Genomic DNA, 54,944 nt, shown 5'->3' on the forward strand with positions numbered 1-54,944 from the left:
CGGAACTGACCCAGCCGCCGACGTCGTACCACTGTCCGGATCGGTCGCACCCACCGAGGCCGCCCCAGAACCACCAGAGCCGGACCCGGAGCCGGAGCCCCGCACGGCAGCCCGAGCCGCAGCGGCACCGCTCCCCGGCGGAACCGGAGGAGCGGAAGCGCCCATGGCGCCCATCGCCCCACCCGCGCCGCCGTGCGCCTCGGGCCCGGGCACATACCCCATGGCGGGCGTCCCGCCCCCGGCCGAGAAGTTCACGCCGCGCTCGAGCCGGTCGAGGCGGGCCATCACCGACCGCTCGTCCCCGTATGCGGCGGGCAGCATCACGCGCGCGCAGATCAGTTCGAGCTGGAGGCGGGGTGAGGTGGCGCCCCGCATCTCGGTCAGGCCTTCGTTGACGAGGTCGGCGGCGCGGCTGAGTTCGGCGGCGCCGAAGGTGCCGGCCTGGGCCTGCATCCGCTCGAGCACGTCGGCGGGGGCATCGATGAGCCCCTTCTCCACCGCATCCGGAACGGCGGCGAGGATCACCAGGTCCCGCAGCCGCTCCAGCAGATCAGCGACGAAGCGACGCGGGTCGTTGCCGCCCTCGATGATGCGGTCGACGACCTCGAAGGCGGCGGCTCCGTCACCTGTGGCGAAGGCCTCGACGACGGAGTCGAGCAGCGAAGTGTCCGTGTAGCCGAGCAGCGAGATGGCCATGGCATACGTCACACCGTCGGCACCGGCCGCGGCGAGCAGCTGGTCCATGACGGACATGGAGTCACGCACGGACCCGGCCCCGGCGCGCACGACCAGCGGCAGCACCCCGTCCTCGACAGGGATGTTCTCCCGCCCGCACACCTCGCCGAGGTACTCCCTCAGCGTCCCCGGCGGAACGAGCCGGAACGGATAGTGATGGGTCCGCGACCGGATCGTCCCGATGACCTTCTCGGGCTCGGTGGTGGCGAAGATGAACTTGAGGTGCTCCGGCGGCTCCTCGACGACCTTCAGCAGCGCGTTGAAACCGGCCGACGTGACCATGTGGGCCTCGTCGATGATGTAGATCTTGTAGCGGCTGCCGGCGGGCCCGAAGAAGGCCTTCTCTCGCAGGTCACGGGCATCATCGACACCGCCGTGCGAAGCGGCGTCGATCTCGATGACGTCGATGGAACCGGGCCCGTTCCGAGCAAGGTCCCGGCAGGACTGGCACTCACCGCACGGGGTGGGCGTGGGCCCCTGCTCGCAGTTCAGGCACCGCGCCAGAATGCGCGCGCTCGTCGTCTTGCCGCACCCGCGCGGACCGCTGAACAGGTACGCGTGATTGACCCGGTTGTTCCGCAGCGCCTGCTGCAGCGGGTCGGTTACATGCTCCTGCCCGATGACCTCGGCGAACGACTCCGGGCGATAGCGGCGGTACAGCGCAAGAGACGACACGCATACGAGGTTATAGGCGCCCACTGACAACGGACTCCGCCCGCCGGTCGCCCGGCAACGCAAGCGCCCCCCACGCACCCGCCAGAGCCAACCTACCCTTGCTGCCTTCCGGCCCTGGGGGAGTTCAGTCAGATAGCGCCGCGTGAGGGGCTGCGCCCACAGTACCCGATGCCGGCCAGGGGGAACGAGTTCGCAAGCACTCCTCAACGTCTTGTATTGTTTGCGGCGGAGGATTCGCCTAGAGGCCTAGGGCGCACGCTTGGAAAGCGTGTTGGGGGCAACCCCTCACGAGTTCGAATCTCGTATCCTCCGCCAGTGCCTCACCGGGCACGATGTCGAAGGGCCCCACCGTTCGCGGTGGGGCCCTTCGACGTGTGTGGTCGAGATCGGGGCTTACGACACAGGAGGGCCGTAAGCCTGCGGAATTGTCCGCGACCGGTAACAGACTGATCCTTCGGCCGCCTTCCTCCCTCTTCACGGACGCACAGGCTCCACAGCGACGGCGAGGGACAGCGGACATGAGGCGAAGTGGCGGACGAGGGTGGTACGGCAAGGTGCTCGCGGCGGCGGTCGGGGTGACCGCGGTGGCTGCCATGGCCTCGGTCTGGGACGCACAACTCGGTGCCACCGAGGGCCGGCCCGGCAGCACCGACGTCTCGACGCCCGCCAACTCGTCCCAGCCGAGCGCCCAGTCACCGGGCCGGAAGAAGGTGGCGCCGGTGTCGCCGGGGATCGCGCATGCCTCGGACGGAGGCGCGCGGAGCGTCAACATCACCATCGACGACGGGCCGGACCCCACCTGGACACCGGAGGCCTTGCAGGTGCTGCGGGACAACGGTGTGAAGGCCACGTTCTGCATGGTGGGCCCGCAGGCCCGCGCCCATCCGGACCTGGTCAAGCAGGTGGTGGCGGCCGGGCACCGGCTCTGTGACCACACGGTTTCGCACGACGTCGCCATGGACAAGAAGTCCGAGGCCTATCAGTCACAGCAGATACTCGACGCCGAACGCATGATCACCGAGGCGTCGGGGGGCGTCCGGCCGATGTACTACCGGGCCCCGGGCGGTGCCTTCACCCCGTACAGCCGTCACCTCGCCGCGTCCCACGGCATGCGCCCGCTCGGCTGGAACGTCGACTCCAAGGACTTCGAGCGCGCGGGCACGGAGACCATCGTCGCCACCGTCAAGAACGAGATCTCCAACGGCCCGACCCTGCTCTTCCACGACGCGGGTGGAGACCGCTCCCAGACCGTGGCCGCCCTGCGTGAAGTCCTGCCGTGGTTGAAGGAGCAGGGGTATTCGTTCGGGTTCCCCGTGCGCTGAACCCGATCGTGCCAACTGCCTTGCGCAACCGCGTGATCCTCAGGTGGCCCGCACCGTGCTCGCACAGTCGGGCGGAGGCGGAGGCTCGGGCCGCAGGGACTGCAGCTCGATGTTGATGGACCGCAGCCGTTCCTGCTCGCCCGCGTCGCGGGCGCGTTCGCCGTCGCGAATGAGGCGGTCAGCCCTGGACGGGTGGCGCATCCGGTCGCGGTAGCGGGCCAGGTTGTCGAAGACGAGTGGCTGCAGCACCCCGGCACGGTCCAGGGCCGACCGCCTCATTCGCGACGGCGTGCCTACCGGATCGCCGGGTCCCGGCTCTCGCGGACCGTCCAGCCGATCGCGCCCGGCAGTTCCCCGGCGCTGCGTGTGACGCTCAGGCCGGAGGCGGCCACGGCCGCTGCCGTGCCGAGGCAGAGCAATGAGCCGGGAAAGCCCGCCACCGCGCCGAGCAGGGCTGGTGCGGCCAGTGTGAACGCGACGAGCAGCCAGATGAGTTGGCGTCCGTGCAGATCCTGGCGGAATTTCGCGCGGCCGGCCAGGGCGAGGCTCGGGCGGTCGGGAGAGGTGGGGTGCAGGTTGACGGGACGGCCGTTGCCGGGGTCGGCGACGTACTGGACGGCGGCTTCGCGGGAGAGCTCTCCCCACACCACGTGTCCGGTGTCGGCGACGAGAGCTACGGGGAGTCCCTTCTCGATCAGCTTCCAGCGGGTCGGCAGGCACACCCAGGCCTGGTGGCTGCCGAGTTGGAGTCCGGCCTGAAGCAGGTCCGTGGTGGTGCGCGTCAGGCCGGTGCCGCCGCCCGCCGGATACATGGGGTAGACCTGCAGTGGGACGCCACCCTCGACCGGCGACACTTCGAGCCAGTGCGTGTGCTCGACCTTGATCGTGCCGGGCTTGTCACCCCGTTTCTCGTACCGCTTCCAGACGGGTGCCCCGATCCGTACGCGCACGGCGTGCACCTGCCCTGCGGCGGCGTCTGCGCACAGGACACGCTGACGGGAGCCCAGCCGGTGTCCCAGCAGGTCGGTCGCGACGTAGACGAGCAGCCAGAAGCCGAGGCCCATGCCGAGGATGCCGACGAAGCCCGTCAGCACCCCCTCGTACAGAGCGAATCCGAACCGCAGCACGGCGAGCGGAGTGACGATCGTCAGCACCACGCCCGCCGCCAGGCCCCAGTCGTGGGGCGGTTTGCGTAACGAGCGCGGGATGGAGGCCTGCGCCGACACCGGCGATTCGACCCGCACCGCGGGCGCCGCCCGGCACGCGAGTATCCATCCGCCGGCAGCCAGGGCAGCGGCCCCGAGGGCCTCGATGATGTCCCACCTGGGAGTGGGCGCGTCACGCCGCACGAGGGCGAGACCGACCGCGACGGCAACCGTGACGAGCGCGGCACCCCCGCACAAGCGGGTCAGCACTGTGGTACGTCGCATGGCGCACCTTTCTCCGAGGCTCCGGTGACTGGGTGGTCAAGGGAGTGGGGGGAGGGTGCACTGCTGCGTCTGGTTCAGGCTGGTGCAGGTGGGGGCAGGACATTCTCGGCCGGACAGCGCGGAGAAGTAAAGGGTCGGCCGAGCCGAAGGCTCTGCACCGACGTTCCTTGAGATCAGCGGCGCGCGTCGTACTCCTCCCGCGCCGCGAGCACCGCCTCGATGTGCTCCTCCGCCCAGCGCCCCAGCGCCTCCAGAGGCATGTGCAGGGTGCGTCCCAGCGCGGTCAGCTCGTACTCGACCCTCGGCGGGACCTCCGCGTAGACGTGGCGGGTGATGAGGCCGTCGCGTTCGAGGTCCCGCAGGGTGTCGGTGAGGACCTTCGCGCTGATGCCGTCGACGGTGGTGCGCAGGTCGCGGAAGCGCAGTCTGCCGCTGCTGAGGGCGATGACGACCATGGCGGTCCACTTGTTGGCGATGCGGGCCAGCGACGTGCGGGAGGGGCAGGTCGCGGTCATCACGTTGAAATCCGGGTGCTGTGGCATGTGTCACACCGGTCCATTAGTTACGTTGAGGTGACTGGTTACCGATGGTGAGTATAGGGCTCCAGCAGCAAGAACTTGACCAAGAAGATCTGACTGAGGAGAGCATCATCATGGAGCCCAACACCCTCACCGTCGCCCGCCGCTACGTCGCCGCCGTGTCCGCAAAGGACTTCGCCGCGGTCGCCGGCCTGTTCGCGGACGACATCGTGTGGCACCAGCCCGGCGACAACGCGGTCTCCGGCACCTACCGCGGCGGGGCCGCGGTGGGCGAGATGTTCGCCGCCCAAATGGCCGCCACCGAGGGGACCTTCGAACTGCGACTGACCGGCGACGCCATGGTCAACGGCGCGCTGGTCGCGATCCCCGTCCGCTTCTCGGCCAAGCGCGCCGGCAGTGAGATGTCGATGGACGGGGTCGACGTGCTGAGGGTCGAGGGCGACAAGATCGCGGAGGTGTGGCTGTTCTCCGCCGACCAGCAGGCCGAGGACGCCTTCTGGGGCGCCGGCTGAACACTGGACGCCCCGACGGAGTCGTGGGAGCTGCCACCCTGGTGACTGGAGGCTGCCGTCCTGGTCCGTGTCGAACATGTGATGTGGACGGCCGCAGCCAGCCGGATCCCGGCTGGCGCATACTGGGGGCAATGACAAAGCCCGATGCACCGAAGCGCCACTTGCCTACCAGCCCCTTCAAGAGGCCGGTCGCACCGGCCCCCAAGCACTTCGCCGTGGGCGACCAGGTCACCCATGACATGTACGGCCTCGGTCGGGTCGTCGGTATCGAGGACGGGATCGCCGCGCTCGTGGACTTCGGTTCGACGCAAGTGCGGATCCTGAGCCCGTACTCCAAGATGACCAAGCTGTAGGGCCGCTGTGCCCTGTCACCGAAAGGGAGACCTCCCATCGATCTGACCTCGCTGTTCTCCGCTCCGGAAGGGGCGGCGTCGCACTCTGCCATTACGGCATCGCCGCCTCCGGCGACGGACCCCTTCCAGGCACCGGACTTTGGGGAGGACGAGGCTCTCCTGCTCGACTCGGGGCACGCCGACTTCGACCAGTGACAGTGGCAGTGCCTTCGACAGCTCGGCCACGACCATCCAGCCGCCTGCCCGCCTTCCCGGACCGGGCTACTTAGGTTAGGTTCGCCTTACCTGGTTCAACGGCTGGAAAGAAGTCCTCTCATGACCCCCGCCCCCTCCCGTCGCCGCCTCCTCACCGCCGCCGGTGCGCTCGCCTTCGGGCACCTCCTCGCCGCCTGCGGCAGTGGGGACACGGAGGCGAGGGAACCAGGGGCGAGCAAGGGTGGGCCCTGGTCGTTCAAGGACGACCGTGGCCGTACGGTCCGTACCGATGCGATGCCGGAAAACATCGTCGCGTTCGTCAGTACCGCCGCCGCGCTCCACGACTACGGCATCACGTGCACCGGCGTCTTCGGTCCCACCGAGCCCGTGGACGGCAGGCCGAACCCGCAGGCCGGGGACATGGACGTATCCCAGCTGACCAGTCTGGGCACCGTCTGGGGGCAGTTCAACGTCGAGAAGTACGCCGCGCTCCAGCCGGATCTGCTGATCAGCAACATGTTCCCGGCGCCGGATCTCTGGTTCGTTCCCGAGGAGAGCCGGAAGAAGATCGAGTCCCTCGCCCCCACCGTCGGCATCAACGTCGCCCGTACCTCGCTGCTGAACCCCCTGAAGCGGACCGCCGAGCTGGCGGAATCCCTCGGCGCCGACCTGAGCGCGAAGAAGGTCGTCGACGACAAAGCCCGCTTCGAAGAGGCTGTCGAGACCCTGCGCGGCGCCGCTCGGGCCAATGGCGGGCTCAAGGTCATGGCGATCACCGGTGACAGCGAGAACTTCTACGTCGCCGTGCCGGACTCCTACAGCGACCTGATCTACTTCAAGGATCTCGGCGTGGACTTCGTCGAGGGCAAGAAGTCCGACGAGTGGGGCTTCTGGGAGTTCCTCAGCTGGGAGAACGTCGACAAGTACGACGCCGATCTCATCATGGTCGACAACCGCTCCAGCGCGATGACCCTCGACCAGCTCGCCGCGAAGGCCACCTGGCGCCAGCTCCCCGCGGTCAAGGCCGGCCAGACCACCCCGTGGTCGATGGAGGAGCGCTTCAGCTACGCCGGGTTCGCCCCCGTCGTCGAACGTCTCGCCGCCGCCGTGGAGAAGGCGAAGAAGCTCACCTGACCGCGCTCAGCCACCCAGCGTCCGTGACGGCGGATGCCCGTACCGCTGCCGGTACTGCGCCGCGAAGCGGCCCAGGTTGCCGAAGCCCCAGCGGTGGGCGATCTCGGAGACGCCGGCCGAGCCGTCCCGGGCGGCCGCCATCAGGTCCTGATGGGCGCGTTCGAGGCGGACCTCGCGGAGGTAGCCGAGGGGGGTGGTGTCGAGGTGCCGACGGAAGGCCTCCTGGAGGGCGCGGGGGCTGACCCGGGCCCTCGTCGCCAGGTCGGCGAGCGTGTGCGGGCGGTCGGGCTCCTCCTCGACCAGCGTCATCACGCGGCGTACGGCGGCGTGCGAGACGGTGCCGGTGCGGCGGGCGTCGACACCGGGGGTGATCAGACGCTGGGTGGCGACCAGCAGCCCGGCCGCGGTCTGCGTCAGCTGCTCGGCGACGAGCGGGTTGGTGCGGGCGATGCCGTCGCCGAGCACCTCACGGCGCACGGTCTCGGAGATACCGGCCCAGGTGCGGCCGGCCTGCGGTGAGACGGGCCCGCCGAGTGCGAACCGGGCCCGTACCGGGGCGTCCAGGCCCAGCGCGTCGGCCGCGGCCTGCTCCACGGTCTCCTTCGCGAGCCGCACGGTGAACATCTGCGCGCCCGGCGACCAGTGCACCTGGAAGCTGCGGTACGGATCCAGCACGTAGGTCTCGCCGGGGCCGACGCACACCTCCTCGCGCCCGGGCGAACTCACCCTGACCCGGCCGCGGACGACCTCGCACATCAGCAGGTAGCTGCCGAGCGGCTGAGGCCGGATCAGGGTCTCCGCGTAGAGGTCCGGGGAGCCGTACGACAGTCCGGAGACCGTGATCCCGGGGAAGCCGCTCTCCGCGTACCACGCCGAGAACTCCCGTGGATCGCCCAGGCACTCCAGGTCGTACGGGCTGTACGCCTGGCTGATGATCTCCCGGATCTCCTCGAGGTCGCCGCTGCGCACGAGGGTGGTCAGCCTGCTCAGTTCGCCGGATACGGCGCTGAGCGGTGCCATCAGGACAATCTCCCTGTCTCCGCGTTTTGCGGCCGAGGGCCGCGTTTGGCGAGTAGCCGCCCGAACGCTCCGTTAGTAGCGTCGTCCCTGTCCGTAGTCAAGGCGCCACCGATTCCGTACACCGGTTTCGGGACAGCCGCGCCGCTCGGACACCGCCCTGAACCACGGGGGACGTTCAGGGCGGTTCTTCGTGGAGGGCCCCGTCGCGCGAGTACACCGCGCACGGGGTCCCTCTCATGTCCGGGACCGCCCGGGATCGCCCGAGACGGACCTACAGCCACCCCTTCCGCTTGAAGCCCCGGTGGGTGAAGAAGCAGGCCGTCGCGATGACCGCCATGACGAGCGGGTAGCCGAATTTCCAGTGGAGTTCGGGCATGTGCTGGAAGTTCATGCCGTACACGCCGCACACCATCGTCGGTACGGCGATGATCGCGGCCCAAGCGGTGATCTTGCGCATGTCCTCGTTCTGGGCGACGGTCACCTGCGCGAGATGGGCCTGGAGGATGGAGTCGAGGAGGCCGTCGAAGGCGTGTATCTGCTCGGTGACGCGGGTGAGATGGTCGGAGACGTCGCGGAAGTAGGCCCGTATCCCGGGGGCGACCGAGCAGGTCGGGTCGGTCGCGAGCCGGTTCATGGGGCGGTCCAGCGGGACCACCGCCCGCTTGAATTCGAGCAGTTCGCGCTTGAGCTGGTAGATCCGGCCGGCGTCGCCGCCGCGGCCGTCCCGCGGGGAGAAGACCTCGCTCTCGACGTGGTCGATGTCGTTGTGGAGGGCGTCGGTGACGGTCAGGTAGTCGTCGACGACATGGTCGGCGATGGCGTGCAGGACGGCCGCCGGGCCCTGGGCGAGTTGCCGCGGGTCGGATTCCAGGTCTTCGCGCAGCAGCCCGAGGGAGCCATGGCGGCCGTGGCGCACGGTGACGACGAAGTCGGGGCCCGCGAACACCATGATCTCGCCGGTGTCGACGACCTCGCTGGTCGCGGTGAGTTCGGCGTGCTCGACGTACGTCACCGTCTTGAAGACGGCGAACAGGACGTCGCCGTACTGCTCGACCTTGGGCCGCTGATGGGCGTGGACGGCGTCCTCGACGGCGAGCGGGTGCAGGCCGAACAGTTCGGCGATCCGCGCGAACTCCAGCTCCGTGGGCTCGTGCAGACCGAGCCAGACGAAGCCGCGGTGGCCGTGCTTGCGGACCCGGGCGACGGATTCCTCGACCGTGTCGGCGGCCTTCTCCCGGATGCCGTCGCGGTAGACGACGCAGTTGACCACCGCGGAGCCGAGCGGGGAGCGCGCCGGGTGGCTCAGGTCCACGCGTCGCCCGCGCCGCGCGAGACGCGCGACTTTGCGCAGGCTGTCGGCCATCGACATACGACACTCTCCGGGTCCTCAGTGGTCCGGACAGTGTGCCAGGTGGTGGTAAGAGCGCCGTCAGGCCGACCCCGGGCAGCGACCCTACGACTCGATCCGCACCGGCAGCGTGAGCGAACCGTTCCCCCAGTACCCCCCCCCTTGTCCGTCAGCTCGGCGTCGATCGGGCCGATGTCCTGGGCGGGGAAGGGGACGACGGTGACGGACGCGGCGGGCACCGCGCCGGCCGGTGCCGCCTGCGCCGCCTCGGCCTCCGCCCGGCCCGGCAGCGTGCCGGTGAGCACGGTCGTGATCAGCAGCACCACGGCGGCGACGCCGACTTCGGCCAGCACGGACCGGCGCAGCGGACGGTGGTCCGGAGCGGCCGGTGGGGCGGGGTCCGGCGGCTCCGGGAGGGACGGCGGACCGCCGACCGGCTCCGGCACCCGTTCCGGTACGACCGTCTCCGCCTCGGCCGTCCTTGTCGTCCATCGCCGCGAGAACCCGGCCGCCGCCAGCAGCAACGCCACCGCGACCAGCCTGACGACCAGGATCCGCCGGTACGACGTGTCGGTGAAGGCGCTCCAGGAGCCCAGCCCGCGCCAGGACTGGTAGACGCCGGTGACGGCCAGGACGGTCACGGAGGCGAAGGCGAGCCGGGAGAAGCGGGCGACCGTCGCGGCGGAGGACGAGCCCCGGCGGAGGAGGAGGGCGACCAGCCCGCCCAGCCACACCGCCATCGCCATCGCCAGCAGATGCAGCGCGGACGAGGTGATCGCCACCGGCACCTGGATCCCGGCGGACGCGTGCTCGGCCGGGATCCAGGTCAGCGCGAGGCCGACGGCGAGGGCGGCGCCGGGCACCTGCGAGAGGCGGCGCTGTGGCTGCGCGGAAAGGCCCCTCCGCAACAGGACCGCCGCGACCGCCAGCAGCCCGAGCCGCGCCAGCAGCAACACACCCGGCCGACCAGCAGGGCGAGGGTGGCGCCGAGCAGGGTCCACCAGGCCGCCCACAGGGGCCTGTTCAGGCGCTCGGGGTCCGGCGGGCGGCAGACCACGACGAACACGGCCGCGCCGATGAGCAGGGCCCCGGCGAGATAGGCGAGGTAGCGGGCGATGTCCCAGAGGCTGCCGGTCACGGGGTCCTCGACCGGGCCGGTGTCCACCGTCGCGGCCGTCGCGGAGGGCTTGCCGACGGAGAAGGTGAAGGCGCCCGACACCGGATGGCTGTCCGCCGACACCACACGCCACGTCACCGTGAACGTCCCGGTGCCCGACTTCGCGGGCAGGCACACCCGCACCGCGTCCGAACGGCCCGGCACATGCTCCGCCTCACCGAGGCGCAGCCGGTGGCCGCTGGGGTCCAGGACGCGGACGGAGTCGTCGAGCAGACCGACCGACTCCGTGAAGGTCAGGGTGAGGTCACCGGGGCTGACTTGAGGACGCTTCCGTCGGCCGGGTCGGTGGAGCGGAGTGCGGCATGCGCCGACGCCGTTCCCGTGCCGCCGAGGACGAGCAGGACCAGCACGGCGCATAGCAGCACCAGCCCTTGAACTCCTCGCCCGCGGACGAATTCGCTTCCCCGTCGCTCAAGTCCTCTGACGTCTCTGCCACTTCGATACGTACGTACGCGGCGGGTGCGCCGCTCACCACGTGGGCCGCGCGGACACCCCTCCGTCCACGACCAGGTCGTGCCCGGTGATCCAGGACGCGAGGGGCGAGGCGAGGAACACGCACGCGTCGCCGACGTCCTCGGGCCGCCCGAGCCGCCCGGCGGGGACTGCCCGTTCCCAGCGTTCCACCCCCTCCGGCCAGTCCTCCGCCAGCCCCTCCCGCTCGATCAGCCCGGGCGAGACCGTGTTGACGCGGATCCCGAACGGCCCGTACTCCAGGGCCGCGGCCCGCGCGTGCATGACCACACCGGCCTTGGACGCGGAGTAGTGGGCGTGCAGCGGAGCCGGCTGGCGGGCCTCGGTGGAGGCGATGTGTGTCACGCTGCCGCCCCCGCTCTCCCGCATGAGCTCCGCGGCGGCTTGCGTACAGGCAAAGACACTCGACAAGTTGGTGTCCACGACCGCCCGCCACTCCTGAGCCGTCATCCCGGGCAGCGGCTGCGTCGGCTGTACGCCCGCGTTGTTGACCAGCGCGGTCAGCGGCCCGGAGGCCCACGCGGCGGCCTCGTGCACGACCCGTCGGCAGGCGTCCGCGTCGGACAGATCGCCCTCCAGAACGACGGCCCGGCGGCCCAGCTCCTCGATCCGGTACGCCACCTCGCGCGCCGCCTCCACCTCCGTACGGCAGTGCAGCGCGACCGCCGCGCCCTCCTCGGCGAACCGCAGCGCGATCCCGCGTCCGATGCCGCGGGACGCGCCCGTGACAAGGGCGGTCTGTCCTTCGAGCAGAGTCATGGACGGCACAGTTCCACGATGCGCGCGGCCTCGGCGGGGTAGCGCGCCGTGAGGTCGGCCACGTCCCCGTGCTCGTAGTCCTGGTAGGCGAAGCCGGGAGCCATGGTGCAGCCGAAGAGGGCCCAGGCGCCGCCCGCGACCACCCGCGCGCCCATCCAGGTGCGGGCCGGGACGGTGAACTGGGGGTGCTGCCCGCCGAGTACGTCCGGGCCCAGCACGACCGTCCGCGAGGTGCCGTCCGGCGCGAGCAGCAACAGCTGGAGCGGATCGCCGAGATAGAAGTGCCAGACCTCGTCGGTGGGCAGCCGGTGCAGGGCCGAGAAGTCGTCCGGGGCGGCTGTCAGCAGGGCGACTATGGCCGTGCCGTCGGGCCGCCCGTCCGCCCGCTCGGGCCCGGCCCAGGTCTGCCGGAACAGCCCGCCCTCGCGCGGTATGGGCTGCAGTCCGTAGTGGGCGATCAGGTCTTCCGGGGTCACCCGGGGAAGGCTACCTCCCGGGTGAGGAAGGCCAGTTGGGCGTGCTTCTCGGGCAGATACACGTCAGGGAGGTCGACCTCCGGCAGGACGACGACGGGTCCGGCCGTGAAGCCCAGCTTCAGGAAGCGGGCGACCGCCTTCTCGTTGCTCACGTCGGGATCGACCACGATCCGGCGCCGGTCCAGGCCGAGCAGCACGTACGAGACGAGCGCGCCGACCAGCGCCGCGGTCCAGCCGGACCGCGCGCCCTGTGCTCCGGCGGGCGCGAGCAGCAGATGCACCCCGATGTCGCCGGGCCGGACCTCGTAGCAGTGGCTGACCCGGTCGGCGTCCGGCTCGTAGGTCTGGAGCATCGCGACCGGTTCCGCGTCCCGCACCACCAGGTAGGCGTGGTGGGTGTCGAGCGTGTCCATGTGGGCGTAGATCTCGGCCACTTGGTCCCGGGTGAGGCCGTTCATGCCCCAGAAGGAGGCCCGCTCCTCACTCACCCAGCCGTGCACCACCTCGGCGTCGGCGTGGGCGTCGAGGGGCAGCACGCGGAGGGTCCCGAGGCCGTCGACCTGCTGCTCGTGGACGGCCTGGCGGGCGGGGGCGTGGGTGTCAGACATCGGTTTCCTTGGTGAGTGCGTCGAAGTCGGTGATGACCGGGACCAGATCTCCTCTGGCCCACAAAGGCAGTTGGTCACGGTGGTGGGCCGAGCCCGGCACCCCGGAGGCGCCGAACGGCACCGCCCAGCGACTGTCCTCCCGGCAGGCCAGATCCCACACATAGCGGGCGGCCGGTCCGCGCGCGGCCAGGTCGGTGGTGCCGGGCACGGAGGAGGTGCACAGCACGCAGTCGTGATCGCCGGACAGGCCCGGTTCGTCGTACGAGGTGTTGGGCAGCGCCCGCCAGGGGGCCAGGCGGTGGGACTCACCCCACGTGCCCGGCGGCCGGCCGGCGACTTCCTCGACGGCCGCGCGGACGGTCGCGGTGCGGTCGATGTCGTACAACTCCTCGGCACGCAGCAGATGTTCGAGGGCGAAGCCGATGCGCGGGCCGAGGGCGAGCCAGGGGAGGAAGGCCTCCGGGTAGGCGGGCGGGACGGCGAGGGCGGCGAACGCGGGGTGCTCGGCGAGATGCCGTACGACGGCTCCGCGCACCGCCGCGTAGGCGGCCGCCTCCGTGCTGTCCGCGTCCATGCGCCGGTCCCAGGCGAGGAGGCGGTCCCGCAGGGCGGTGGCCTCGGGCGTGAGGTCGTCGAGGGCAGCGAGGTGGTCCAACAGGGCCGCGGCGGAGCCGAGATGGGTGTCCATGTGGATCGCGGGCATGTCCCCCGCCGTCCACTTCTCCTTCTCCTTCAGGAGGGCGGCGATGCGGTCGGCGCGGTGCGGCGCGGCGAACTCGACGCCGAGGGGCGTGGAGGGGCCGCGCTGGTTCGCCATCACCGCGATGCCGTCGGTGAGTTCGCCGTACGGCATCTCGTGCCAGCCCTGCCACTCGTGGCCGGGCTCCCAGGCGGGCACGAGGCGGGTGCGGTTGGCCGTGCCGCGCACCGGCACCTTGCCTGCCACGCGGTGCAGCAGGCCGCCCTCGGTGTCGGCGGCCATGACGACGTTCACGGGCTCGGCCCAGCGGTCGAAGGCGCGGTCCACGTCGGCGATCCGGCGGGCGCGCAGGAGGGGGAGGAGGGCGTCGAAGCCGAGGTCGCCGGTGACGCGGGGCGGGTAGCGGAGGCTGACGGCTTCCGGCGTCCCGTCGTCGAGCCCGTCGGGGCCGCCGATGATCACCGGCCCGCGCTCGGTCTCGATCACCTCGACCGGGACCGGCTCCTCACCCGCGACCTCGATGACCTCCGTGTGCCGGGGAGCCCGCACCCAGGTGCCGTCCGGGCCGAGCGCCTCGACGCCCGCGCCCGTCCGCCGCAGCCGCTCCCGGTACAGGTCCTGGTAGTCGGCCATCGCGTTGGTGATGGCCCAGGCCACCGTGCCGGTGTGGCCGAAGTGGGCGATACCGGGGACGCCGGGCACGGCGATGCCGACCACGTCGAACTCGGGGCAGGAGAGGTGGATCTGCTGGTAGATGCCGGGGTCTTCGATGAAGCGGTGCGGGTCCCCGGCGATGATGGCGGCGCCGGTCACGGTCCGCTCACCGCCGACCAGCCAGCCGTTGCTGCCGGAGGTGCCGGGCCCGTCGGCGGCGAACAGGCCGACCGCGTCCTCGCCGAGTTGCCGGACGACCTGCTCACGCCAGAGCTTGGCCGGGAACCCGGCGAACAGGATGTGGACGGCGAGCCAGACGCCGAGCGGGGTCCAGGGCTCCCAGCGGCCGGGAGCGAGACCCACGCGAGCGAACTCGGGGGTACGACGGGCCCCTTCCGCCAGCCCCTCGTTGACGCCGTCGACGTACGCCCGCACCCAGTCCGCCGTATCGGAGTCCAGGGCGTCGAAGCACCGTCTCGCGGTGTCGTCGATGCGGGCCCGTCTCGCGAGGAGGTCCCAGGGGAGGGCGCCTGCGCCGAGGAAGGAGGCGGAGGTGCCCTGGGAGCGGTGCCGTTCGACCTCCAGCTGCCAGGCCCGGTCGAGTGCGGTGACGCGGCCCTGCGCGCGGGCGAGGTCGGCCACGCCGCCCGCTCGCAGATGCGGGATTCCCCAGGCGTCGCGGTAGATCTCGGAGGTCACGCTGTGGCCCTTCTGTGCTTTAGGTTAGCCTTGCCTAAGTAAGTTCGGGCGGAATCGTACGCGAGGGGTGGAGAAACGATGGGGCAGGGGCACGGCTGGGAGGGTGCGGTCCTCAAACTGCTGCGCGCGAAGGACTTCGTGTTCACGGTGACCGGCGCCGAGGACGTCACCGAGCACTACCGGCGGCTCCACCTCAGCGACGGCGGCATGCTCGCGACGACCGGCGTCCACCCCACGATGTGGGTGCGCCTGTGGTTCGACAACGGAGTCAAGGCGCACCAGCGGGCGTACACCCTCGTCGACCCGGACCCCAAGGCCGGCACCTTCAGCCTGGAGTTCGCATTGCACAAAGGCACCGCCAGCGACTGGGCACGGACGGCGCAGCCCGGCGACACCATCGAGGCGACCGTCCACGGCACCGGGTTCGAGAAGCCGAGCCCCACCCCGACCCACGTCTTCGCGATCGGCGACCCGGCCTCGCTGCCCGCCATCAACTCCCTGCTCGACGCGCTGGGTTCCGCCCCGGCCACCATCTGGTTCGAGGGCGGCGTCGACGAACTGCCCTGCCGCGCCGACCCGTCCCGCCACGAGCTGCGCCAGGTACTGCGGCTCGACTCCGGCACGCATCTGGTCGAGCGGGTGAAGGCGGACCTGCCGGACCTGCTCAAGGGCACTTCAGAGCCGTATGTCTGGATCGCCTGCGACACGGCGACGACACGCAGGCTGAGCGCATACGTCCGCAAGGAACTCGGCGTCCCCAAGGAGCGGATGCACGCACTGGGGTACTGGCGCGCGTCCTGAGCCCGCAGGCGGCATCATCGACCCATGGACGTCACCCTGCATCTCGCCCAGGACCCCGAGGCCGACGCACTCCTCGGGCGCAGTCCGCTCGCCGCGCTCACCGGGATGCTGCTGGACCAGCAGATCCCGATGGAGTGGGCGTTCAAGGGCCCGGCGACGATCGCCCAGCGCATGGGCGCCGACGACCTCGACGCCCACGACATCGCCACCCGCGACCCCGAGGCCTTCGCCGCGCTGCTCTCCGAGAAGCCGGCGGTGCACCGCTACCCGGGGTCGATGGCGGGGCGCATCCAGCAGCTGTGCCGGTACCTCGTCGAGCACTACGACGGTGACGCCGAGGCCGTCTGGAAGGGCGTCGACAGCGGCACCGAACTGCTCAAGCGGCTCCAGGACCTGCCCGGGTTCGGCAAGCAGAAGGCCCAGATCTTCCTCGCCCTGCTGGGCAAGCAGCTCGGCGTGCAGCCGACGGGATGGCGCGAGGCCGCCGGAGCCTACGGCGAGGCGAAGTCCTTCCGCTCCGTGGCCGACATCACCGGCCCGGACTCACTGGCCAAGGTCCGCGCCCACAAGCAGGAGATGAAGGCGGCGGCGAAGGCGGCGAAGACCGCGGGGAAGTCCTCCGGAAATTAAGCCGATTGGCCCACATCAGGTGGCAATCGGGTCCAATCCGGTCAAAGCATGAAGCATGACCGAGGCACCGAGCGGTCCCCCCTGGGGTCCGGAGTACGACGACCGCCGGGTACATGCCGCCGTGCGCGAGCCCCGCCCGGGTGGCGCCGAACCGCCGCTCGAAGGCCCCCTGCACGTCCTCTCCCGCACCGCCTGGCAGGCCGTACTCCTCACCGGCATCGCCTCCCTGGTCCTCGGCATCCTGGTCCTGGTCTGGCCGGGCGCGTCCCTGTGGGCGGCCGGCGTCCTGTTCGGCCTCTACCTCCTGGTCAGCGGCGTACTCCAGCTCGCCGCCGCCTTCGGCACACACAGGACGACCTCGCTGCGCGTCCTGGCCTTCATCAGCGGCGCCCTGTCGATCCTGCTCGGCCTGTTCTGCTTCCGCGGCGCCATGCAGTCGATCCTGCTGCTGGCCCTGTGGATCGGCATCGGCTGGCTGATCCGCGGCATCACCCAGACCCTGGCCGCCGTCCACGACCCGTCGATGCCCGCGCGCGGCTGGCAGATCTTCCTCGGCGTCCTCACCTTCGTCGCCGGCATCGTGCTGATCGACTCCCCCTTCGAGTCGGTCGCCGTGCTCACCCTGGTCGGCGGCTGGTGGCTGGTCGCGGTCGGCGTCGTCGAGATCATCACGGCGCTGCGGATCCGCGGCCGCGCGAGTCGGGTGCCACGCGAACTGTGAACGCCGTACGCGTCTGGTCGCGGGTCCTCGTCCTGCTCCTCGCCCTCCTCGTGCCGGGCGAGCACACGGCACACGCGGTGACGGTCACGGCCGAGACCACCGCCGCGGTCGCCGAGTACGACGACACCGTCCTACGGTCCACAGCCCGCGCCGGCAACAGTCCCGCCGCACCCCTGCGCCCCGCACCCCGCCCACATCCCCGGCCCGCCCCTCCACCGGCGGCCCCACCACCCCCGGCACCACCCCACCCCCAGCCCGTCCTCCACACCCTCCGCACGGTGATCCTGCGCTGCTGACAGGGGCCCTGCCGCCGCCCCACCCACCCATCAGCCAACGCAAGGACGACACAGCCATGCCCAACGACCCGTACGCGGTCCTCCGCGCCCTCCTCCGCGCGGAGGCCATCCGCAACGCCCCCAAGCCCAAGCCCAAGCCCCAGCAACATCAACAACAGCCGCCGAAGAAGCCTGAACGCGGCTGACGCGTGAGCGCGGCGGCGACATCGCGCCCCGAAGGGGCGCGGGGAACTGCGCGACCAGCCCCCACCGGCCCGCAGTCAAAGAACCGCCATCCAGCGGAACTCAGCGTCGCCGCCTCGCTGTCCCGAACACCGATCGCGTGATCTCCCGCCCGATCTGCGTACCGATAGACCGAGCCAACGACTTGAACATCCCACCGCCGACGACCTGTTCAACAACAGACCGCTCCTCTTCACGGCCCCGCACCTCATCGGGCCCCTTGGCCCCCCGCAACCTCTCGTACGCCGACTCCCGATCCACAGCCTGTGCATAACGCTCGTACAACCCCGACCCCCTGACCGCCTGATCAAGCACCGCCCCCTCAACCGGCCCCATCAACGACTCCGGCGCCCGCAACCGCGTCGCGGCAACGGGCGTCGGCGCGCCCTTCTCACTCAGCACGGTGACGACCGCCTCCCCGGTCCCGAGCCCGGTGAACAACTCCTCCAGGTCGTACGCACTGTTGGGGAACGTCTTCACCGTGGCCTTCAACGCCTTCTGGTCATCCGGCGTGAACGCCCGCACCGCATGCTGGACACGGTTCCCGAGCTGCGCGAGAACATCGGCCGGTACGTCCTTCGGGGTCTGCGTCACGAAGAACACCCCGACCCCTTTCGAGCGAATGAGCCGCACGGTCTGGGTGATGGAGTCCAGGAACGCCTTGGACGCGTCGTTGAAGAGCAGATGCGCCTCGTCGAAGAAGAACACGAGCTTCGGCTTGTCGACGTCACCGACCTCCGGCAGATCATGGAAGAGATCGGCGAGCAGCCACATCAGGAACGTCGAGAAGAGCTGCGGTTTGTCCTGTACGGCGGGCAGTTCGAGGACCGACACCATGCCGCGCCCGTCCGGCGCCGTCCGCAGGAACTCCGCCGTGTCGAACTCCGGCTCCCCGAAGAAGTCCCCCATGCCCTGCGCCTCGAAGGCGGTGAGGGACCGCAGGATCACGCCCGCGGTCGCCGGCGACAGCCCGCCGATGTTCTTGAGCTCGGCCTTGCCCTCGTCGGAGGTCAGAAAGGCGACCACCGCCCTGAGGTCCTTGAGGTCGATCAGCTCCAGGCCCTTCTGGTCGGCGTAGTGGAAGATCAGGCCGAGGGACTGCTCCTGGGTCTGGTTGAGCTGGAGCACCTTGGACAGCAGCACCGGGCCGAAGCTGGTGACCGTCGCCCGGACGGGGATGCCGTGCCCCATGCCGCCGAGCGCGTAGAACTCGGCGGGGACAGCGGTCGCCGTCCACTGCTGGTGCACTTCACCTGCCCGGGCCCGGACCCGCTCGCTGTCCTGCCCCGGCGCCGAGATCCCGGACACGTCGCCTTTGATGTCGGCGAGAAACACCGGCACGCCCTGCGCGCTGAGCTGCTCGGCGATCAGCTGGAGGGTCTTCGTCTTGCCGGTGCCGGTGGCGCCAGCGACCAGGCCGTGCCGGTTGAGCATCGGGAGCGGGATGCGGATCTGCGCGTCGGCCAGACAGGCTCCGTCCCACATCAGGGCGCCCAGGTCGAGCGCCGGACCGGTGAAGGCGTACCCGGAAGCGATCTCCAGGGCCTGCTGGGGGAGTGCGGGAGCGCTTCCCGGCGTCTTAGGTGTGGTGGCCGCGGGCACGGTCTCGCTGTCGCTCATATCAGGCCCCTGCTTCCATATCTGGCCCTTTGCTTCCGGCATAGTCGGGCTCATGCTTCCGGTTTGCCCAGGTTTAGAGCATCTTTTGCAGCGTCGCACTCCCCCTCCATGGCTGCGCCCGGAAGGTCTTGACCGGTAGGCTTTCCGTGTGATCTTCAAGCGCATCGGAAACGGCCGGCCGTACCCCGACCACGGCCGGGAAAGCACCCGGCAGTGGGCGGACGTCGCGCCGCGCCCGGTCCGCCTCGATCAGCTCGTGACGACGAAGGGCCAACTCGACCTGGAGACGCTCCTGGCCGAGGACTCGACCTTCTACGGCGATCTGTTCGCACACGTCGTCAAGTGGCAGGGCGACCTGTACCTGGAGGACGGCCTGCACCGCGCGGTCCGGGCGGCCCTCCAGCAGCGCCAAGTGCTGCACGCGCGCGTCCTCGAACTGGACTAACGGCGAACTGGTTCCCCTAACGGGTTGAACTGCACGCCGGCAATGATCATCTAGTAGGAATCGTCGCCCGCGCGCACTACGCTGCGCCCATGAGCATGCTGACTCCCCCCGGCATGGGCGGCCAGTACCGGATCAAGGGTGACAAGTACCCCCGGATGCGCCGGCCCCGGCGGCGCGGCAGGCTCGTGGCCGGGCTCGTGGCCTCGGTCGCCGCACTCGGCCTGGTCGGCTGGGGCACGCTGCAGCTCATCGACCTCTTCTCGGGCGGCGGCGACTCCGCCTCGGCGGCCGGCCCCAAGTCGGACTGCTCGTCCAAGGCGAGCCCCTCACCGAGCACCACCGCGGCCGTTCCCCCGCCCCGCAAGATCACCGTCAACGTACTGAACGCCACGACCCGCAGCGGGCTGGCCAAGCAGACGGCGGACGAGTTGAAGAAACGTGGCTTCCGGATCGGCGACGTGGGCAACGCGACCGCGGAGTTCGACAAGAAGGTCAAGGGCACCGGGCTGCTGCTCGGCCCCGCCTCCGCCCTGAACACCTCACTGCCGGTGCTCGCCACCCAGCTCGGCACCGCCGAGCGCCGCACGGTCGCCGCACGCAAGGGCACGGACGTCGACCTGATCATCGGCAACGGCTTCAAGGCGCTGGCCACGAAGAAGGACGCCGACAAGGCGCTGGCCGCACTGACCGGGCCTCAGCCGACGCCCTCTTCGTCGAAGCAGAGCTGCTGAAGAAGACCTGCTGAAACAGGCGTACTGCCCAGCGGCCTACTCGGCGGCCCCGTACATCCGGTCCCCCGCGTCACCCAGGCCCGGGACGATGTAGCCGTGCTCGTTGAGGCGCTCGTCGACCGATGCCGTCACGACCGTCACCGGGGTGCCGGCCAGCTCGCGCTCCATGAGCTCGACGCCTTCCGGCGCGGCGAGCAGCACCACGGCGGTCACATCGTCCGCGCCGCGCTTGATCAGCTCCTGGATCGCCGCGACCAGGGTGCCGCCGGTGGCGAGCATCGGGTCGAGGACATACACCTGGCGCCCGGAGAGGTCCTCCGGCATTCGGGTGGCGTAGGTGGAGGCCTGGAGCGTCTCTTCGTCACGCACCATGCCCATGAAGCCCACCTCGGCGGTCGGCAGCAGCCGGACCATGCCGTCCAGCATGCCGAGGCCGGCCCGCAGGATCGGTACCACCAGCGGGCGGGGGTGGGACAGCTTGACGCCGGTGGTCGAGGCGACCGGCGTGGTGATGTCGACCTGCTCGGTGCGTACGTCGCGCGTGGCCTCGTAGGCGAGCAGGGTGACCAGTTCGTCGGCGAGCCGCCGGAAGGTCGCGGAGTCGGTGCGCAGGTCGCGCAGCGCGGTGAGCTTGTGGGCGACCAGGGGGTGGTCGACGACGTGGAGACGCATGGCCTAACAGTAACCGGGCCGCCGTAGCCCTTGTGCTGGCATCAAACCGCCCATCAGAGGGAAAGTGGGAGGGACGTACGGGGGTGTTGCCGATGTCCGATCGTGAGTCCGGAACGGACCCGTCGCCGCGGGAGACCGACGCCGAGCGCAGACGGCGCCGGGCGGTCTTCCTGCGCGAACTCGCCGAGGCCCGCGAACTGCGCGACCGCGTCCAGCCCCGCCGCGCCAAGACGGCCCGCCTGCGACACGCGATGCGCATGCGCACCTTCCGCTGGTAGCGCGACCCGCCTCGTGGCCGCCCACGTACGAATGGGATGCCACAGCCGCGTACGATCCCGCTGGTGGACGATCAAAACGTGCGGACACAGGGAGCCGAAGACGTCCCCTGAACGCCTTGTTTCTGCCACGATTCCGAGTGGGCGGGGCTCGGAGTTCCGCACTCCCCGCCCACAAACCTCCGCCGGGGGGACCCCCAACCGGCACGCCTATGACCAGTGGGAGAGTCACGGTGTACTTCGCCGCACTGCTCGCGCGCACCGAAGACGGGTGGGAAGCGAGCGACACAGAGCTCGACGATGTGGAGACCCTGTCGGATCTCGCCGACCTGGCCCGGGAGTCCTCGACCGACGACGACACGGTGCTCGTCCTCATCGAGCAGGAGGACGCCTGGTTCGGCGTCGTCCGCGTCGACGGTGAGGACGACCCTCGTATCTACGTCTCGGACGCCGCCGCCGCTGCCCGCAGCAGCTACGGCGAGATCCTGCTCACCGACGAACTGCTCGGCCGGGACCCGGGTGACGACGACGTCGCCGACCTGGACTCCCTCGACCTCGACGGCACCGAGGACGGTGAGTCCGAGGACGACGCCGACGGCGAGGACGACAGCCCCTCCGCCGCCGAGGCCGTGCCGCACGGCCCGGTCGGTGACGTACGGGTCCTCGACGACCTGGGCGTCAGCGAGAAGGAGCTGCTGACCCTGTCGGACGACGCGCTCACCGAGATCGCCGACGCGCTGGGCGCCTCGGACATCCTGGAGGCCGTCCGCTGACCGGCGAGGCCGGGGAGTCAGCCCCAGATCCGCCGGACCCGGTACGCGACCGCTGGCGGGCCGCGATGCGGCTCGCCCTGGACGAGGCGGCACACGCGATCCGGGGCGGCGACGTCCCCGTCGGCGCGCTGGTGCTGTCCCCGGACGGTACGACCGTGCTCGCGACCGGCCACAACGAACGCGAGGCCACCGGCGATCCGACGGCCCACGCCGAGGTGCTCGCCATCCGGCGGGCGGCGGCGAAGCTCGGCGAGTGGCGCCTGACGGGCTGCACGCTCGTCGTGACCCTCGAACCCTGCACCATGTGCGCGGGCGCGATCGTCCAGTCCCGCGTGGACCGCGTCGTCTACGGCGCCCGGGACGACAAGGCGGGCGCGGCCGGCTCCCTCTGGGACGTCGTACGCGACCGTCGGCTCAACCACCGGCCCGAGGTCATCGAGGGCGTGCTCGCCGAGGAGTGCGCCCGGATCCTCACCGACTTCTTCCGCGACCGCTGAGGCCGCGACCGAGGACGGCCGCACCGCCCGGACCGGCGAATACCGATCCCGGAACGGCGAATACCGATTTCAAACCACACCCCACCGTGCTGTAAGGTCTTCCCCGGTAGCGTGTCCGAGCGGCCGAAGGAGCTCGCCTCGAAAGCGAGTGTGGCGCAAGTCACCGAGGGTTCAAATCCCTCCGCTACCGCTCCAGAAGGGCCCCTCGCAAGACGGGGCCCTTCGTGCGTCCGGAGCGGACTCTCGATCCCTCGGCAAAAGCGCCTCACCTGCGGGCCGTTGGCCCTTAAGAAGGGCGTAAAGGTTACACTCGCCGCCGTCGACAAGGGCCCTCAGGGCACAGCAGGCACAGAGGAGGCCGCGGTGGCGGTGAATTCGAAGAAGATCGCCGTCTATGTCCTCGTGGTCTTCGTGCTCTACGTGATCGTCACGGATCCGGCGAAGGCCGCCGACTATGTCCAGATAGGCTTCGAGGGCATATCGGACGCCGCGAAGGCCCTCGGCGACTTCGCGAGCTGGGTCGCCAACGGAGGAGATTCATGATCCGTCATCTGGTCCTCTTCAAGCTCAACGAGGGCGTCGAGCGCGACGACCCGCGCGTGGTGAAGGGCGTGGAGATCTTCCGCGCACTCGACGGCAAGATCCCCGAGATCCGCTCCTGGGAGCTGGGCTGGAACTTCAGCGACCGGCCCATCGCGTACGACTTCGCGATCAACTCGGCGTTCGAGGACCGCGCGGGCCTGCGGACGTACGCCATGCACCCGGAGCATCAGGCGGGCGTCGCGCTGTGGGGCGAGTTCGCCACGTGGGTGATCGCCGACTATGAGTTCTGAGCCGCCGGTTCGTTTCTGAACCACGGCCTTTGAAGCCCTCCGCCGGAACGGCGGGGGGCTTTCGTGTGTCTTATGCACCGTTTTGCCGTCAACACGTAGTTATGCGGTGCTTGCATGCAATGCACATGTCTTGTGATGCTATGACAGCTTTTGACGGATGAGACGGATGAGTTGACCGAGGAAGAGGTGGCGTTGACCGTGTCGGCCAGTACTGCGCCGCCCCAGGACGAGGCTCCCGCTCAGGCCGAGACGCCGGCTACCGAACCCGAGGCCCAGGACCATCCCCCCGCCCCCGAGAAACGCCGCGGCGCCGACACCCGGGCACTCACACAGGTGCTCTTCGGCGAGCTCAAGGAGCTGGAGCCGGGCACGCCGGAGCACAACCGGGTGCGCGGGGCGCTCATCGAGGCCAACCTTCCGCTCGTGCGCTACGCGGCCGCGCGCTTCCGCTCCCGCAACGAGCCCATGGAGGACGTCGTCCAGGTCGGCACCATCGGGCTCATCAACGCCATCGACCGCTTCGACCCGGACCGGGGCGTGCAGTTCCCGACCTTCGCGATGCCGACGGTCGTCGGCGAGATCAAGCGGTACTTCCGCGACAACGTCCGCACGGTCCATGTCCCGCGCCGGCTGCACGAGCTGTGGGTGCAGGTCAACAGCGCGACCGAGGATCTGACGACGGCCTTCGGGCGCTCCCCGAGCACCGCCGAGATCGCCGAGCGGCTGCGCATCACGGAGGAGGAGGTGCTGTCCTGCATCGAGGCGGGACGGTCGTACCACGCCACCTCCCTGGAGGCGGCCCAGGAGGGCGACGGCCTGCCCGGACTCCTCGACCGGCTCGGCTACGAGGACCCGGCGCTGGACGGCGTCGAGCACCGCGACCTCGTCCGGCATCTGCTGGTCCAACTCCCCGAGCGCGAACAGCGCATCCTGCTGCTGCGCTACTACAGCAATCTCACCCAGTCGCAAATCAGTGCGGAACTCGGCGTCTCCCAGATGCATGTTTCGCGGCTACTCGCGCGTAGCTTCCAGCGGCTCCGCTCGGCGAACAGGATCGACGCTTAAGCAGCACCGAACCGCATAGAGGATCGAGCCGTCACCGTCGCGAGCGAATCGCTCACCAGGGCAGATCCCGACAGTTCTCTCCCGAAAAACCGTCAGACCCCCTTTATCCAGGGCGTATTCGAGTCTCACATGTCGACATGTCACTACAGCGTGTTGCCGACATGTGACATTCTGCGGGAAGCGCGTTTGCCGGGGCTGCGGCTCCGGTATTCAGGTGAAGGCTGGCGTTCCTCGATGGAGCGTTCGCCGCGACCGTCCCGCGACCCAAAGGGGGTGGCATGTCCGCAGACAAGGGCAGCTCGAAGGTGCTCACGCTCACAAAGAGCGAGGCAGCGCCCGAGGCGCACGCCGCGCTCGGCCCCATCGACGAGGTGGAGATCCTCCCGGCCCCGCCGGCCCCGGAGATCCCCGCCTCGGAGACCATCGACACCCGCACCCTGTCCCGCTCCCTTTTCCTGCGGCTCGCCGCACTGGACGAGAACAGCCCCGAGCGCGCATACGTCCGGGACACGCTGATCGAGCTCAACCTCCCGCTCGTGCGGTACGCGGCGGCCCGCTTCCGCTCGCGCAACGAGCCGATGGAGGACATCGTCCAGGTCGGCACCATCGGCCTGATCAAGGCGATCGACCGCTTCGACTGCGAACGGGGCGTGGAGTTCCCGACGTTCGCGATGCCGACGGTCGTCGGCGAGATCAAGCGGTTCTTCCGTGACACGTCCTGGTCGGTCCGGGTGCCCAGGCGGCTGCAGGAGCTGCGGCTGGCCCTCACCAAGGCCAGCGACGAGCTGTCCCAGAAGCTGGACCGCTCCCCGACGGTCACCGAACTCGCCGCGGTGCTGGGCGTGTCCGAGGAGGACGTCGTCGACGGCCTCGCGGTCGGCAACGCCTACACGGCCTCCTCCCTCGACTCCCCGGCCCCCGAGGACGACGGCGGCGAGGGCTCCCTCGCGGACCGCCTCGGCTACGAGGACACCGCGCTGGAGGGCGTGGAGTACCGCGAGTCCCTCAAGCCCCTGCTCGCCAAGCTGCCGCCCCGCGAGCGCCGGATCATCATGCTGCGCTTCTTCGCCAACATGACCCAGTCGCAGATCGGCGAGGAGGTCGGCATCTCCCAGATGCACGTCTCCCGGCTGCTGACCAGGACGCTGGCACAGCTGCGCGAGGGCCTCATCTCCGACTGACGGCGCCTGGACGCCGCCGGAGGCTTTCTCACCGACGGCGTCGAAAGGCCGTCCGGGGCTTCCTATTTGACGGAGCGTCAGCCACCATGGCGCGATGCTTCGATCGACGTGGGCGACATGGACACATGGCCGTCGGCGCGCCGCGATCGGCGCGTCGGCGGCCGTCGTCTGCCTGGGCGGGATGCTGGCCGCATGCGGGGCCCAGGGCGGCGACGACGGGTACGTGGCGACCGGTTCGGCACCTCAGGCGCCCGGGAAGGCCGTGCGGCCGACCGGCGGTGTGAGCCTGGTGCCGCTCGACAGCGAGACATCCGCGCCACCCTCGAAGGGGTCCGTCGACTCGCCGGGCGCGGGCGGGAGTTCGAGCGCCCCCTCGGCCCGGGAAGGGGCTACGGCGGACAGCCCCATCCCGTCCACCGAGACGGAGACCGAGGCCGAGACCGAAACCGAGGGCGCCAAGTCCCCCCGTAGTCCTGCGACTTCACCGCCACCATCCAGCGGCAGCAGTCCTACGACATCCCCCGCACCCGCCGCGCTCACCTGGTCCGAGCCGGAGCGGGAGCCCACGGACAAGCGCTGGTGCGAGAAGGTGACCCTCGATTTCCACAACTCGGGCGGAACCGAGGTGCGTTCGGGCACGGTGACCTTCGGGACGCACATCATCGGCGCGCTCGGGATCGACTGGGGGACCGTCGAGTCGGCCGAGAAGCTTCCGGTGCCGGTCGGGGCCGGCGCGCGGAAGGAGAAGACCTGGACGGTGTGCGTCGACGCGTGGCGGGTGCCGCTGGGCATGCACATCGAGACGCGGGACGTGTCCGTCAAGTGGAAGTAGCGGTGCCCCGCCCGTGTGAAGCGCCTACTTGAGCGCGAGCCACGCGACGGCGGCCACGACGGCCACCGCGACGACGACACCGAGGATCAGGCCGATGCGGGGGCCCGAGGGGGCCGCCGCCTGCCGCCGGCCCTGCGGGCCGTCGTCGACGAACGCGCGGAACATCTGGGTGTTGCCTGCGGGGTCGTGGTTGCCCTGGGGGCCCTGGGTGTTAGCCATGCCCCGAGACCCTAGCGAATCGAGGGTGGCCGCCCAAGCGGGGGCTCCGTTCCCCCCACAGAACCTTTGCCACCTGCACATTTACATCCGCAATACTTGCCTTTGCCAAGTTTTTATGCCGGACTGACACCGGTTTGTTTGCCTGTAGCAACCAATAACTCTATGGTTGCCCTAAGCAACAAACACGGGAGGTGTGATGGCCGAGCAGGCGCAGTACGAGGAACTGGTGCGCCAGTTCAGTGCCTTCGGGGCCGTGAAGCGGGAGTTGGGACGGATCATGCCGTCCGAGTGTCCCAGCGGCTCCGCCGCCGTGCTGACGCTGCTCGGACGCCACGGCGACATGCGCATGAGCAGGCTCGCCGAGCTGCTCGCCGTGGACATGTCGGTGACCAGCCGCCATGTCGCGCACGTCGCCGGGCGCGGCTGGATCGAGCGCTCCCCGGACCCGGCGGACAAGCGCTCCCGCATCCTGCGCCTCACCCCCGCCGGTCAGGCGCTGCTCGACGAGCTGTCCCTGCGGACCACCGAGCTGCTCGCCCACCGCCTGCGCGACTGGTCCGACGACGAGGTCGGCCAGCTCACCCGGCTGATGGCCCGGCTCAGGGACAGCTTCGGCGACTGCCGGACCACGTCCCGGCCGCAGGCCCCGCCCGGCCCTCCCGCACTCGACGAGACCACCCGTACACCCGCAAGCACATAAGAGAAGGAAGCCCATGGCAACGACCACACCAGCCGGTGTGCGGGCTCACGCCAAGCACGGGGGAGGCTCCCAAGGCTCCGCCGACGGCGCTCCGATGGCGCACCGGCAGATCATGGAGGCCCTGACAGGCCTGCTGCTCGGCATGTTCGTCGCGATCCTGTCGTCGACGATCGTCTCCAACGCCCTGCCCGACATCATCAAGGACCTCGGCGGCGGCCAGAGCGCCTACACCTGGGTCGTGACCGCGTCGCTGCTGGCGATGACCGCGTCCACCCCGCTGTGGGGCAAGCTCGCCGACCTGTTCTCCAAGAAGCTGCTGATCCAGCTGGCCCTGGTGATCTTCGTGGTGGGCTCGGCGGCGGCCGGTCTGTCGCAGAACCCGGCGATGCTGATCTCCTTCCGCGCCGTCCAGGGCATCGGCATGGGCGGTCTGTCGTCGCTGGCCCAGATCATCCTGGCGGCGATGATCTCCCCGCGTGAGCGCGGGCGCTACAACGGCTACCTCGGCGCCACGTTCGCGACCGCGATGGTCGGCGGCCCGCTGATCGGCGGTGTCATCACGGACACCGACTGGCTGGGCTGGCGCTGGTGCTTCTACGTCGGCGTGCCCTTCGCCGTGATAGCCCTGATCGTGCTGCAGCGGACCCTGCACCTGCCGGTGGTCAAGCGGCGGGTCAAGGTCGACTGGGCCGGCGCCTTCTTCATCACGGCCGCGGTCTGCCTGCTGCTGGTCTGGGTCACCTTCGCCGGTGACAAGTACGACTGGGTGTCCTGGCAGACGTACGCCATGGTCGGCGGCACGCTGGCGCTTCTCGCGATCTTCATGCTGATCGAGACGAAGACGACCGAGCCGATCATCCCGCTGCGGCTGTTCCGCAACCGCACGATCACGCTGACCTCGCTCGCCTCGCTGTTCGTCGGTATCGCGATGTTCGCCGGCACGATCTTCTTCAGCCAGTACTTCCAGCTGGCCCGGGACAAGTCGCCGACCATGTCCGGCGTCATGACCATCCCGATGATCGCCGGGCTGTTCGTCTCCTCCACCGTCTCCGGCCGGATCATCACCCGCACCGGCCGCTGGAAGGCGTGGCTGCTGGTCGGCGGTGTGCTGGTGACGGCGGGCCTGGGCCTGCTCGGCACGATCCGGTACGACACCGAGTACTGGCACGTGGCGATCTTCATGGCCATGCTGGGCCTCGGCGTCGGCATGATGATGCAGAACCTGGTGCTGGCCACGCAGAACCAGGTGGACCCGAGCGATCTGGGCGTCGCCAGCTCGGTGGTGAACTTCTTCCGCTCCCTCGGCGGTGCGGTGGGCGTCTCCGCCCTGGGCGCGGTCCTCAGCCACCGGATCACGCACTACGTCGAGAAGGGCGCCGCCGCCCTCGACCCGCAGTCCGCCGCCGCGCTCGCCGGTTCCTCCTCCACCGGCAGCATCCCGGACATGGATGCGCTGCCCGCCCCGATCCGCACGCTCATGGAGAGCTCCTACGGCCACGGCATCGCCGACGTGTTCCTGTACGCCGCGCCGATCGCGCTGCTGGCCCTGCTGTTCTCGCTGTTCATCAAGGAGGTTCCGCTGAAGACGAAGGGCGCGATGGCGCAGGCGGCCGAGTCCGAGGAGGCTGCGACGGCTCAGGCGCAGCCCGACGAGAAGGTGCCGAGCTGGGCCGTCGCCGCGGACACCGAGGCCGGTCCCGAGGGCACGCAGAAGCTCGCGGCCGTCGCGACGGTGGCGCCTCCTCAGGAGGGTTCCGGCGGCATCCCGGTCCGCGGCCATGTCCGCGGCGCCGAGAGCGCGCCCGTCCCGCAGGCCGCCGTCACGCTGATCTCCCTCGCCGGACGCCAGCTGGGCCGCTCGGTCGCGCAGGGCGACGGTTCCTACGCGGTGGACGCGCCGGGCGCGGGCTCGTACGTCCTGATCGCCTCCGCCGACGGGTTCCAGCCGCAGGCGTCCACGATCGTGGTGAGCGGCGAGCCGGTGTCGTACGACATCCTGCTCAGCGGCACCAGCGGGCTGAACGGTGTCGTGCGGGCGGCGGAGACCACGCTGCCCGTCAAGGACGCGATGGTGATCGTCACCGATGTGCGCGGGGATCTGCTGGCCACCGGGACCACCGGTGAGCAGGGCGAGTTCGCCTTCGGCGAGCTGGTGCCGGGTGCCGTGACCGTCGCGGTGAACGCCGCCGGGTTCCGGCCGCGCGCGCTGCCCGTCGAGGTGGGCGGCACCGGGGTCACCCGGATCGAGGTCGACCTGGACGCGGGCGCCCAGCTCCAGGGTGTCGTACGGGCTCCGCACGGTCCGCTGGCCGACGCCCGCGTGACGCTGGTCGACGCGGCGGGCAACGTGGTCGGCACGGCCACGACCGGTGCGGACGGGGCGTACGCCTTCACCGACCTCGACAGCGGCGAGTACACCGTCATCGCGACGGGCTACCCGCCGGTGGCGACGGCGCTGACCGTCTCCGGTCATGGAGCCGACGCCCACGACATCGAACTCGCCCATCCGGGCGAGTAGGTGAACCCCGGCCCGTGACGGACGCGCGCTCTGAGCGGAGGAGCGCGTTCGTCACGGGCCGGTTCGCCCTATGGCCAATGTGTAAGGTTTTGCAGGGAGTTGACGGGATGGGACTGACCGCGAAGATCCGCACGCGGGACGGATGGGCCGTGTCGCACGCGGTCGTCACGGTGACGGACATGACCGGTGCGCAGGTGGTGCGGGCCGAGGCGGACGGCGAGGGGGTCGTACGGGATGCCACCGCGCTGACTCCCGGGGCGTACACCGTCATCGTCACGGCCGTCGGCTATGCGCCCGCCGCCGCGAGCGCGATCGTCACCGCGAGCGGCCGGGCCGACGTGGGCACGGTGACGCTGGCGCGGCAGGGCGGCACCGAGCTGCCGCCGCCCGGGCCGTGGACCATCGACCCGGCGCACTCCAGCGTCGGCGCCGTCGCCCAGCACCTGGGGATCTCCAGCGTGCACGGCCGGTTCACCGAGTTCGCGGGCCTGATCGAGGTCGCGCCCGACGACGTCACCAAGTCCCGGGTGGAGGCGGTGATCCGGGCCGCGTCCATCGACACGGGGAACGCGATGCGGGACGGGCACCTGAAGTCCGCCGACTTCCTGGACGTGGCGACCTACCCCGAGATCACCTACCGCTCGACGGACCTGACTCTGGCGGGTCCGGACCGCTGGACGGTCCACGGCGAGCTGGGCCTGCACGGTGTCGTACGCCCCGTCGACCTCGACCTCGCCTACCTCGGCACCGGCGCGGACCCCTGGGGCGGAACCCGGGCCGCCTTCCGGGCCACGACCCGACTACAGCGCGAGGACTTCGCCATGTACTACAACGAGGTGGTCCAGGCAGGCATCGCCGCGATCGGCACGACACTGAAGGTGGAGCTGGACATCCAGGCGGTACAGGGCGAGTCACTGCCGCAGATGTAGAGCTGCGGTGCGGCGACGCCGGTAAGGGGCGCGGGGCTGTATCGATATGCGGCTCCGCCGCGTGGGCGCGACAAGCCACGACGGCGCCGCAGCCGACAACCAACCCGGCGCGGCACAGCGGAGCGCTTAGGCTGCGCCCCATGGCACCGAACATCGCGACCAACACCGCCGTATCACTCGAAGAGCTCCTCGACTTCGTACGACCCCGCCACCGCGCCATCCTGCTGACCCGCCGAGCCGACGGCAGTCCCCAGGCCTCGCCGCTGACCTGCGGTGTCGACGACTCGGGCCGGATCGTCGTGTCGACCTACCCCGAGCGGGCCAAGACCCGTAACGCCAAGCGGGACGATCGGGTCAGCCTCCTCGTCCTGTCCGACGACTGGAACGGACCCTGGGTCCAGATCGACGGCACCGCCGAAGTGATCGACTCCCCCGACTCCGTCGAGCCGCTCGTCGAGTACTACCGCAACATCGCCGGCGAGCACCCCGACTGGGACGAGTACCGGGCGGCCATGGTCAAGCAGGGCAAGTCGATCATCCGGGTCACACCGGAGCGGTGGGGTCCTGTGGCGACGGGCGGGTTCCCGGCGCGGCTGGTCAGCGAGGAGTAGGACTCACGGGCTCACTCGGAGGTCGCGGCGACGCAGAACTCGTTGCCCTCCGGGTCGGCCATCGCTATGTGGTGACCCTCGAACTCCTCCTGCACGCTCCCGCCCGCCTTCACCAGTCGCTCGGCCTCGGCTCTGATCCGCGCCCAGCGCTCCTCGGGGCTGCCGTGTCCCGGTACTCGGAGGTCCATGTGCAGCCGGTTCTTGGCTGTCTTCGGCTCGGGAACCTTGAGGATGGAGAGGTGGGGGCCGACACCGTCCGGATCGCAGAGCCACGCGCTGTCGTCCACGGACTCGTCCTCCGGGAGGTCGAAGCTCGCGAACCACTCCTCGCGGGTGGCGAAGGGAGCGGGCGGCGGCTCGTCGACATAGCCCAGCGCCGTCTTCCAGAACCCGGCGAGGAGCCGCGCGTCCGCGCAGTCGAGCGTCAGAGTGATTCGGACTGCCATGAAAAGACCGTACTGCCCACCACTGACAACGGCGGTTCGACAGCGCCCCGAAAGGGGCGCGGGGAACTGCGCGACCAGCCACGATGCCGCCGCAGAGACCGACGCTCAGGACCTGTCCGCTGTATTCACCATCGCCTCGATCCCCGCGATCAGCAGCTCCAGCGCGAACGCGAAGTCCCGTTCCCGCATCTCCTCCACGGTGTCGCCGCCGCGGGCCGCCATGATGTCCTCGGACTCCTTGATGACCTCCGCGGCCTCCGGAGCCTGGGTCACCGCGCTCATCGCATGCCGGAAGTAGTCGTCCTGGGTCATGCCGGCGTCCGCGCAACGGGCGATGAAGTGCCCCTCGATCGTGCCGTAGCCGTACACGAACTGGAAGACGGCCGAGATGGCGCCGGTGAGTCCCTGCGCGGGCAGCCCGGTCCTGCGGATGACGCGCTGGATGACCCGGGAGAACGCCAGCGAGTTGGGGCCGATGTTGAGGAACGTCCCGGCAAGCGGCGACAGCCACGGATGCCGCACCAGCAGCCCCCGGTACTCCCGGGCCAGCGTCCGCAGCTGATCCCGCCAGTCCTCGCCCTCGGCATCCGCATCGGGCAGCCGCAACTCACCGAAGGCCGCGTCCAGGGCGAGTTCGAGCAGGTCGTCCTTGGTGTCGACGTACCAGTACACCGACATCGCCGTGACATTCAGCTCCCCGGCCAGCCGCCGCATGGAGAACTTGCCCAGCCCTTCGGCATCCAGCAGCCGCACAGTGACCTCGGTGATCCGCTCCCGGTCGAGCCCGGAGGGCTGCCCACCCCCACGCCCACCCCGGCGCGCCTTCCCCTCCAGCCAGACACTGGTCCGATCCGAACCCTGGGCGGACTTAGCCATGGCGCACCTTCCTGAGTTCCTTGCTGCCGGTCGCGCGAAGGCGCCCTTCAGGGGCGCGGGGAACCGCGCGATCAACCACCTACGGCCTGCGGACGCACACGCACCGGATGTCCCGAGCTAGTGGGCGCCCACCACCTCCGAGTCTGCCCTTTCAGCCCTGCGCAGCAACGCCGCCGCGACCACCCCACCCAGCAACACAGCCAACGCCCCCACCAACTGACTGGTCTCCAGCCCAGAAGAAAACGCATCCGTAATACGCGCCTTCTCCTCCGCCGACCCCGCCGAAGCCAACGCCGCAGGCAACGACGCCGCCGCCACCGGAATCAACGCCGCGAACCGCGAGTTGAGCACGGCCCCGAGCACAGCCACCCCGAGCCCGTTCCCGAACTCCGCGAGCGTGCCGTTGATGCCGGCGCCAACTCCCGCCTTCTCCCGAGGAATCGCACTCATGATGGCGTGCGCCATCGCGGGGTTGGCCACAGCACACCCCGCCCCGATCAGCAGCAACCCGAGCAACGTCCCGGCATAACCGCCGGAGGCCAACGTGGCGATGGACACCAGCCCCGCCGACATCAGCACCATCCCCAGCAGGATGGACACCGGCGTCCCCAGCTTCGCCGTCCACTTCGCCGACAGCCCGGAGAAGTTCAGCGCCACCACGGCCAGCGCGAGCGGCGCCGTACGCAGCCCCGCCTCCAGCGCGTCGTACCCCAGCACGAACTGCAGATGCTGCGTCAGCAGGAACAGCGCCCCGCCCATCCCGAAGGTGATCAGCACCGCCCCCGCGACAGCACCGGTGAACCGCTGGTCCCGGAAGAAGTGCATGTCGAGCATCGGATACGGGATCTTGCTCTCCCAGTACGCGAACACCGCCAGTACGACCGCCGCCAGCGCACCCGTGCCCAGCACCCGCCCGGACGTCCACCCGTGCTCGGGCCCGGAGATGATCGCGAACACCAGCGAGGACATACCGATCGTGGACAGCAGCGCACCGAGCAGGTCGGGGCGGTCGCCGCGCGGGTTCTTCGACTCGGGGACGAGAGCGATCACGGCCACCATGCCCAGCGCGGCGACGGGCAGGTTGATCAGGAATATCGCGCCCCACCAGAAGTGGTTCAGCATGAATCCGCCCAGCAGCGGTCCCACCGCGAAGCCGAGCGCGTTGACGGCGCTCCAGATGCCGATCGCCTTGGGGTGCTCCTCCGGCGCGAAGATCTGCATGGCCACGGCGAGGGTGGTGGTCAGCAGCAGCGCACCGCCCACGCCCATGCCGGCCCGCGCCGCGATCAACTGCCCGGTGGAATCGGCGAGTCCGGCCGCCAGCGAGCCGATGCCGAACAGGGTCAGGCCCGCGATCAGCATCTTCTTACGGCCGTAGCGGTCGGCCGCGCTGCCCGCGGTGAGCAGCAGGCCGGACTGGACGAGCGAGTACGCGTTGATCATCCACTGGATGTCGGAGGTGGCGGCGCCCAGCTCCGTGGTGAGCGAGGGGATCGCCACGTTCAGCACGGTGTTGTCGAGCAGCACGGTGAGCTGGGCGAGACAGATGACGCCGAGTATCAGCCAGCGCTGGGGATGGCCCTGGGGGGACGTGGTCATGCTGTACACCGTAGAACAGTTCCTGTACGGCGTACAACATGACCACGTCCCAGCCGAGCGTCAGCTGCTGCTCGCCTCCTGCGTCAGGTCGTAGAAGGTCGACGAACCGACCGTCACCTTCGTGAAGTTGGCCTCGACCCACTCCGTGATCTGCGAGGACGTACCGCTGCTGCTGCCGCCCATGCCACCGCCGCCGGAGCCGCTGGAGATGAAGTAGTGGATCTTGCCGTCGGTCACGTACTGCTTGAACTGGGCCAGCGTCGGGGACGGGTCGGTGCCGTTGAAGCCGCCGATCGCCATGACGGGTTCGCCGGTGGAGAGCTGGTAGCTCGCCGCGTTCTGGGCGCCGATGGCCGCCGCGGCCCAGGTGTAGTCCCCGGCGTTCGTCGCCAGCAGCTTCTTGGCCTCGTCGGAGACGGTGGCGCCGTTGAGCAGGCCACCGGCGCCGCCGCCACCGCCCATGCCGCCCTCGCCCATCCGCCCGCCGGGCATGCCGCCCTGCTGGTTCTGGCCCTGGGTGTTGCTGTTGCCGTTCTGGCCCGGCATGCCGCCGGTGCCACCGGTCGGGGGCTGGCCCATACGGCCGCCTTGCTGGCCCTGGCCCTGTGTGTTGCCGTTCTGCTGGTTCTGGCCGCCGCCCGGGAAACCGCCGCCACCGCGACCGCCGCCCATCATGCTCGCCCCGGCCGGACCGGCCGTGACGATGGAGCCGGTGTGGCCCTCCTGAAGCGTGCTGATGGTGTACGCCGTCGGACCGGCGATGGCCGCGACGAAGCTCAACCCGGCTGCCGCGAGGGCCAGTTGGCGCCCCAGCTTGGCGACGAAGATCAGGCCGAGGGCGCCGGTCAGACCGCCGATCAGGACCAGCCACTTCAGCCAGGGGAGGTAGTCCGGCGTGCGGTTGAGCAGGACGTAACCCCAGGCGGCACTCGCCACGACCGCGGTCGCGAGGGCGAGCGAGGCCCACATCTCGCGCCGCTTCTCCCACAGGGTCGCCGCACCCATGCCGACCACGGCCGCCATGTAGGGGGCGAGGGCCACCGTGTAGTACTGGTGGAAGATGCCGGCCATATAGCTGAAGACGGCCATGGTGATCAGCAGCGAGCCGCCCCAGACCAGGAACGAACCACGGGTCACGGACGTGCGCTTGAGCTTGCGCGTGGCCACCAGGCCCGCGATCAGCAGGATCAGCGCCGCCGGGAGCAGCCAGGAGATCTGGCCGCCGATCTCGGAGTTGAACATCCGGTCCCAGCCGGTCTCACCCCACTGCCCGGTGCCGCCACCGCCACCACCGCCGCCGACGCTGCCGGTCTCCTCGCCGCTCAGCCGGCCGAGGCCGTTGTAGCCGAAGGTCAGCTCCAGGAAGCTGTTGTTCTGCGAGCCGCCGATGTACGGGCGCGAGGACGCGGGCCACAGCTCGACGATCGCGACCCACCAGCCACCGGAGACGACGATCGCGACCGTCGCCAGCGCCAGCTGCACCAACCGCTTCTTCACCTGCACCGGCGCGCAGACCGCGTACACGATCGCCAGCGGCGGCAGGATCAGGAAGGCCTGCAACGTCTTGGCCAGGAAGGCGAAGCCGATCGCGACTCCGGCCCACATCAGCCACTTCGTACGGCCGTCCTCCAGCGCCCGGACGACGAAGTAGCAGGCGACCGCCATCAGCAGCGCCAGCATCGCGTCCGGGTTGTTGAACCGGAACATCAGCGCCGCGACGGGGGTGAGCGCGAGCACGACGCCCGCGATCAGACCGGCCGCGGGGCTGAACCGGCGGCGTACGGACGCGTAGACGACGGCGACCGTGCCGACGCCCATGAGGACCTCGGGGGCCAGGATCGCCCACGAGCTGAGGTCGAAGAGGCGGACCGACAGGGCCATCGGCCACAGTGCGGCCGGGGGCTTGTCGACGGTGATGGCGTTGGCCGCGTCCAGCGAGCCGAAGAAGAAGGCCTTCCAGGACTGGCTGCCGGCCTGGACGGCCGCGGAGTAGAAGGAGTTGGCGTAGCCGGAGGAGCTCAGGTTGTAGAAGTAGAGCGCCGCGGTGGCGAGCAGCAGGCCCCAGAACGCCGGGCGCACCCAGCGGGGGTCCTCGGGTCGGCCGTGCCACAGTCGCCGTACGAACGGCTGCTTCGGTTCGCCGGCCGCGGGCGCCGGTGGAGCGATGGGCTCCGTGACGGCCGTATCGGCTGTGTAATAGGTGGTCATCGTCGGTCCCTCGGATCGGTGTCGGTGGGACGCACGGGCTGCAGCTGCAGGGTCGCGTCCCGCCAGGAGCGGTCCGCGGCTTCACCGGCGCGGAACGGGGTGGAGTCGTACGGGGGGTCGTACGTGTCGTGCGTGTTCGGCGCCGGAGTGTGGGAGGCGACGACGGTCGACGGGCGGTCGTCGTCTGGCCGGTCCGGGAAGACCCAGGCGCGGAAGAGCAGGAAGCGCAGCACCGTCGCCGCGAGGTTGGCGGCGATGAGGACCGCCAGCTCGGTGGTGTGCCCGGGGTCGCTGGACGCCGCGTTCAGGGCGGCGAGCGAACCGCTGGTCAGGATCAGGCCGATACCGAAGACGACCAGGCCCTGCGCCTGGTGCTTGACGGCACCGCCACGGCCGCGCACCCCGAAGGTGAGCCGCCGGTTGGCCGCGGTGTTGGCGATCGCGGAGACCAGCAGGGCCAGCGCGTTGGCGATCTGTGAGCCGGAGAACTGCCGGAACACGGTGTAGAGGAGCAGGTAGAACAGGGTCGAAAGACCGCCCACGACACAGAAACCGACAAGCTGGCGGGCCAGCCCCGTGGGTACGTCCTGGATCTCGCGGTCCCGCGGGTCGTCGCCGAACGGCCGGGCGAGCCGGTCCAGCGGCAGCGAACCGCCGGCCAGGGCCTTGCCCACCCGCCACACGCCCTTGAGGTCGTCGGTCGCCGTCTTCACGATGTGGACGGTGGAGTCGGGGTCGTCGACCCAGTCGACGGGCACTTCGTGGATACGGAGGCCCGCGCGCTCGGCGAGCACCAGCATCTCGGTGTCGAAGAACCAGCCGGTGTCCTCGACGAGGGGCAGCAGCACCTGGGCCACATCCCGGCGGATCGCCTTGAAACCGCACTGGGCGTCCGAGAAGCGGGCCTGGAGCGAGCCGCGCAGGATGAGGTTGTACGTCCGGCTGATGAACTCACGCTTGGCGCCGCGTACGACGCGGGAACTCCGGCTGAGCCGGGAGCCGATCGCGAGGTCCGAGTGACCCGAGATCAGCGGCGCCACCAGCGGAAGCAGCGCGTTGAGGTCGGTGGACAGGTCGACGTCCATGTAGGCGAGGATCGGCGCGTCCGAGGCGGACCACACGGTGCGCAGGGCCCGACCACGGCCCTTCTGCTCCAGCCGGAACGACCGCACCTCCGCAAGCTCCGCCGCCAGTCGGGACGCCACCTGCGGGGTGGTGTCGATCGAGGCGTTGTCCGCGATCGTGATGCGGAAGGCGTACGGGAAGGTGCTCTTGAGGTGCTGATGGAGTCTCAGCACACACGGCTGGAGGTCCTTCTCCTCGTTGAAGACGGGGATCACTACGTCCAGGACAGGCGTACCGGCGTCTGTGGCCGGGAGGTGCTCCCGCGCCGGCAGGGGGCCGGGAGAAGAGTCGGTTCGCATGGAACCGACTCTTCTCAAGCCCGCTGTTGCACCGGTGTGGTGGGACTGTGCTGCGCCTGTGAGTGCAGTTGCCAATTCGTTTCGGGCGCCGGACGAGGCGTCTGCGTGGCGAGCGCCGGCAGGTGCACGGTGAAGACCGTGCGTCCGGGGACGCTGTCCACGGTCACCGCACCGTCGTGCGCGGTCGCGACGGCCTGCACGATGGCGAGCCCCAGACCGGTCGAGCCGGAGGCACGGGACCGCGACGAGTCACCGCGCGCAAACCGTTCGAAGACATGCGGCAGCAAATCGGGCGGGATGCCCTGGCCGTTGTCCTCGACGTCCACACACATCCAGGGCCCGCGCCGCTGAATCCGCGCGGTGACCGTCGTACCCGGCGGGGTGTGCTTGCGGGCGTTGCCGAGCAGGTTGATGAGCACCTGCTGGAGCCGGGCCGCGTCCCCGGAGACGAGGGCGGGCTCGTCGGGCAGATCGAGCCGCCAGTTGTGGTCCATGCCGGCCGCGCGGGCGTCGCTGATCGTGTCGACGACCAGCGGGATGAGGTCGGTCTGCTCGAACTGCAACGGCCGTCCGGCATCCAGGCGCGCCAGCAGCAGCAGGTCTTCGACCAGCAGGGTCATACGGCCCGCCTCGGACTCGATCCGTCCGAGGGCGTGCCGGGTGTCCGGCCCGACCTCTTCCCTGCCGCGTCTGGTCAGCTCGGCATACCCGCGGATGGAGGCGAGCGGTGTTCTGAGCTCATGGCTGGCGTCCGCGACGAACTGCCGCACCCGCGTCTCACTCTGCTGCCGTGAGTGCAGCGCCCCATGCACATGGTTCAGCATCCTGTTGAGCGCCGCCCCGACCTGCCCGACCTCGGTATGCGGGTCCGTCTCCGACTCGGGGACCCGTTCACTGAGGTTGACCTCCCCGGTGTGCAGCGGAAGTTCGGAGACCCGGGTGGCCGTCGCGGCGACCTTGCGGAGGGGGCGGGTGGCTACGCCGACGAGGACGGAGCTGGCTATGCCGGCGGCGACGAGGGCGGCGCCGGTGACGCTGGCCTCGATGATGAGGAGGGTGTTGAGGGTGCTGGTGACTTCCTCGGTGGGGATGGCGACGTAGAAGCTGCCGTTTTCGCCGGAACGGAACTCCACGCGGTACTCGCCGAGACCGGGAATCTCGACGGTGTGCCTGTTGCCGTCCTGCTCGACGTTGTTGAGCGCCTCGACCTGGGCGTCGTTGAGGTCCTGGGGGACCATCTGGAGATCGTCGTCGGACTTCTCACCGACCTTGGCGTCGGTGATGGTGCCGTTCTGGACCTCGGCCGCGATCGTGCCCTGCGGCTGCGGGCCCTTGGTGACGAAGTCGTCGAGGTTGGTCGGTTTGGGTTCCTTGTTGTCGGGGGCGCCGGGGGGCCTGAAGCCGACCGCCCGGGACACGGACTCGCCGAGCCGACCGTCGAGTTGCTCGTACAGATGCGAACGCAGAGCCAGCGTCGTCACCGTACCGATCACCGCACACACCACGGCGATCAACACCACGGACGCGACGACGAGCCGCGTCCGCAGGGTGCGCGGCTGCCCCATCCGCCGCTGCCGCTTCTGCGCACGCGGCCGTCGTCGCCCGCTCATGAAGCCGCGGGCTTGATCAGATAACCGGCGCCGCGGCGGGTGTGGATCATCGGCTCGCGCCCGGCGTCGATCTTCCGCCGCAGATACGAGATGTACAGCTCGACGACGTTCGCCTGCCCGCCGAAGTCGTAGGACCAGACCCGGTCAAGGATCTGCGCCTTGCTGAGCACCCGCCGAGGATTCCGCATGAGGAACCGCAGCAGCTCGAACTCGGTGGCCGTGAGATGGATGTTCTCGCCGGCCCGGCTCACCTCGTGGCTGTCCTCGTCGAGGGTGAGGTCACCGACGACGAGCGTGGAGTCGGAGCGGCGGTCGGCGGCACCGGTGCGGCGAATCAGCCCACGCAGCCGGGCGACGACCTCCTCCAGGCTGAACGGCTTGGTGACGTAGTCGTCACCGCCGGCGGTGAGCCCGGCGATCCGGTCCTCGACCGCGTCCTTGGCGGTGAGGAACAGGACGGGAACGTCCGGCAGTTCCCGCCGCAGCCGCCCGAGCACGGCGAGCCCGTCCATGTCGGGCAGCATCATGTCGAGAACGACGGCGTCCGGCCGGAACTCCCGCGCGGTCTGCACGGCGCCCTGGCCGTCCCCCGCGCTGCGGATCTGCCAGCCTTCATAGCGAAGAGCCATGGACAACAACTCGGTGATCGACAACTCGTCGTCCACCACAAGCACTCGGACGGGGCTCCCGTCCGGCCTCAGCAGTTCGGTGCGCCCCTGGGGCGAGGTCGTGGTCATGGCAGACACCTTGTCGGGGCCCTCTGAGAGCACCCTTTCTGGAAGCTGTGATTTTCCTGAGAAACGCACAGGTACCTCTCAGGGAGCGCCTGGGAATCTCTACGAGACCCCGGCAACGACCGAGCGTCATCGTGGGCATCTCCCATTCGGCCGGGACACACACCGACCCCGCCACCGCCCCTCAGAACAACCCGTCCTGGACAGTCACCTCCACCGTCTTGAACTCCCTGACCGGCACGGTGAGTTCATCACTCGCCACCGGGACCAGCTGCCACCCGGTCATCACCCGCGTATCGAGCACGACGACCCGGCCCCCGTTCTCCAGATGCAGATCGGGCCCCGCGGCTGCCACGAGCCGCCCGCTGACGACCCCGCCCGGGACGAGCTCGCGCACCTCACCGACAGGATCCGGAAGGTCGACGAGCCCGAACACCTCGGTGTGGTCGACGGGCCGATACGGCTCACGGACCAGCGACTCCGGCCACCCGCCCAGCGCCACGGCCCGCGCATGCAGCTCACCGAGCTCGGCCGCCCGCTCCTCGGCCGTGCCCGGCAGTCCGGACCGCACGGCCCGCTTGTCGCCGTATGGAATCCGATCCGGCACCCGGAGTGCGGCGCGCAGCAGCTCCTCGGTGCGCCGCGCGGCCATCAACGGCCCGAGCCCCAGCCAGCTGAAGCACACGGCCCCCTGCTCCAGCAGCCGCGCGGACCCGCGCTCTTCGGCGGTGATGCCGACCTTCACCATGCCTGGCCCGAACCACGCCAGATATACGTGATACGGCCGCGGATCGTCGGCCATCGTGTCGGCGGCCACGGAGTGCGCCCGGTCCAGCCGCGCACACTCCTCGCACCGCGCCCCCGTACTCCGCCCCGGCACGCCCGCCCGTACCGGACACGCGTTCCCCCGCGCTCCCACACATTCCCGAACACCCCCGTCCGCGACTCCGAAGGCCACCCGTTTCCCCCTGGTCAGCGCACTGCGCCGCCCACCGTCCCACACGAGCACGGGACCACCCGCCGCCCACCGCAGCCCCGAGCACTTCCATGCTTGTGCCATCGCCTACGACTGTAGAGGCAGCCACTGACAACGCCGATCCGCCAAGATCGCCCGCGCTCAGCCCAAGGACTCGGCAGCGGCGGCGACCTCAGGCTCCCGCTCCCCAGCCACGGCAACAGACGTGGCGACCGCGGCGGCCGTACGCCGCCCCCGCCCCGCCAGCCGGCACCCCAGGCACCCGGCGTGCCCCTGACGCGCCGCCGAATCCCGAACCCGCATCCCCCACTGCTCCCGGGGCCTCCGCCCGGGCGGCTTGCCCCACCCGGCGAGATGCAGCACCCAGGTGACGAGGACGCTCACGCCCCCAACCCCCAGCCCGACCGCCACCAACGCGGCCGAGACCGTACACACCCCCACCCCCACCACAACCGCCCCCACGGACGCGACGCCGAATCCGGTCCACCCCGCGACCGTATGGCCCTCGTCATACTGTGCGCTCACGTACCTGCCTCCTTCTTGGGCAGCGGACGTCCGCTGTGTGGGCGAGGATGGATCCCCATGAAATAACCCTCACCCCGTAAGAAATTTAGCACCTAAACATCTCACACACTAAGGGAATAGGGAACCGCAATGTCAGCCAAGCCGCGCCCGGCCGCCACCCCGGCCGAGGCACTGTCAGCGATGGACTCCCTGATCGCGACCCACCTGCTGGGTCAGCAGGAAATGGCCCAGCGGCTGGGCCTGAACGTCACTGATCTCCTCTGCTTCGCCTGCGTCCTCAAGGCCGGCGACAACCTCCTCACCGCAGGCGACCTCGCAGAACACGCCCACGTCACCACCGGCGCCGCCACCGGCATCATCAACCGCCTGGAACGCGCCGGCTTCATCACCCGCCGCCCCGACCCCACCGACCGCCGCCGCGTCCGCCTGGCCGCGGTCCCGGCCGCCGTCACCCGCGTCGAGTCCCTCTACGGCCCCTACTACGCCCGCCTCCACACCCTCTTCGCCGACTACTCCGCCACCGAAATCGCCGTACTGAACGACTGGTTCACCCGCACGACCGGTCTGGCGCTGGAGTACATCGAGGAGTTGCGCGAACTCCACGGCTCACAACCGCCCCAACGCCCGCGGCCATGACCGGCGGCATCGGACGAGGAAGACCGCGTGCCTCCCCGACACGGCGTCGGTTTCACGGCTCTCGCGGGATGACCTGACGAGGGCGTCGTACGGCGGACCGGACCCCGTTGGTAGGGCTGGCTACACCTTCGATTGGGGTGGCAGTCTCCTCGTTTCGCGGAGCCCGTGACGGGATCGTTGACGCAGCTGATCACAGCAGACCACCAGCTGATCGCCGAGCCTCAACGGTCCCTCCCCGGAAGGAACTTCCCCATGAAGTCGCTGCGTTCGCCGAATCAGGAGATGGCGTACGAGCCGAGCGCCGCGGAGCTGGGGTCGACGGGCGTGGAGGACGGCGCACTACGCATCGCGGGCGCCCCCGGCCCGCTCGCATCCTTCGTCCGTTTCGTGGTGTGCGGAGGCGGCGTCGGCGTCCTCTCCAGCGCGGTGGTGCCGCTGACCGCGACCCTCATGCCCTGGACACTGGCGAACGCGTTGATCACGGTCGCCTCCACCCTCCTCTGCACCGAACTGCACGCCCTGTTCACCTTCGGCACCGGACAGCGCGCCGGCCTGCGCCGCCACCTGCAGTCAGCGGGCTCAGCCACGGCCGCGTACGCGGTCACATCCACCGCGATACTCACCCTCCACACGATCCAGCCGTCGCCGACGCTGTTCTGGGAACAGACCGTCTACCTGACCGCCGCCGGCCTCGCCGGAATCGGCCGCTTCCTGGTGCTGCGCCTGTTCGTCTTCACGACCGACCAGAAAAACACCGACCGGAGCAACACGAGTCGACGCACCGCGCCACTGCCTTACTGCACAGCAGCCTGATCCCATGAGCGTTACACGCTCACCAACCCACCCAAACGCAAGAGGCCCCGGATCGCTCCGGGGCCTCTCACCTATGTGCACTCGGCAGGATTCGAACCTGCAACCTTCTGATCCGTAGTCAGATGCTCTATCCGTTAAGCTACGAGTGCTTGTGTTCTTTTGTTTTTGTCGCCGTTCTGGGCCCTTCTGGGCTGCTCGCGGCGACAGGAAGAACATTACATGACTGCCGCCGCCATGTGAAATCCGTTAGCCGTAGCCCTTGTGACCTGCGGAAACGGGGTTCAGAGGGCTGGGACGGGCGAAGCCCCGGTCGGGTGGACCGGGGCTTCGGCGATCTTGCGCGGAGGCGGAGGGATTTGAACCCTCGATGGGATTTAAGTCCCAAACCGCATTAGCAGTGCGGCGCCATAGACCGGACTAGGCGACGCCTCCCGCACAGCCGCTCGCGCGAGCGCGAGTGGTGCGTGCAGATGATGACACAGTCGAGCGGGGTGTCACCAATCGCCCCCCACGGTACTAGGCAGGCAGGCCGCAGGGCAAAGGGCTTGAGGTGCGGCGGGGCGGGGCGCAACCGTGGGGGCCGTACGGCGTTAGTCAGGTCATGTTGCAGGTCACCCGGGTCACCCGGATTCTCCTCACCGCCGTCGCCTCCGTCGCCGCGGCCGGATTGCCGGCGGCGCCGTCGGCCGCCGCCGGTCATGTCGAGGCCGCTCCTCCGCCCGTCCGCGACGAGGACCGGGGCGGCGATCACCTGACCGTCACCGTCCGGCAGGCGGGGGGCGATGCGGACGGGACGTATGAGCTGTACTGCCGTCCCGTGGGTGGCAGCCATCCCGAGGCGAGCGCCGCGTGTGCGGCCGTGGATCGGAGCACGCGGTGGGGGCGGGAAACCTTCGCTCCCGTGCCCGACGGCACCATCTGCACGATGCAGTACGGCGGCGACGCCACCGCCCATGTCACCGGAACGTGGGGCGGGCGGCCCGTCGACACGACGTACAGCCGCAGTGACGGGTGCCAGATCGCCCGGTGGGACCGGCTCGTGCCGCTCCTGCCCGATCTCGCTCGGTCGTCTTGAGGTCGTCTTGAGTCGTCTTGAGGTCGTCTTGAATCAGCGGTGCCTGTCGCCCCGTGGATGTCGGCGACATCAGCGACTTCGGCGACATCGGTGTGACGTCAACCTCGTGGGTATCTCAAGGCCTGCCTCATAAGCACTCCATGACGGAATCAGAGGTGCCGTAAAGGTCCCGCGAAGGTCTCGCGACGTGAGGGTGGGCGAAAACGCAGGGTCACGCGTTCAGGGTCGTCTTCCGCGTCACGTCGTCGTCACTTCGTCGTGCGACCTCCCTCTCATCCGGCGTCGCGAGCGCAACCGCAGCCCTTAGACTCCCTCGCGTGACACACCGCGGGCGGGTTGGCAAGATGGCCGGAGCGGTGGGCAAGGTGCGGTAACAGGGAGGAAGCGTCTCGTGAGCAGCAGGCCATCCCGAGGCGCTGCTCGCCTCGCAGCCATACTGGACGCGCTTCCCGACGCGTTGGTGCTGGTCAACGCCAATGGGACCGTCGTGAATGCCAACACCATCGCGCTCGAGGCGTTTGAAACGCCGGGGACCGCGCTCGTCGGGCGGGGACTGCTCGACCTGCTGCCGGAGTTTGACTCCAAGCTCATCCCGGGGTCCATGCGGCGGCCCGATCACATGGATCCGCGCGGGCGGACCAAGCCGACGCGGATGATCGCCCGCCGGACGGACGGCAGCGAGTTCCCCGTCGAGGTCACCAGCGCGAACCTGGAGAACGGGCAGCAGGCCTACGACGGCTACGGCTACACCTCCGACGAGCTGCTGATGCTCGTCGTACGGGATCTGTCGGGGACTGTTGACACCGAGGCCGAGCTGGCACGGTCCCAGCGGCAGACCGAGATGATTCTGCGGGCCGCCTCCGAGGGCGTGGTGGGGACGGACACCGACGGGCGGATCGTGCTCGTCAATCCGGCCGCCGCTCAGATACTGGGTTATCGGGCCAGTGATCTCGGCGGGCGCGAGCTGCACGACCTCATGCTGCACTCGCGCGCCGACGGCACGCCGTTCCCGTACGCGGAGTCCCCGCTCGCCGACACGCTGCGCTCCGGACGCAAGCACCGGGTGCGCGGGCAGGTGTTGTGGTCGAAGAAGGGCGAGAAGGTCCCGGTCGACCTGACGACCGCGCCGGTGCGCGACGGCGACCAGCTCGTCGGTGCCGTGCTGACCTTCACCGACCGGCGGCCGTACGACAGCCTCGCCGAGGAGAAGGCCGCCGCTGACACGAGCCACGCTCAGGAACTGGAGCGGCTCGGCGAAGAGCACGCCTCCGATCTCACCGCGCTGCGCCAGCAGCACGTCGCCGAGCTCGAGGAGCTGCGCGAGCAGCACGAGGAGGAGCTCGCGGCCGGCGAGGACCGGTACGCCGCGCTCGCCGAGCGCGAGAAGGACCGGTTCGAGGCGCTCGCCGGGCGGCATGAGCAACTGCTGACGCTGCTCGGGCGGTCCCTGCGCGGGCCGCTCGACGAACTGCGGCGGGAGCTGTCGGCGCTTGCCGCCGATGACGCCGGGCAGCTGTGGCCCGAGGCCAACCAGGTGCTGCATCATCTGTCCGCCGGGTACTCGCGGATCACCCAGCTCATCGACAACGTCCTCGCGTATCAGCTGATCGACGCGGGCAGCGAGCAGATCGTCCGTACGAAGGTGATGCTCGACGCCGTCGTCGCCGCCGGTGTCGACGGGGCCGTCGAGCTGATCGGGCCGGGGCGCGTGCAGTTCGCCGTCCACGCGCCGCCCATCGAGGCCGAGGTCGATCCGGCCCGCCTCGCCACCGCGCTCGCGCATCTCGTCGCGGATGTCGCCGGAGTCGACGCGACCGGCAACTCGCCCGTGTCCGCGGGCGGTTATATGGACAACACCGTTGTGGTGGCGGCGGCTCAGCGCGGTGAGGTCGTACGGATCGAGGTGCGCGGGCCGTACGCCGGGGGAGACCCGGTGCATGAGCCGATCGTCCGCGGGATCGTGCGGGCGCACGGCGGTGTGCTGCAGACGCATGAGGTGCCGGGGATGAGCGGGAGCTCGTTCGTCCTCGAGGTGCCGATCGGCGGCGGGGCGGGGGCCGTGCCGACGCCGGCCATCGCGGCTGCTGAGCCGCAGGAGGCCGAGCAGACCTCCGTCGGCGGGCGGCGGCGGGCCCGGCGGTCCTCCGTGGACGCCTTCCTGGAGAGCGAGGTGCCGGGCGGCGGCGAGTCCGGTGGCTCCGAGGGTTCGGCGCCCACCGGGCGGCGCAGGAGGCGTGCGGCCGAGGCCGAGGGGGCGGGTACGGCTGCGGGTACGGCCGTTGTTCCGGCTCAGGCTTCGGGCGACGGGTCCGGCGGTACTGGGCGGCGGCGGGGGCGGCCTGCCGAGGGTGCGGACGCGGGTACGGTGCCCGGTTCGGGCCTCGAACTCACTGCCGGGGTGTCCGAGGGTGCCGTCGTCACGGCCGCCGAGCATGCCGCCGGGGCCGCGGCCTCCGGGTCCGGCCTGGGCGGTACGGTGCCGCCGCGGGGCGTGCCTACGTCCGACGGTGGTGCAGTGCCCGCGGGGCAGCGGGCCCAGCAGGCGTTGCCGGCCGCGCTGCCCGCTGCTCCCAACGGGACCGCCACGGAGAACGCGCAGCCGACCGGGCGGCGTCGGCGTGCCCTGGCCGCCGCCAACGAACGTGCCGCCGCTCAGGAAGCGGCCCCGCGCGCGGTGTTCGCCCTGCCGCCCGCCGAGGCCGACCGGGCGCCCGTCAGCTCCGAGGGGCAGGCGCCCGTACAGATTCCCGCTCCCGGTGTGTCCGGGGACGCCCAGATCGACGACGGTCGGCACGACGCCGTACCGCACGACCAGTCCGACGACCACACCCCGCCACAGCCGCACCCCGCGAACGCGCCGACGGGACGTCGGCGGAGGGCGGTCGCTCAGCCGGCGGCTCCAGCGGCGGAGCCGACGGGGGCTCCGGTGCAGCAGGGCGCCGGGCAGGGTGTGCCCGTGCAGACGGGGCAGGCCGTGCAAGCGACACCCGGGCAGCCGGTCCCGGCGACGCCGGCGGCACCGGGACAACCGGTTCCGCCACTCGCGCCCCAAGGGCAACCGGTTTCCGGACAGGCGCCCCAGGGGCAACCGATGCCGTCAACGCCGGCGATCCAAGGCGCAGCCTCAGCCTCCGCAGGGCAGCCAGTCCCCGGTGCACCCCAGCCAGGACAACCAGCCGTCCCCGGTCAACCCGTCGTGAACGTGGCCCCGCAGGGTGCCGCGGCTCAGCCTCAGGCCGTAACGACGCCCCCCGGTCAGCCGGTGCAGGCAGGCCCGGCCACGCAGCAGCCGGTCCCCGCGCAGGCAGGTCCAGCACCCGCTGCCCAAGTCGCCCCGGGCACCCCCGCGCAGAACTCCCCCGCTCCGCAGGCGGCCGGCGTCCAGACGGCAGGCCCTGGCCCGCACACCGCCCCCGGTCAGCCGCTCCCCGCGGAAGCCGCGCCCGGCGTGCAGGCCGGTGGGCCTCAGGGCACGCCCGCCCAGCCGTGGGCCACGGCCGACACCAGCTCCGGCGCGGGCGCCCCCGTACCGGCGAACGCAGCCACCCCCGCGCCGATGCCGCCGAACCCGACCGGCGCCGCCGTGCCTCCCAACGGCACCGCCACCCCCGTACCGCCGAACGCGCCCCTGCCGCCCGAGAACGCCGCCGCGCCGCAGCGGGCCGCGCAGCCGCTGCCCGCCGAGGCGACCGCCGCCGCTCCCGTGGACCCCAACTCCACGCAGGGGCGGGCGATCAGTGTGCGGACGTTGGGGCAGGGGGTGCCGTTCAGCAGGCAGGCGGCGCAGGTGCAGCAGGCGGCTTCCGCGCCGGCGGCCCTGCCGGCCTCGCCGCAGACGAGCGGCGGCCGGCGGCGGAAGCTGGGGACGCCGCCCGACCGACCCGACCAGGCGGCCCGGCCGCATCCCTCGGGCGAGCAGACGTCGGCGCGCGGATCCCGGCTGGCGCAGTCCACCGAGGCCGCCGGACGGTCGTACGCCATAGGGGCACCGGACGAGAACGCCGCCGAGGGGCCCGAGCCGCTGGACGGTCCCGGTGGGGCCGTCGAGGTGAAGGAACCGCCGCGACCGCAGCCGATGGACGACGAGTTGCCGCCGGAGCCGCTGGACAATCCGCGCCGGCTGCTGGTGTGGCCCGCGCCGGACGTGACCACGCAGCAGGCCCTGAGCGATCGCGGGTACCGGCCGGTGATCGTGAACTCGCGCGAGGAGGTCGACGCGCAGATCGCGGCTTTCCCCGCCGCGCTGTTCGTCGATCCGCTGACCGGGCCGATCACCCGGACGGCACTTCAGTCGTTGCGGCAGGCGGCCGGGGCCGCGCAGGTGCCGGTGATGGTCACGGCCGGGCTCGGACAGGCGACGCGGGAAGCGGCGTACGGCGCCGACCCGGCCGTACTCCTGAAGGCGCTGGCGCCCCGCGACAGTGAGCAGCATCCGCCGCGTGTGCTGTTGATCGAGGAGCACGCGGAGATCGCGCTCGCGCTGACCGCGACGCTGGAGCGGCGCGGGATGCAGGTGGCGCGGGCGGCGAGCGATGCGGACGCGGTGACGCTGGCGGGGCAGTTCCGGCCGAATCTCGTTGTGATGGACCTGATGCAGGTGCATCGGCGGCAGGCCGGGATCGTCGACTGGCTGCGTGCGAACGGGCAGCTCAACCGCACCCCGCTCGTCGTCTACACCGCCGCCGTCGACCAGGCCGATCTGCCGCGGCTGGCGTCGGGCGAGACCGTGTTGTTCCTCGCCGAGCGGTCCACCAGTACGGAGGTACAGAGCCGGATCGTGGACCTGCTCGCGCGGATCGGGACGAACTAGGGCGTGCGGCAGGGGCGGGGCTGCTGATTCGCCGGACGGGTCCTATCGGAGGTCCTAGCGGGCCGTCAGTCTCCGCGCCGCCTCCTTGATCGACGCCCGCAAGCGGTCGCGGTCGTTGTCCTCGCCGCCGACCAGGATGCGGCTCATCTGGGGGACGACCATGGTCCAGTTGGCCAGCGCGGTCAGGAGGAACAGCAGGTCGCGGGCCGGGATGGCTTCGGTGACGACGCCCCGGTCCTGGCCGTCCTGGAGGGCGGCGACCTTGCGGGCGTAGTGGTCCTGGCGTTCGGACTCGTCGGGCAGTTCCGCGGTGCCGTACTCCAGGCCCTCCCAGAAGAGCAGGCGCAGCAGCTCGGGGTGGGCGGCGTGGTAGTCCATCAGGCGGTCGATCCAGCCCTCGATGTCGTCCGGGTCGACCGGGACGGAGACGGCGAGGTCCAGCATCTTCTTCTCAAGCACGCGCGCGAACAGCTCGGCCTTGTTGCCGAAGTAGGCGTAGATCAGCTGCTTGTTGGCCCTGGCCGCGGTGGCGATGCGGTCCATACGGGCGCCCGCGATGCCGTACCGGGCGAACTCGGCGACCGCGGCGTCGAAGATCCGGGCCCTGGTGGCTTCGGGGTCTCGTGCTGCCATGGGGACAGGGTAGCGGGACAGGTAACCAACTGTTTGGTTGACAGGAATTCGTGGACGGTGCACGCTGTTGCTCCAGTCATCAACCAACCAGTTAGTTGTTAGAGCGGGCTCGAAGGGGAGTCCGACTCGACGGAGCCCACTCGAAGGAGTCTCTCCGGTCATGTCGTCAGCCGTTCCCAGCGAGACCCTGGCCCCCGCCCCGCAAGGCCCCCGAGCCCATCAGGGCCGGGAATCCAAGGCCCCCACCCTCTTCCTCGTCCTCATCGCGGTCTGCACCGCCGTCACGGCCGCCAACATCTACATCGCCGCCCCACTGCTCCCCCTCATCGCCCGCGACTTCGGCACGACGCCCTCGGCCGTGGCCTGGATCGCCTCGGTCGCGCAGTTCGGCTACGCCGCCGGCCTCCTCTTCTTCGCCCCGCTCGGCGACAGCGTGAACCGACGTCGCCTGGTCACCGTGCTCTCCCTGGCCACCACGCTGGCGCTGCTCGCGGGTGCGGCGGCCCCCGGCACGAACGCCCTCGCGGCCGCCGTGTTCATCGCCTCCGCCGCCACGGTCGTACCCCAACTGCTCGTTCCGCTGGTCGCGGCCCGTGCCCCTGCCGCACGTCGCGCCCGGCATGTCGCCGCCGTCATCGCGGGGCTGTTCACCGGGATCGTCGCCGCGCGAGTGCTCGGCGGGCTGGTCGGGGAGGCCTTCGGCTGGCGGGTGGTGTTCATCGGGGCCGCGGTCCTGACGGCCGTGCTCGGCCTGGCCACCGCGCTCGTCCTGCCGGACGAGGGGCGTCGGCGCACGGGCCCGCTGTTCGCCGGGCTCGTCTCGCTGCCGGGAGTCGTGCGCCGCTCGCCCGACCTGTGGCGCGCCTGCCTGCGGCAGGCCGGGATGTACGGCGCCTGGAGCGCCCTGTGGACCTCGCTCGCCCTGTTGCTGACCGGGGAGTCGTACGACCTGACCACCGCCACCGCCGGGCTCTTCGGCCTCTTCGGTCTCGCGGCCAGCGCGGTCGCGCCGCTGGCGGGCGGCCTCGTCGACCGCTTCGGCGCCGCCAAGGTCGTACGGTCCGCGTTTCTCCTCGCCGCCGTGTCCGTGCCGCTCTTCTGGCTCGGTGGGCAGGTGATGTGGGCCCTGTTCGTCGCCGCCATCGTGATCCACGCGGCCCTGGTCGCCTCCCACATCGCCAACCAGACGCTCGCCCTGACCACCACCTCCACCCCGGCCACCGCCAACACCGCCTACGTCGTGGCCGGTTTCGCGGGCGGCGCGATCGCTTCCGCGCTCGCGGGGAGCGCCTTCAGCCACTGGGGCTGGGGCGGGGTGTGCGCGGTGGCGGGGGTGTGGCTGGTGTTGGGGTGGGTGACTACTTCGATACGGCGGTGAGGTCGGGCCTCCCAGTTCGATACGGCGTGGGGCAGGCGCCCGAGTTCGATACGACGTTGACGCGGGCGTGCGCCGGGCGGGGACGGTGGGTGCCCTGCCCGGCGTAGGCCGCCATCCTCAGAGCTTGGTGACGTCCAGCTTGCCGTCGGCGTACTGCCTGCGCAGGACCTTCTTGTCGAACTTGCCGACGCTCGTCTTCGGGACGGCCTCGATGATGGTCCAGCGCTCCGGGAGCTGCCACTTGGCGATCTTGCCCTCGCCGGCGAGGAAGGCGCGCAGGGTCTCGAAGTCGGCGGCGGCGCCCTCCTTCAGTACGACCGTGGCGAGCGGGCGTTCGCCCCACTTGTCGTCGGGGACGGCGACGACGGCGGCCTCGGCGACGTCCGGGTGGGACATCAGCGCGTTCTCCAGCTCGACCGAGGAGATCCACTCGCCGCCGGACTTGATGACGTCCTTGGCGCGGTCGGTGAGGGTGAGGAAGCCGTCGGCGGAGATCGTGCCGACGTCGCCCGTCTTCAGCCAGCCGTCCTCGCTGAACTTGTCGGCGGGACGCAGGGGTTCGGCCCCCGGGCCGTTGTAGTAGGCGCCCGCGATCCACGGGCCGCGGACCTCCAGCTCGCCCGCGGACTCGCCGTCCCAGGGGAGACGCTCGCCGCCGGGGCCGGTGAGGCGGGCCTCGACGCCGGCGGGGAAGCGGCCCTGGGTGAGGCGGTAGGCGAACTCCTCCTCGGTGCCGACCGCGTGGGCCGGCGGGCGGGCGATGGTGCCGAGCGGGGAGGTCTCCGTCATGCCCCACGCGTGGCAGACCCGCATGCCGAGCTTGTCGAACGCCTCCATGAGCGAGGGCGGACAGGCCGAGCCGCCGATGGTGACCTGGGTGAGGGAGGAGACATCACGTGGGCGGGCGGTCAGCTCGGCGAGCAGTCCCTGCCAGATGGTGGGGACGGCGGCCGCGTGCGTCGGCTTCTCGCGCTCGATCATCTCGGCGAGCGGGGCGGGCTGCAGGAAGCGGTCCGGCATCAGCACGTTCACGCCGGTCATGAAGGTCGCGTGCGGCAGGCCCCAGGCGTTGACGTGGAACTGGGGGACCACCGCCAGCGAGATGTCCTGGTCCGTCAGGCCCATCGACTGGGCCATGTTGACCTGCATGGAGTGCAAGTAGATCGAACGGTGGCTGTACACCACGCCCTTCGGGTCGCCCGTCGTCCCGGAGGTGTAGCACATGGCCGCGGCCTGGCGCTCGTCCAGCTCCGGCCAGTCGTACGTCGTCGGCTTCCCGGCGATCAGCTCCTCGTACGCGTGCACCCGCGGGGCGACGTCCGCGAGCAGCGACAGGTCGCCGGGGCCGGACACCACCACGTGCTCGATCGTCTTGAGGTGCGGCAGCAGCGGGGCGAGCAGCGGCAGCAGCGAACAGTTGACGATCACCACGCGGTCGGCGGCGTGGTTCACGATCCAGGCGAGCTGCTCGGCCGGGAGGCGCAGGTTCAGCGTGTGCAGGACCGCGCCCATGGAGGGGATCGCGAAGTACGCCTCGACGTGCTCGGCGTTGTTCCACATCAGCGTCGCCACGCGCTCGTCGTCCGTGACCCCGAGGTCGTCGCGCAGGGCGTGCGCCAGCTGGGCCGCCCGTGCTCCGACCTCGGCGAAGGAACGCCGCTGGGGCTCCTCGCCGGTCCAGGTGATCACCTGTGATGTGCCGTGGATCGTCGACCCGTGGGTCAGGATCCTCGAGATCAGCAGCGGTACGTCCTGCATGGTGCTCAGCACGGCGTCCTCCCGGGGGCGACATTGCCTACGCGGTAGTAAGGGTTGCGCTGATTCTGCTCACATACCGCGCGGTATGTCACTAGGCGCGGGTGATCGATCACGTCGGTCACGTCACGTTGCGTTCACCGGGGTGGGGCTGTATCTACATGCGACTCCGCCGCGATGGGGTCCCCCCGCTCATGGGGGTCCCCCGCTCATGGGGGTCCCCCGCTCATGGGGGTCCCCCGCTCATGGGGTCCCCCCCCCCGCTCGAGCGAAGCCGAGAGTGGGGGAGCGACGAGCCACGACGGACCCGCAGCCGACGCACCGGACTTCCAGCGGAGCGCTCAGCGGACCAGCCCCAGCTCCGGGTCCTCGCGCAGCTTGCCGAGGGCGCGGGACACCGCCGACTTCACCGTGCCCACCGAGACGCCGAGCACCTCGGCCGTCTGGGCTTCGCTGAGGTCCTCGTAGTACCGCAGGACGACCATCGCGCGCTGCCGTGCGGGCAGTTTGGAGATCGCCCGCCACATCGCGTCGTGCAGCGCCTGCTGCTCGGCCGGGTCGTTCCCGCCGGGGACCGGCTCGGGCTCCGGCAGCTCGTCGCAGGCGAACTCGTCGACCTTGCGCTTGCGCCACTGCGACGTCCGGGTGTTCAGCAGCGCCCGGCGCACATAGCCGTCGAGCGCGCGGTGGTCCTCGATCCGCTCCCAGGCGACGTAGGTCTTGGTGAGCGCCGTCTGCAGCAGATCCTCCGCGTCGCTCGGGTTCGCGGTGAGCGACCGAGCGGTACGCAGCAGCACCGGCTGGCGGGCCTTGACGTACGACGAGAACGACGGGTACGTCAGCGACCGCGTCGCGGCTTGGGAAGCGCTGGTGCAGACGGTTGTGGTCATGGCTCCACGCTATGAGCGACCCCCTCTCCGGCGGATCGGCCGCAGGTCCCGAAGCGCACTCCCCCTCAGGTTGTAGGGGTGGTGCTGACTGCACCTCCTGAAGGTGGACCGGAGGACGACACCTACTGCGGGTTTACCCCTGGGGCTACGACCACGGTGCCGGTGCCTGTGCCTATGCGGCCGGCACGGTGCCGGGCCCCGTGCCTGTGCGGCCGGCACCGCGGGGGTCCCCCGGCGGCCGTCCCCATGCGGCGGCCCGAGCCGGGTTTCCCCACGGCGTCTGCCTCACGCACCCTCCAGGACCAGGCCCGATGTCGGCACCCCCGTCCCTGCGGTCACCAGGACCCGGCCGGCCCCCGGCATCTGGTTGACGGATGTGCCCCGCAGCTGCCGTACCCCCTCCGCGATCCCGTTCATCCCGTGCAGATACGCCTCCCCCAACTGTCCCCCGTGCGTATTGACCGGCAGCCGCTCCTCCGCCATGAACTCAGCCGCCTCGCCCTTTCCGCAGAACCCGAACTCCTCCAGCTGCATCAGCACGAACGGTGTGAAGTGGTCGTACAGGATCCCCACGTCGATGTCGTCCGGGGTGAGCCCGGAAGTACGCCACAGCCGACGGGCCACCACGCCCATCTCCGGCAGTCCGGTCAGGTCGTCCCGATAGAAGCTGGTCATCTGCTCCTGGGCGCGCCCCGCCCCCTGGGCGGCGGCTGCGACGACCGCCGGGTGGTTCGGCAGGTCGCGGGCCCGCTCCACGGAGGTGACGACGATGGCCTGACCGCCGTCCGTCTCCTGGCAGCAGTCCAGCAGCCTGAGCGGTTCGGCGATCCAGCGCGATGCCGCGTGGTCGGCGAGGGTGATCGGTCTGCCGTGGAAGTACGCCGCCGGGTTGGTGGCCGCATACTTGCGGTCCACGACGGCCACCTGCCCGAACACCTCCGGGGTCAGCCCATAGGTGTGCAGATACCGCTGAGCCACCATCGCCACCCAGGAGGCCGGGGTGAGCAGCCCGAACGGCAGGGACCAGCCCAGCGCCGCGCCCTCCGCCGACGGCTCCCGGTGCTGCACTCCGGAGCCGAATCTCCGGCCCGACCGCTCATTGAACGCGCGGTAGCAGACCACCACCTCGGCCACGCCCGTGGCAATGGCGAGCGCCGCCTGCTGGACGGTCGCGCAGG

At 70.5% G+C, this 54,944-nt stretch carries 54 protein-coding genes, 4 tRNA genes, 1 other RNA gene and 1 pseudogene (1 of these 60 running past the window's edge); 30 read left to right on the forward strand and 30 right to left on the reverse strand.

Annotated features, from left to right (window positions below; genetic code table 11):
• Both ACTWQO_RS15505 and ffs read right to left on the reverse strand, forming a co-directional pair.
• Window positions 1-1,410 (reverse strand): DNA polymerase III subunit gamma and tau (locus ACTWQO_RS15505; RefSeq protein WP_443237898.1); only part of this gene is annotated, 1,410 nt, incomplete at its 3' end.
• A gap of 56 nt (window positions 1,411-1,466) precedes the next feature.
• Window positions 1,467-1,565: signal recognition particle sRNA small type (gene ffs, locus ACTWQO_RS15510), an RNA gene on the reverse strand.
• A 72-nt stretch (window positions 1,566-1,637) separates the two neighbouring features.
• On the opposite strand from ffs, the gene ACTWQO_RS15515 reads away from it, so the two are divergent.
• Together ACTWQO_RS15515 and ACTWQO_RS15520 are read left to right on the forward strand one after the other, a co-directional pair.
• Window positions 1,638-1,725: transfer RNA gene (locus ACTWQO_RS15515), tRNA-Ser, on the forward strand.
• A 203-nt stretch (window positions 1,726-1,928) separates the two neighbouring features.
• Window positions 1,929-2,732, forward strand: a complete 804-nt coding sequence (locus tag ACTWQO_RS15520; RefSeq protein WP_443237899.1) for a polysaccharide deacetylase family protein — start codon at window positions 1,929-1,931, stop codon at window positions 2,730-2,732.
• A 39-nt stretch (window positions 2,733-2,771) separates the two neighbouring features.
• Here ACTWQO_RS15520 and ACTWQO_RS15525 read toward each other — a convergent pair whose 3' ends face one another.
• The 3 genes from ACTWQO_RS15525 to ACTWQO_RS15535 form a co-directional block, all read right to left on the reverse strand.
• Entirely contained in the window at window positions 2,772-2,981 is a 210-nt protein-coding gene (locus tag ACTWQO_RS15525) for a hypothetical protein (protein ID WP_443237900.1), read from the reverse strand.
• 44 nt (window positions 2,982-3,025) lie between these two features.
• Window positions 3,026-4,162 carry a hypothetical protein gene (locus ACTWQO_RS15530; protein WP_443237901.1) on the reverse strand — a complete coding sequence of 379 codons (1,137 nt, stop codon included), beginning with the start codon at window positions 4,160-4,162 and terminating at the stop codon, window positions 3,026-3,028.
• A gap of 173 nt (window positions 4,163-4,335) precedes the next feature.
• Window positions 4,336-4,704, reverse strand: a complete 369-nt coding sequence (locus tag ACTWQO_RS15535; RefSeq protein ID WP_443237902.1) for a winged helix-turn-helix transcriptional regulator — start codon at window positions 4,702-4,704, stop codon at window positions 4,336-4,338.
• Between the two features lie 110 nt (window positions 4,705-4,814).
• Here ACTWQO_RS15535 and ACTWQO_RS15540 point away from each other — a divergent pair, with 110 nt between their 5' ends.
• The 3 genes from ACTWQO_RS15540 to ACTWQO_RS15550 all read left to right on the forward strand — a co-directional run bounded on the left by ACTWQO_RS15540 (window position 4,815) and on the right by ACTWQO_RS15550 (window position 6,895).
• Window positions 4,815-5,213 (forward strand): nuclear transport factor 2 family protein, encoded by a 399-nt coding sequence (locus tag ACTWQO_RS15540; RefSeq protein WP_443237903.1) that lies wholly within the window; start codon window positions 4,815-4,817, stop codon window positions 5,211-5,213.
• Window positions 5,214-5,344: 131 nt separating this feature from the next.
• Complete coding sequence (locus ACTWQO_RS15545; RefSeq protein WP_443237904.1) at window positions 5,345-5,566, forward strand: hypothetical protein; 222 nt, start codon at window positions 5,345-5,347, stop codon at window positions 5,564-5,566.
• A 315-nt stretch (window positions 5,567-5,881) separates the two neighbouring features.
• A complete protein-coding gene (locus ACTWQO_RS15550; protein WP_443237905.1) occupies window positions 5,882-6,895 on the forward strand; it encodes an ABC transporter substrate-binding protein in 1,014 nt (337 codons plus the stop codon).
• Between the two features lie 6 nt (window positions 6,896-6,901).
• On the opposite strand, the gene ACTWQO_RS15555 is transcribed toward ACTWQO_RS15550, so the two are convergent.
• From ACTWQO_RS15555 to ACTWQO_RS15585, 7 genes and pseudogenes are all read right to left on the reverse strand, one after another.
• Window positions 6,902-7,915, reverse strand: coding sequence for an AraC family transcriptional regulator (locus ACTWQO_RS15555; protein WP_443237906.1), 1,014 nt, complete (start codon window positions 7,913-7,915; stop codon window positions 6,902-6,904).
• A gap of 271 nt (window positions 7,916-8,186) precedes the next feature.
• Window positions 8,187-9,284, reverse strand: coding sequence for a magnesium and cobalt transport protein CorA (locus ACTWQO_RS15560; RefSeq protein ID WP_443237907.1), 1,098 nt, complete (start codon window positions 9,282-9,284; stop codon window positions 8,187-8,189).
• A 99-nt stretch (window positions 9,285-9,383) separates the two neighbouring features.
• Window positions 9,384-10,805, reverse strand: a pseudogene (locus ACTWQO_RS15565) (copper resistance CopC/CopD family protein); the annotation flags it as partial.
• Between the two features lie 103 nt (window positions 10,806-10,908).
• The gene (locus tag ACTWQO_RS15570) at window positions 10,909-11,670 is read right to left on the reverse strand and encodes an SDR family NAD(P)-dependent oxidoreductase (protein ID WP_443237908.1); all 762 of its coding nucleotides are present in this window, start codon (window positions 11,668-11,670) and stop codon (window positions 10,909-10,911) included.
• Entirely contained in the window at window positions 11,667-12,146 is a 480-nt protein-coding gene (locus ACTWQO_RS15575; RefSeq protein WP_443237909.1) for a cupin domain-containing protein, read from the reverse strand. Before ACTWQO_RS15575 ends, ACTWQO_RS15570 begins: the two co-directional genes overlap by 4 nt.
• Window positions 12,143-12,754, reverse strand: coding sequence for a GNAT family N-acetyltransferase (locus ACTWQO_RS15580; RefSeq protein ID WP_443237910.1), 612 nt, complete (start codon window positions 12,752-12,754; stop codon window positions 12,143-12,145). The genes ACTWQO_RS15575 and ACTWQO_RS15580 overlap by 4 nt, the downstream gene beginning before the upstream one ends.
• Window positions 12,747-14,807: a penicillin acylase family protein gene (locus ACTWQO_RS15585; protein WP_443237911.1), complete on the reverse strand. Its 2,061-nt coding sequence runs from the start codon at window positions 14,805-14,807 to the stop codon at window positions 12,747-12,749. The genes ACTWQO_RS15580 and ACTWQO_RS15585 overlap by 8 nt, the downstream gene beginning before the upstream one ends.
• Window positions 14,808-14,885: 78 nt before the next feature.
• Between ACTWQO_RS15585 and ACTWQO_RS15590 the strand changes: the two genes are divergently transcribed.
• The 5 genes from ACTWQO_RS15590 to ACTWQO_RS15610 are packed head-to-tail and all read left to right on the forward strand — an operon-like array spanning window position 14,886 to window position 17,440.
• On the forward strand, window positions 14,886-15,608 hold the full coding sequence (locus ACTWQO_RS15590; RefSeq protein ID WP_443237912.1) for a siderophore-interacting protein: 723 nt from the start codon (window positions 14,886-14,888) through the stop codon (window positions 15,606-15,608).
• A 24-nt stretch (window positions 15,609-15,632) separates the two neighbouring features.
• Window positions 15,633-16,238, forward strand: coding sequence for an HhH-GPD-type base excision DNA repair protein (locus tag ACTWQO_RS15595; RefSeq protein ID WP_443237913.1), 606 nt, complete (start codon window positions 15,633-15,635; stop codon window positions 16,236-16,238).
• Between the two features lie 55 nt (window positions 16,239-16,293).
• Window positions 16,294-16,959, forward strand: coding sequence for an HdeD family acid-resistance protein (locus ACTWQO_RS15600; protein ID WP_443237914.1), 666 nt, complete (start codon window positions 16,294-16,296; stop codon window positions 16,957-16,959).
• Window positions 16,956-17,255 (forward strand): hypothetical protein, encoded by a 300-nt coding sequence (locus ACTWQO_RS15605; protein WP_443237915.1) that lies wholly within the window; start codon window positions 16,956-16,958, stop codon window positions 17,253-17,255. Before ACTWQO_RS15600 ends, ACTWQO_RS15605 begins: the two co-directional genes overlap by 4 nt.
• Window positions 17,256-17,311: 56 nt before the next feature.
• On the forward strand, window positions 17,312-17,440 hold the full coding sequence (locus ACTWQO_RS15610; protein WP_443237916.1) for a hypothetical protein: 129 nt from the start codon (window positions 17,312-17,314) through the stop codon (window positions 17,438-17,440).
• Between the two features lie 100 nt (window positions 17,441-17,540).
• Here the strand turns inward: ACTWQO_RS15610 and ACTWQO_RS15615 are convergent, their stop codons facing one another.
• Window positions 17,541-19,097 carry a helicase HerA-like domain-containing protein gene (locus ACTWQO_RS15615; protein ID WP_443237917.1) on the reverse strand — a complete coding sequence of 519 codons (1,557 nt, stop codon included), beginning with the start codon at window positions 19,095-19,097 and terminating at the stop codon, window positions 17,541-17,543.
• Between the two features lie 148 nt (window positions 19,098-19,245).
• On the opposite strand from ACTWQO_RS15615, the gene ACTWQO_RS15620 reads away from it, so the two are divergent.
• Window positions 19,246-19,542, forward strand: a complete 297-nt coding sequence (locus ACTWQO_RS15620) for a type II toxin-antitoxin system VapB family antitoxin (RefSeq protein WP_003999914.1) — start codon at window positions 19,246-19,248, stop codon at window positions 19,540-19,542.
• Between the two features lie 89 nt (window positions 19,543-19,631).
• Window positions 19,632-20,273 carry a LytR C-terminal domain-containing protein gene (locus ACTWQO_RS15625; RefSeq protein WP_443237918.1) on the forward strand — a complete coding sequence of 214 codons (642 nt, stop codon included), beginning with the start codon at window positions 19,632-19,634 and terminating at the stop codon, window positions 20,271-20,273.
• Between the two features lie 36 nt (window positions 20,274-20,309).
• Here ACTWQO_RS15625 and upp read toward each other — a convergent pair whose 3' ends face one another.
• Window positions 20,310-20,945 (reverse strand): uracil phosphoribosyltransferase, encoded by a 636-nt coding sequence (gene upp, locus ACTWQO_RS15630; RefSeq protein ID WP_443237919.1) that lies wholly within the window; start codon window positions 20,943-20,945, stop codon window positions 20,310-20,312.
• A gap of 92 nt (window positions 20,946-21,037) precedes the next feature.
• Between upp and ACTWQO_RS15635 the strand changes: the two genes are divergently transcribed.
• From ACTWQO_RS15635 to ACTWQO_RS15675, 9 genes are all read left to right on the forward strand, one after another.
• Window positions 21,038-21,223, forward strand: coding sequence for a hypothetical protein (locus tag ACTWQO_RS15635; protein ID WP_210582305.1), 186 nt, complete (start codon window positions 21,038-21,040; stop codon window positions 21,221-21,223).
• Between the two features lie 230 nt (window positions 21,224-21,453).
• Window positions 21,454-21,993, forward strand: coding sequence for a tRNA adenosine deaminase-associated protein (locus ACTWQO_RS15640; RefSeq protein WP_328372179.1), 540 nt, complete (start codon window positions 21,454-21,456; stop codon window positions 21,991-21,993).
• A 65-nt stretch (window positions 21,994-22,058) separates the two neighbouring features.
• The gene (tadA, locus tag ACTWQO_RS15645; protein ID WP_443237920.1) at window positions 22,059-22,490 is read left to right on the forward strand and encodes a tRNA adenosine(34) deaminase TadA; all 432 of its coding nucleotides are present in this window, start codon (window positions 22,059-22,061) and stop codon (window positions 22,488-22,490) included.
• Window positions 22,491-22,595: 105 nt separating this feature from the next.
• Window positions 22,596-22,680, forward strand: a tRNA-Ser gene (locus tag ACTWQO_RS15650).
• A gap of 173 nt (window positions 22,681-22,853) precedes the next feature.
• A complete protein-coding gene (locus ACTWQO_RS15655) occupies window positions 22,854-23,033 on the forward strand; it encodes a hypothetical protein (RefSeq protein WP_443237921.1) in 180 nt (59 codons plus the stop codon).
• Window positions 23,030-23,323: a Dabb family protein gene (locus ACTWQO_RS15660; protein ID WP_443237922.1), complete on the forward strand. Its 294-nt coding sequence runs from the start codon at window positions 23,030-23,032 to the stop codon at window positions 23,321-23,323. Before ACTWQO_RS15655 ends, ACTWQO_RS15660 begins: the two co-directional genes overlap by 4 nt.
• 192 nt (window positions 23,324-23,515) lie before the next feature.
• Window positions 23,516-24,388, forward strand: a complete 873-nt coding sequence (locus tag ACTWQO_RS15665; RefSeq protein WP_443238048.1) for an RNA polymerase sigma factor SigF — start codon at window positions 23,516-23,518, stop codon at window positions 24,386-24,388.
• 278 nt (window positions 24,389-24,666) lie between these two features.
• On the forward strand, window positions 24,667-25,569 hold the full coding sequence (locus ACTWQO_RS15670; RefSeq protein ID WP_443237923.1) for an RNA polymerase sigma factor SigF: 903 nt from the start codon (window positions 24,667-24,669) through the stop codon (window positions 25,567-25,569).
• A gap of 94 nt (window positions 25,570-25,663) precedes the next feature.
• Window positions 25,664-26,401, forward strand: a complete 738-nt coding sequence (locus ACTWQO_RS15675; protein ID WP_443237924.1) for a hypothetical protein — start codon at window positions 25,664-25,666, stop codon at window positions 26,399-26,401.
• Window positions 26,402-26,425: 24 nt separating this feature from the next.
• Here ACTWQO_RS15675 and ACTWQO_RS15680 read toward each other — a convergent pair whose 3' ends face one another.
• Window positions 26,426-26,620 carry a hypothetical protein gene (locus ACTWQO_RS15680; protein WP_443237925.1) on the reverse strand — a complete coding sequence of 65 codons (195 nt, stop codon included), beginning with the start codon at window positions 26,618-26,620 and terminating at the stop codon, window positions 26,426-26,428.
• Between the two features lie 196 nt (window positions 26,621-26,816).
• On the opposite strand from ACTWQO_RS15680, the gene ACTWQO_RS15685 reads away from it, so the two are divergent.
• From ACTWQO_RS15685 to ACTWQO_RS15700, 4 genes are all read left to right on the forward strand, one after another.
• Window positions 26,817-27,320, forward strand: coding sequence for a MarR family winged helix-turn-helix transcriptional regulator (locus ACTWQO_RS15685; RefSeq protein WP_443237926.1), 504 nt, complete (start codon window positions 26,817-26,819; stop codon window positions 27,318-27,320).
• Window positions 27,321-27,333: 13 nt separating this feature from the next.
• Window positions 27,334-29,838 carry an MFS transporter gene (locus ACTWQO_RS15690; protein WP_443237927.1) on the forward strand — a complete coding sequence of 835 codons (2,505 nt, stop codon included), beginning with the start codon at window positions 27,334-27,336 and terminating at the stop codon, window positions 29,836-29,838.
• A 107-nt stretch (window positions 29,839-29,945) separates the two neighbouring features.
• Window positions 29,946-30,767, forward strand: a complete 822-nt coding sequence (locus ACTWQO_RS15695) for a YceI family protein (RefSeq protein WP_443237928.1) — start codon at window positions 29,946-29,948, stop codon at window positions 30,765-30,767.
• A gap of 140 nt (window positions 30,768-30,907) precedes the next feature.
• Window positions 30,908-31,378: a PPOX class F420-dependent oxidoreductase gene (locus ACTWQO_RS15700; protein WP_443237929.1), complete on the forward strand. Its 471-nt coding sequence runs from the start codon at window positions 30,908-30,910 to the stop codon at window positions 31,376-31,378.
• Between the two features lie 11 nt (window positions 31,379-31,389).
• On the opposite strand, the gene ACTWQO_RS15705 is transcribed toward ACTWQO_RS15700, so the two are convergent.
• The 9 genes from ACTWQO_RS15705 to ACTWQO_RS15745 all read right to left on the reverse strand — a co-directional run bounded on the left by ACTWQO_RS15705 (window position 31,390) and on the right by ACTWQO_RS15745 (window position 41,776).
• On the reverse strand, window positions 31,390-31,824 hold the full coding sequence (locus ACTWQO_RS15705; RefSeq protein ID WP_443237930.1) for a VOC family protein: 435 nt from the start codon (window positions 31,822-31,824) through the stop codon (window positions 31,390-31,392).
• A gap of 105 nt (window positions 31,825-31,929) precedes the next feature.
• Window positions 31,930-32,700, reverse strand: coding sequence for a TetR/AcrR family transcriptional regulator (locus ACTWQO_RS15710; RefSeq protein WP_443237931.1), 771 nt, complete (start codon window positions 32,698-32,700; stop codon window positions 31,930-31,932).
• A 117-nt stretch (window positions 32,701-32,817) separates the two neighbouring features.
• A complete protein-coding gene (locus ACTWQO_RS15715; protein ID WP_443237932.1) occupies window positions 32,818-34,299 on the reverse strand; it encodes an MFS transporter in 1,482 nt (493 codons plus the stop codon).
• A gap of 60 nt (window positions 34,300-34,359) precedes the next feature.
• Entirely contained in the window at window positions 34,360-36,507 is a 2,148-nt protein-coding gene (locus tag ACTWQO_RS15720) for an ArnT family glycosyltransferase (protein WP_443237933.1), read from the reverse strand.
• Window positions 36,504-37,931 carry a glycosyltransferase gene (locus tag ACTWQO_RS15725; RefSeq protein ID WP_443237934.1) on the reverse strand — a complete coding sequence of 476 codons (1,428 nt, stop codon included), beginning with the start codon at window positions 37,929-37,931 and terminating at the stop codon, window positions 36,504-36,506. Before ACTWQO_RS15725 ends, ACTWQO_RS15720 begins: the two co-directional genes overlap by 4 nt.
• A gap of 14 nt (window positions 37,932-37,945) precedes the next feature.
• A complete protein-coding gene (locus ACTWQO_RS15730; protein WP_443237935.1) occupies window positions 37,946-39,541 on the reverse strand; it encodes a sensor histidine kinase in 1,596 nt (531 codons plus the stop codon).
• Window positions 39,538-40,278, reverse strand: a complete 741-nt coding sequence (locus tag ACTWQO_RS15735) for a response regulator transcription factor (RefSeq protein ID WP_443237936.1) — start codon at window positions 40,276-40,278, stop codon at window positions 39,538-39,540. Before ACTWQO_RS15735 ends, ACTWQO_RS15730 begins: the two co-directional genes overlap by 4 nt.
• Window positions 40,279-40,459: 181 nt before the next feature.
• A complete protein-coding gene (locus ACTWQO_RS15740) occupies window positions 40,460-41,335 on the reverse strand; it encodes a DUF2797 domain-containing protein (protein ID WP_443237937.1) in 876 nt (291 codons plus the stop codon).
• A gap of 57 nt (window positions 41,336-41,392) precedes the next feature.
• Window positions 41,393-41,776 carry an HGxxPAAW family protein gene (locus ACTWQO_RS15745; protein ID WP_443237938.1) on the reverse strand — a complete coding sequence of 128 codons (384 nt, stop codon included), beginning with the start codon at window positions 41,774-41,776 and terminating at the stop codon, window positions 41,393-41,395.
• 129 nt (window positions 41,777-41,905) lie between these two features.
• Between ACTWQO_RS15745 and ACTWQO_RS15750 the strand changes: the two genes are divergently transcribed.
• Both ACTWQO_RS15750 and ACTWQO_RS15755 read left to right on the forward strand, forming a co-directional pair.
• Complete coding sequence (locus ACTWQO_RS15750; RefSeq protein WP_443237939.1) at window positions 41,906-42,412, forward strand: MarR family winged helix-turn-helix transcriptional regulator; 507 nt, start codon at window positions 41,906-41,908, stop codon at window positions 42,410-42,412.
• Window positions 42,413-42,664: 252 nt separating this feature from the next.
• Entirely contained in the window at window positions 42,665-43,225 is a 561-nt protein-coding gene (locus ACTWQO_RS15755) for a hypothetical protein (RefSeq protein ID WP_443237940.1), read from the forward strand.
• A 76-nt stretch (window positions 43,226-43,301) separates the two neighbouring features.
• On the opposite strand, the gene ACTWQO_RS15760 is transcribed toward ACTWQO_RS15755, so the two are convergent.
• Window positions 43,302-43,374: transfer RNA gene (locus ACTWQO_RS15760), tRNA-Arg, on the reverse strand.
• 192 nt (window positions 43,375-43,566) lie between these two features.
• A tRNA-Ser gene (locus tag ACTWQO_RS15765) sits at window positions 43,567-43,657 on the reverse strand.
• Window positions 43,658-43,826: 169 nt separating this feature from the next.
• On the opposite strand from ACTWQO_RS15765, the gene ACTWQO_RS15770 reads away from it, so the two are divergent.
• Both ACTWQO_RS15770 and ACTWQO_RS15775 read left to right on the forward strand, forming a co-directional pair.
• Window positions 43,827-44,300 (forward strand): SSI family serine proteinase inhibitor, encoded by a 474-nt coding sequence (locus ACTWQO_RS15770; RefSeq protein ID WP_443237941.1) that lies wholly within the window; start codon window positions 43,827-43,829, stop codon window positions 44,298-44,300.
• A gap of 391 nt (window positions 44,301-44,691) precedes the next feature.
• Window positions 44,692-49,110 carry a PAS domain-containing protein gene (locus ACTWQO_RS15775; protein ID WP_443237942.1) on the forward strand — a complete coding sequence of 1,473 codons (4,419 nt, stop codon included), beginning with the start codon at window positions 44,692-44,694 and terminating at the stop codon, window positions 49,108-49,110.
• Window positions 49,111-49,164: 54 nt separating this feature from the next.
• Here ACTWQO_RS15775 and ACTWQO_RS15780 read toward each other — a convergent pair whose 3' ends face one another.
• On the reverse strand, window positions 49,165-49,743 hold the full coding sequence (locus ACTWQO_RS15780; RefSeq protein WP_443237943.1) for a TetR family transcriptional regulator: 579 nt from the start codon (window positions 49,741-49,743) through the stop codon (window positions 49,165-49,167).
• Between the two features lie 160 nt (window positions 49,744-49,903).
• Between ACTWQO_RS15780 and ACTWQO_RS15785 the strand changes: the two genes are divergently transcribed.
• On the forward strand, window positions 49,904-51,121 hold the full coding sequence (locus ACTWQO_RS15785; protein ID WP_443237944.1) for an MFS transporter: 1,218 nt from the start codon (window positions 49,904-49,906) through the stop codon (window positions 51,119-51,121).
• 117 nt (window positions 51,122-51,238) lie between these two features.
• On the opposite strand, the gene ACTWQO_RS15790 is transcribed toward ACTWQO_RS15785, so the two are convergent.
• From ACTWQO_RS15790 to ACTWQO_RS15800, 3 genes are all read right to left on the reverse strand, one after another.
• Window positions 51,239-52,879, reverse strand: coding sequence for a long-chain fatty acid--CoA ligase (locus tag ACTWQO_RS15790; protein WP_443238049.1), 1,641 nt, complete (start codon window positions 52,877-52,879; stop codon window positions 51,239-51,241).
• Between the two features lie 338 nt (window positions 52,880-53,217).
• Window positions 53,218-53,766, reverse strand: a complete 549-nt coding sequence (locus tag ACTWQO_RS15795; RefSeq protein ID WP_443237945.1) for a SigE family RNA polymerase sigma factor — start codon at window positions 53,764-53,766, stop codon at window positions 53,218-53,220.
• A gap of 285 nt (window positions 53,767-54,051) precedes the next feature.
• A protein-coding gene (locus ACTWQO_RS15800; RefSeq protein WP_443237946.1) for a lipid-transfer protein crosses the window boundary here: on the reverse strand, window positions 54,052-54,944 show its 3' portion. The gene runs 271 nt beyond the window's last position; the window shows 893 of its 1,164 coding nt (coding positions 272-1,164); its start codon lies off the right edge, out of view; it ends in the stop codon at window positions 54,052-54,054.

This window comes from Streptomyces sp. 4N124, assembly GCF_052245395.1.
Lineage (GTDB): Bacteria > Actinomycetota > Actinomycetes > Streptomycetales > Streptomycetaceae > Streptomyces.

Coding starts and splice junctions, on each gene's coding strand:
- ACTWQO_RS15540 (WP_443237903.1), top strand. CDS start 4,815: ATGGAGCCCAACACCCTCACCGTCGCCCGCCGCTACGTCGCCGCCGTG.
- ACTWQO_RS15715 (WP_443237932.1), bottom strand. CDS start 34,299: ATGACCACGTCCCCCCAGGGCCATCCCCAGCGCTGGCTGATACTCGGC.
- ACTWQO_RS15625 (WP_443237918.1), top strand. CDS start 19,632: ATGAGCATGCTGACTCCCCCCGGCATGGGCGGCCAGTACCGGATCAAG.
- ACTWQO_RS15750 (WP_443237939.1), top strand. CDS start 41,906: ATGTCAGCCAAGCCGCGCCCGGCCGCCACCCCGGCCGAGGCACTGTCA.
- ACTWQO_RS15635 (WP_210582305.1), top strand. CDS start 21,038: ATGTCCGATCGTGAGTCCGGAACGGACCCGTCGCCGCGGGAGACCGAC.
- ACTWQO_RS15710 (WP_443237931.1), bottom strand. CDS start 32,700: ATGGCTAAGTCCGCCCAGGGTTCGGATCGGACCAGTGTCTGGCTGGAG.
- ACTWQO_RS15720 (WP_443237933.1), bottom strand. CDS start 36,507: ATGACCACCTATTACACAGCCGATACGGCCGTCACGGAGCCCATCGCT.
- ACTWQO_RS15590 (WP_443237912.1), top strand. CDS start 14,886: ATGGGGCAGGGGCACGGCTGGGAGGGTGCGGTCCTCAAACTGCTGCGC.
- ACTWQO_RS15580 (WP_443237910.1), bottom strand. CDS start 12,754: ATGTCTGACACCCACGCCCCCGCCCGCCAGGCCGTCCACGAGCAGCAG.
- ACTWQO_RS15550 (WP_443237905.1), top strand. CDS start 5,882: ATGACCCCCGCCCCCTCCCGTCGCCGCCTCCTCACCGCCGCCGGTGCG.
- ACTWQO_RS15790 (WP_443238049.1), bottom strand. CDS start 52,879: ATGCAGGACGTACCGCTGCTGATCTCGAGGATCCTGACCCACGGGTCG.
- ACTWQO_RS15730 (WP_443237935.1), bottom strand. CDS start 39,541: ATGAGCGGGCGACGACGGCCGCGTGCGCAGAAGCGGCAGCGGCGGATG.
- ACTWQO_RS15770 (WP_443237941.1), top strand. CDS start 43,827: ATGTTGCAGGTCACCCGGGTCACCCGGATTCTCCTCACCGCCGTCGCC.
- ACTWQO_RS15530 (WP_443237901.1), bottom strand. CDS start 4,162: ATGCGACGTACCACAGTGCTGACCCGCTTGTGCGGGGGTGCCGCGCTC.
- ACTWQO_RS15520 (WP_443237899.1), top strand. CDS start 1,929: ATGAGGCGAAGTGGCGGACGAGGGTGGTACGGCAAGGTGCTCGCGGCG.
- ACTWQO_RS15685 (WP_443237926.1), top strand. CDS start 26,817: ATGGCCGAGCAGGCGCAGTACGAGGAACTGGTGCGCCAGTTCAGTGCC.
- ACTWQO_RS15670 (WP_443237923.1), top strand. CDS start 24,667: ATGTCCGCAGACAAGGGCAGCTCGAAGGTGCTCACGCTCACAAAGAGC.
- ACTWQO_RS15555 (WP_443237906.1), bottom strand. CDS start 7,915: ATGGCACCGCTCAGCGCCGTATCCGGCGAACTGAGCAGGCTGACCACC.
- ACTWQO_RS15700 (WP_443237929.1), top strand. CDS start 30,908: ATGGCACCGAACATCGCGACCAACACCGCCGTATCACTCGAAGAGCTC.
- tadA (WP_443237920.1), top strand. CDS start 22,059: ATGCGGCTCGCCCTGGACGAGGCGGCACACGCGATCCGGGGCGGCGAC.
- ACTWQO_RS15570 (WP_443237908.1), bottom strand. CDS start 11,670: ATGACTCTGCTCGAAGGACAGACCGCCCTTGTCACGGGCGCGTCCCGC.
- ACTWQO_RS15705 (WP_443237930.1), bottom strand. CDS start 31,824: ATGGCAGTCCGAATCACTCTGACGCTCGACTGCGCGGACGCGCGGCTC.
- ACTWQO_RS15535 (WP_443237902.1), bottom strand. CDS start 4,704: ATGCCACAGCACCCGGATTTCAACGTGATGACCGCGACCTGCCCCTCC.
- ACTWQO_RS15735 (WP_443237936.1), bottom strand. CDS start 40,278: ATGACCACGACCTCGCCCCAGGGGCGCACCGAACTGCTGAGGCCGGAC.
- upp (WP_443237919.1), bottom strand. CDS start 20,945: ATGCGTCTCCACGTCGTCGACCACCCCCTGGTCGCCCACAAGCTCACC.
- ACTWQO_RS15675 (WP_443237924.1), top strand. CDS start 25,664: ATGCTTCGATCGACGTGGGCGACATGGACACATGGCCGTCGGCGCGCC.
- ACTWQO_RS15615 (WP_443237917.1), bottom strand. CDS start 19,097: ATGAGCGACAGCGAGACCGTGCCCGCGGCCACCACACCTAAGACGCCG.
- ACTWQO_RS15545 (WP_443237904.1), top strand. CDS start 5,345: ATGACAAAGCCCGATGCACCGAAGCGCCACTTGCCTACCAGCCCCTTC.
- ACTWQO_RS15695 (WP_443237928.1), top strand. CDS start 29,946: ATGGGACTGACCGCGAAGATCCGCACGCGGGACGGATGGGCCGTGTCG.
- ACTWQO_RS15780 (WP_443237943.1), bottom strand. CDS start 49,743: ATGGCAGCACGAGACCCCGAAGCCACCAGGGCCCGGATCTTCGACGCC.
- ACTWQO_RS15690 (WP_443237927.1), top strand. CDS start 27,334: ATGGCAACGACCACACCAGCCGGTGTGCGGGCTCACGCCAAGCACGGG.
- ACTWQO_RS15595 (WP_443237913.1), top strand. CDS start 15,633: ATGGACGTCACCCTGCATCTCGCCCAGGACCCCGAGGCCGACGCACTC.
- ACTWQO_RS15610 (WP_443237916.1), top strand. CDS start 17,312: ATGCCCAACGACCCGTACGCGGTCCTCCGCGCCCTCCTCCGCGCGGAG.
- ACTWQO_RS15795 (WP_443237945.1), bottom strand. CDS start 53,766: ATGACCACAACCGTCTGCACCAGCGCTTCCCAAGCCGCGACGCGGTCG.
- ACTWQO_RS15680 (WP_443237925.1), bottom strand. CDS start 26,620: ATGGCTAACACCCAGGGCCCCCAGGGCAACCACGACCCCGCAGGCAAC.
- ACTWQO_RS15600 (WP_443237914.1), top strand. CDS start 16,294: ATGACCGAGGCACCGAGCGGTCCCCCCTGGGGTCCGGAGTACGACGAC.
- ACTWQO_RS15755 (WP_443237940.1), top strand. CDS start 42,665: ATGAAGTCGCTGCGTTCGCCGAATCAGGAGATGGCGTACGAGCCGAGC.
- ACTWQO_RS15725 (WP_443237934.1), bottom strand. CDS start 37,931: ATGCGAACCGACTCTTCTCCCGGCCCCCTGCCGGCGCGGGAGCACCTC.
- ACTWQO_RS15740 (WP_443237937.1), bottom strand. CDS start 41,335: ATGGCACAAGCATGGAAGTGCTCGGGGCTGCGGTGGGCGGCGGGTGGT.
- ACTWQO_RS15560 (WP_443237907.1), bottom strand. CDS start 9,284: ATGTCGATGGCCGACAGCCTGCGCAAAGTCGCGCGTCTCGCGCGGCGC.
- ACTWQO_RS15785 (WP_443237944.1), top strand. CDS start 49,904: ATGTCGTCAGCCGTTCCCAGCGAGACCCTGGCCCCCGCCCCGCAAGGC.
- ACTWQO_RS15660 (WP_443237922.1), top strand. CDS start 23,030: ATGATCCGTCATCTGGTCCTCTTCAAGCTCAACGAGGGCGTCGAGCGC.